Annotated in this window: 42 protein-coding genes and 1 other annotated feature; of the genes, 24 read left to right on the top strand and 18 right to left on the bottom strand. The window is 52.3% G+C overall.

All coding sequences use genetic code 11. The annotated features are described in order from the left end of the window. The first annotated feature begins 251 nt into the window (after nt 1–251). The gene (locus JO226_RS18740) at nt 252–1,526 is read left to right on the top strand and encodes an integrase arm-type DNA-binding domain-containing protein (RefSeq protein ID WP_293641334.1); all 1,275 of its coding nucleotides are present in this window, start codon (nt 252–254) and stop codon (nt 1,524–1,526) included. A gap of 83 nt (nt 1,527–1,609) precedes the next feature. On the opposite strand, the gene JO226_RS18735 is transcribed toward JO226_RS18740, so the two are convergent. Together JO226_RS18735 and JO226_RS18730 are read right to left on the bottom strand one after the other, a co-directional pair. Next, nucleotides 1,610–3,262: a hypothetical protein gene (locus JO226_RS18735; RefSeq protein ID WP_293641331.1), complete on the bottom strand. Its 1,653-nt coding sequence runs from the start codon at nt 3,260–3,262 to the stop codon at nt 1,610–1,612. 140 nt (nt 3,263–3,402) lie between these two features. Then, the gene (locus JO226_RS18730; protein WP_293641328.1) at nt 3,403–4,488 is read right to left on the bottom strand and encodes a DUF4297 domain-containing protein; all 1,086 of its coding nucleotides are present in this window, start codon (nt 4,486–4,488) and stop codon (nt 3,403–3,405) included. Nucleotides 4,489–5,216: 728 nt separating this feature from the next. On the opposite strand from JO226_RS18730, the gene JO226_RS18725 reads away from it, so the two are divergent. The 3 genes from JO226_RS18725 to JO226_RS18715 all read left to right on the top strand — a co-directional run bounded on the left by JO226_RS18725 (nt 5,217) and on the right by JO226_RS18715 (nt 8,674). Beyond that, nucleotides 5,217–6,800 (top strand): hypothetical protein, encoded by a 1,584-nt coding sequence (locus JO226_RS18725; RefSeq protein WP_293641325.1) that lies wholly within the window; start codon nt 5,217–5,219, stop codon nt 6,798–6,800. 54 nt (nt 6,801–6,854) lie between these two features. After that, a complete protein-coding gene (locus JO226_RS18720; protein ID WP_293641322.1) occupies nt 6,855–7,835 on the top strand; it encodes a hypothetical protein in 981 nt (326 codons plus the stop codon). Between the two features lie 584 nt (nt 7,836–8,419). Continuing rightward, entirely contained in the window at nt 8,420–8,674 is a 255-nt protein-coding gene (locus JO226_RS18715) for a helix-turn-helix transcriptional regulator (RefSeq protein ID WP_293641319.1), read from the top strand. Nucleotides 8,675–8,725: 51 nt separating this feature from the next. On the opposite strand, the gene JO226_RS18710 is transcribed toward JO226_RS18715, so the two are convergent. Then, entirely contained in the window at nt 8,726–9,865 is a 1,140-nt protein-coding gene (locus JO226_RS18710; RefSeq protein ID WP_293641316.1) for a cytoplasmic protein, read from the bottom strand. A gap of 132 nt (nt 9,866–9,997) precedes the next feature. On the opposite strand from JO226_RS18710, the gene JO226_RS18705 reads away from it, so the two are divergent. Next, complete coding sequence (locus JO226_RS18705; RefSeq protein WP_293641313.1) at nt 9,998–11,554, top strand: bifunctional UDP-sugar hydrolase/5'-nucleotidase; 1,557 nt, start codon at nt 9,998–10,000, stop codon at nt 11,552–11,554. 56 nt (nt 11,555–11,610) lie between these two features. Then, nucleotides 11,611–13,137, top strand: coding sequence for an aryl-sulfate sulfotransferase (locus tag JO226_RS18700; RefSeq protein ID WP_293641311.1), 1,527 nt, complete (start codon nt 11,611–11,613; stop codon nt 13,135–13,137). 481 nt (nt 13,138–13,618) lie between these two features. On the opposite strand, the gene JO226_RS18695 is transcribed toward JO226_RS18700, so the two are convergent. Then, nucleotides 13,619–13,807 (bottom strand): hypothetical protein, encoded by a 189-nt coding sequence (locus JO226_RS18695; RefSeq protein ID WP_293641309.1) that lies wholly within the window; start codon nt 13,805–13,807, stop codon nt 13,619–13,621. A 5-nt stretch (nt 13,808–13,812) separates the two neighbouring features. Between JO226_RS18695 and yajD the strand changes: the two genes are divergently transcribed. Together yajD and JO226_RS18685 are read left to right on the top strand one after the other, a co-directional pair. Continuing rightward, nucleotides 13,813–14,160, top strand: a complete 348-nt coding sequence (yajD, locus tag JO226_RS18690; protein WP_013365700.1) for an HNH nuclease YajD — start codon at nt 13,813–13,815, stop codon at nt 14,158–14,160. A 62-nt stretch (nt 14,161–14,222) separates the two neighbouring features. Then, entirely contained in the window at nt 14,223–15,140 is a 918-nt protein-coding gene (locus tag JO226_RS18685; protein ID WP_293641301.1) for a M14 family metallocarboxypeptidase, read from the top strand. A gap of 53 nt (nt 15,141–15,193) precedes the next feature. On the opposite strand, the gene JO226_RS18680 is transcribed toward JO226_RS18685, so the two are convergent. Continuing rightward, complete coding sequence (locus JO226_RS18680; protein WP_293641299.1) at nt 15,194–16,114, bottom strand: N-acetylmuramic acid 6-phosphate etherase; 921 nt, start codon at nt 16,112–16,114, stop codon at nt 15,194–15,196. A gap of 175 nt (nt 16,115–16,289) precedes the next feature. Between JO226_RS18680 and JO226_RS18675 the strand changes: the two genes are divergently transcribed. Further along, nucleotides 16,290–17,891: a sensor histidine kinase gene (locus JO226_RS18675; RefSeq protein WP_293641297.1), complete on the top strand. Its 1,602-nt coding sequence runs from the start codon at nt 16,290–16,292 to the stop codon at nt 17,889–17,891. After that, nucleotides 17,888–18,607 (top strand): two-component system response regulator DcuR, encoded by a 720-nt coding sequence (dcuR, locus tag JO226_RS18670; RefSeq protein WP_293641295.1) that lies wholly within the window; start codon nt 17,888–17,890, stop codon nt 18,605–18,607. The genes JO226_RS18675 and dcuR overlap by 4 nt, the downstream gene beginning before the upstream one ends. Here dcuR and JO226_RS18665 read toward each other — a convergent pair. Next, nucleotides 18,588–19,541, bottom strand: a complete 954-nt coding sequence (locus tag JO226_RS18665; RefSeq protein WP_296406178.1) for an FAD:protein FMN transferase — start codon at nt 19,539–19,541, stop codon at nt 18,588–18,590. The two genes, dcuR and JO226_RS18665, sit on opposite strands and share 20 nt — an antisense overlap. Nucleotides 19,542–19,602: 61 nt before the next feature. Continuing rightward, nucleotides 19,603–22,380: a flavocytochrome c gene (locus tag JO226_RS18660; RefSeq protein WP_293641293.1), complete on the bottom strand. Its 2,778-nt coding sequence runs from the start codon at nt 22,378–22,380 to the stop codon at nt 19,603–19,605. A 622-nt stretch (nt 22,381–23,002) separates the two neighbouring features. Between JO226_RS18660 and JO226_RS18655 the strand changes: the two genes are divergently transcribed. After that, nucleotides 23,003–24,514: an anion permease gene (locus tag JO226_RS18655; protein ID WP_293641290.1), complete on the top strand. Its 1,512-nt coding sequence runs from the start codon at nt 23,003–23,005 to the stop codon at nt 24,512–24,514. A gap of 57 nt (nt 24,515–24,571) precedes the next feature. Continuing rightward, nucleotides 24,572–26,224 carry a class I fumarate hydratase FumA gene (gene fumA / locus JO226_RS18650; protein ID WP_293641287.1) on the top strand — a complete coding sequence of 551 codons (1,653 nt, stop codon included), beginning with the start codon at nt 24,572–24,574 and terminating at the stop codon, nt 26,222–26,224. A 93-nt stretch (nt 26,225–26,317) separates the two neighbouring features. Here fumA and JO226_RS18645 read toward each other — a convergent pair whose 3' ends face one another. Next, complete coding sequence (locus JO226_RS18645; protein ID WP_293641284.1) at nt 26,318–28,003, bottom strand: NAD-dependent malic enzyme; 1,686 nt, start codon at nt 28,001–28,003, stop codon at nt 26,318–26,320. Nucleotides 28,004–28,025: 22 nt separating this feature from the next. Then, nucleotides 28,026–28,970 (bottom strand): AEC family transporter, encoded by a 945-nt coding sequence (locus JO226_RS18640; protein ID WP_293641282.1) that lies wholly within the window; start codon nt 28,968–28,970, stop codon nt 28,026–28,028. Nucleotides 28,971–29,358: 388 nt separating this feature from the next. Between JO226_RS18640 and JO226_RS18635 the strand changes: the two genes are divergently transcribed. Beyond that, on the top strand, nt 29,359–30,693 hold the full coding sequence (locus JO226_RS18635) for a 2-hydroxycarboxylate transporter family protein (protein ID WP_293641280.1): 1,335 nt from the start codon (nt 29,359–29,361) through the stop codon (nt 30,691–30,693). A gap of 70 nt (nt 30,694–30,763) precedes the next feature. Here the strand turns inward: JO226_RS18635 and JO226_RS18630 are convergent, their stop codons facing one another. The 4 genes from JO226_RS18630 to dacD all read right to left on the bottom strand — a co-directional run bounded on the left by JO226_RS18630 (nt 30,764) and on the right by dacD (nt 34,176). Continuing rightward, nucleotides 30,764–31,087 carry a DUF496 family protein gene (locus JO226_RS18630; protein ID WP_062741474.1) on the bottom strand — a complete coding sequence of 108 codons (324 nt, stop codon included), beginning with the start codon at nt 31,085–31,087 and terminating at the stop codon, nt 30,764–30,766. A 165-nt stretch (nt 31,088–31,252) separates the two neighbouring features. Next, entirely contained in the window at nt 31,253–32,311 is a 1,059-nt protein-coding gene (locus JO226_RS18625; RefSeq protein ID WP_293641277.1) for an FUSC family protein, read from the bottom strand. 100 nt (nt 32,312–32,411) lie between these two features. Continuing rightward, nucleotides 32,412–32,885: a DNA gyrase inhibitor SbmC gene (sbmC, locus tag JO226_RS18620; RefSeq protein ID WP_293641275.1), complete on the bottom strand. Its 474-nt coding sequence runs from the start codon at nt 32,883–32,885 to the stop codon at nt 32,412–32,414. 124 nt (nt 32,886–33,009) lie between these two features. Next, the gene (gene dacD, locus JO226_RS18615; RefSeq protein ID WP_296406176.1) at nt 33,010–34,176 is read right to left on the bottom strand and encodes a serine-type D-Ala-D-Ala carboxypeptidase DacD; all 1,167 of its coding nucleotides are present in this window, start codon (nt 34,174–34,176) and stop codon (nt 33,010–33,012) included. 190 nt (nt 34,177–34,366) lie between these two features. Between dacD and sbcB the strand changes: the two genes are divergently transcribed. Continuing rightward, the gene (gene sbcB / locus JO226_RS18610) at nt 34,367–35,791 is read left to right on the top strand and encodes an exodeoxyribonuclease I (protein WP_293641273.1); all 1,425 of its coding nucleotides are present in this window, start codon (nt 34,367–34,369) and stop codon (nt 35,789–35,791) included. A 45-nt stretch (nt 35,792–35,836) separates the two neighbouring features. Here sbcB and fusA read toward each other — a convergent pair whose 3' ends face one another. The 5 genes from fusA to JO226_RS18585 form a co-directional block, all read right to left on the bottom strand. After that, the gene (gene fusA / locus JO226_RS18605) at nt 35,837–37,939 is read right to left on the bottom strand and encodes an elongation factor G (protein WP_293641271.1); all 2,103 of its coding nucleotides are present in this window, start codon (nt 37,937–37,939) and stop codon (nt 35,837–35,839) included. Nucleotides 37,940–38,095: 156 nt separating this feature from the next. After that, nucleotides 38,096–39,454: an APC family permease gene (locus JO226_RS18600; RefSeq protein ID WP_293641268.1), complete on the bottom strand. Its 1,359-nt coding sequence runs from the start codon at nt 39,452–39,454 to the stop codon at nt 38,096–38,098. After that, nucleotides 39,444–39,506: a membrane protein YoeI gene (yoeI, locus tag JO226_RS18595; RefSeq protein WP_096335044.1), complete on the bottom strand. Its 63-nt coding sequence runs from the start codon at nt 39,504–39,506 to the stop codon at nt 39,444–39,446. Before yoeI ends, JO226_RS18600 begins: the two co-directional genes overlap by 11 nt. Before the next feature lie 232 nt (nt 39,507–39,738). Further along, complete coding sequence (locus JO226_RS18590; protein ID WP_293641265.1) at nt 39,739–40,656, bottom strand: LysR substrate-binding domain-containing protein; 918 nt, start codon at nt 40,654–40,656, stop codon at nt 39,739–39,741. A gap of 39 nt (nt 40,657–40,695) precedes the next feature. Next, nucleotides 40,696–41,514: an SDR family oxidoreductase gene (locus JO226_RS18585; protein WP_293641262.1), complete on the bottom strand. Its 819-nt coding sequence runs from the start codon at nt 41,512–41,514 to the stop codon at nt 40,696–40,698. A 175-nt stretch (nt 41,515–41,689) separates the two neighbouring features. Here JO226_RS18585 and hisL point away from each other — a divergent pair, with 175 nt between their 5' ends. From hisL to JO226_RS18535, 10 genes are all read left to right on the top strand, one after another. Next, nucleotides 41,690–41,740, top strand: a complete 51-nt coding sequence (hisL, locus tag JO226_RS18580) for a his operon leader peptide (protein WP_004899375.1) — start codon at nt 41,690–41,692, stop codon at nt 41,738–41,740. Next, nucleotides 41,716–41,838, top strand: a sequence feature (His leader region). (Overlaps the previous gene by 25 nt.) Before the next feature lie 45 nt (nt 41,839–41,883). Continuing rightward, entirely contained in the window at nt 41,884–42,783 is a 900-nt protein-coding gene (hisG, locus tag JO226_RS18575) for an ATP phosphoribosyltransferase (protein WP_293641259.1), read from the top strand. Between the two features lie 3 nt (nt 42,784–42,786). Next, the gene (gene hisD / locus JO226_RS18570) at nt 42,787–44,091 is read left to right on the top strand and encodes a histidinol dehydrogenase (protein ID WP_293641257.1); all 1,305 of its coding nucleotides are present in this window, start codon (nt 42,787–42,789) and stop codon (nt 44,089–44,091) included. After that, nucleotides 44,088–45,149, top strand: a complete 1,062-nt coding sequence (hisC, locus tag JO226_RS18565; RefSeq protein ID WP_293641255.1) for a histidinol-phosphate transaminase — start codon at nt 44,088–44,090, stop codon at nt 45,147–45,149. Before hisD ends, hisC begins: the two co-directional genes overlap by 4 nt. Continuing rightward, nucleotides 45,146–46,213, top strand: a complete 1,068-nt coding sequence (gene hisB / locus JO226_RS18560; RefSeq protein ID WP_293641253.1) for a bifunctional histidinol-phosphatase/imidazoleglycerol-phosphate dehydratase HisB — start codon at nt 45,146–45,148, stop codon at nt 46,211–46,213. The genes hisC and hisB overlap by 4 nt, the downstream gene beginning before the upstream one ends. Beyond that, nucleotides 46,213–46,803 (top strand): imidazole glycerol phosphate synthase subunit HisH, encoded by a 591-nt coding sequence (hisH, locus tag JO226_RS18555; RefSeq protein WP_293641251.1) that lies wholly within the window; start codon nt 46,213–46,215, stop codon nt 46,801–46,803. Before hisB ends, hisH begins: the two co-directional genes overlap by 1 nt. Continuing rightward, on the top strand, nt 46,803–47,540 hold the full coding sequence (gene hisA, locus JO226_RS18550) for a 1-(5-phosphoribosyl)-5-[(5-phosphoribosylamino)methylideneamino]imidazole-4-carboxamide isomerase (RefSeq protein WP_293641248.1): 738 nt from the start codon (nt 46,803–46,805) through the stop codon (nt 47,538–47,540). Before hisH ends, hisA begins: the two co-directional genes overlap by 1 nt. Then, a complete protein-coding gene (gene hisF, locus JO226_RS18545) occupies nt 47,522–48,298 on the top strand; it encodes an imidazole glycerol phosphate synthase subunit HisF (RefSeq protein WP_293641245.1) in 777 nt (258 codons plus the stop codon). Before hisA ends, hisF begins: the two co-directional genes overlap by 19 nt. Continuing rightward, nucleotides 48,292–48,891 (top strand): bifunctional phosphoribosyl-AMP cyclohydrolase/phosphoribosyl-ATP diphosphatase HisIE, encoded by a 600-nt coding sequence (gene hisIE / locus JO226_RS18540; protein ID WP_293641242.1) that lies wholly within the window; start codon nt 48,292–48,294, stop codon nt 48,889–48,891. Before hisF ends, hisIE begins: the two co-directional genes overlap by 7 nt. A gap of 135 nt (nt 48,892–49,026) precedes the next feature. Continuing rightward, a partial coding sequence (locus JO226_RS18535) for an SDR family NAD(P)-dependent oxidoreductase (protein ID WP_293641239.1) occupies nt 49,027–49,290 on the top strand: 264 nt, incomplete at its 3' end.

Below are 49,290 nucleotides of genomic sequence, written 5' to 3'. Positions count from 1 at the left end.
TCTGTAGTTCAGTCGGTAGAACGGCGGACTGTTAATCCGTATGTCACTGGTTCGAGTCCAGTCAGAGGAGCCAATTTAAGGGAAGCAGACGTTCACTGACGTCTGCTTTCTGCATTTCTATCAGTTGGTTATCCCTTCTTTCACGTTCACCCTCGTTCACTAAAAACCACTCGAAGCCATATCATTTTGATGGTAAAAATGCTGGTAATACTGGTTCGATTTGCCTTTTACCAACAATCGAGGGGGGGGTCATGTCACTAACTGATATTAAAGCAAAAAATGCAAAACCCCTTGAGAAGGAATATAAGCTAACCGATGGCTTTGGTATGTTCCTCCGTGTTACCCCTAAAGGTTCGAAATACTGGCAAATGGCCTACCGTTTCGAAGGAAAGCAAAAACTCTTCTCTATTGGTGTTTACCCTGCTGTTTCTCTTTCTGACGCAAGACAACGCCGTGATGAGGCCAGAAGGCTTCTTGCTCAAGGCATTGACCCTAATGCAAAGAAACAGGCAGAGGTTAAAGAGCTAAAAGCTAAGCGTGATAAAACACGCTCTTTCAGTATGGTCGCTAAAGCTTGGTTCTCTACGAAAACCAAATGGTCAGAAGATTACGGTGATTCCGTATGGAAGCGCCTTGAAACCTATGTCTTCCCGGCAATTGGCGATAAAGATGTTGCCGAACTGGATACGAGTGATCTGCTGGTTCCAGTCAAAAAGGTTGAGGCACTTGGCTATCTTGAAGTTGCCATACGCATTCAACAATACATTACTGCGATCCTCCGTCATGCCGTACAGCAAAAACTCATACGCCATAACCCCGCTTACGATATGGAAGGTGCTGTTCAGAAACCACAGACCGAACATCGTCCCGCGCTGGAACTGGAAGAAATCCCTCAACTACTTAAAAAAATTACCGAATACAAAGGCCGCAGGCTAACTATACTGGCAATCCAGCTCAATCTGATGATTTTCATTCGTTCCAGTGAACTTCGTTTCGCTCGCTGGTCTGAAATTGATTTCAAAAGTAAGTTGTGGGTGATACCCGAACAGCGTGAAGCGATTGAAAACGTCAAACATTCCACTCGTGGGGCCAAAATGAAGCGTAAGCACTTCGTTCCCCTTTGTAATCAAGCCATGAGGATTCTGAAAGAGATCCAACAACTGACTTATGAAGAAGGTCATAATGACGGATTAATTTTTACTGGCTGTTATGACTCGTTTAAGCCCATGAGCGAAAACACCATCAACAAAGCCCTGCGCAATATGGGCTATGACACGAAGCAGGACATTTGTGGTCATGGCTTCCGCACACTGGCCTGTAGTGCCTTAATTGAGTCTGGTTTGTGGTCAGAAGACGCTGTGGAACTTCAAATGAGCCATAAGGAAAGCAACAGCGTTCGTGCTGCTTACACCCATAAAGCCAAGCACCTTGACCAGCGACGCCTGATGCTTCAGTGGTGGGCTGACTACCTTGATGCAAGCAGAAACGGTATGGTCAGGCCGTTTGAATTTGCTCAAAGTAGATAACAATAGAGGCCAAGGATGGCCTTTCACCATACTTTACCCCTATTTTTTATTATCTAAAATGAAGATTAAGTGGCTAACCTTATTTATTCCTTATCACTTTGACCTGTAATCATTGACTGAAGATATTTATATTCAGACCTCAAAGAATTATATTGCGAAGCAGTTAGAAGTCTATTTGAATTTAACTCAATAACATTAGCATCATGTTTAAATTCATTTAACGCATCATTTTCCATTGCACATAGTATTATTTGATAATCCTGAGGAACACTACGCATTAATTCTTTAATAACAGTTTCATAACGGTATCCCGCCTGTTCCTGCTGGTTGGGTGTATCGATAACGAAAGGAGGCACTACGCAAGATTTAGCACCATGAATTTGTTGTAGTATAGAGAGTTGATAAGCAAGTAGTCCCCTAGCAGCCTCAGCAGCACCACCACCAAGCAACTGTTTATAATCAGTGGGTGATTTAACCTTGCTAAGATTTATCCCTGTCGAACCTAGTGCTTCAATATTTGCTAACAGTTTGGACATAAAGGACGAATTCAGTTCTTCCCTTTCTTTGGTAGAAAGAAGTTTTTTCTGGTCTTTTTTTAAATCCTTGATGGAACTGTTGGCCTTATTGATGCTAAGGTCTTCATTATCGATTTTAATTTTAATATTTCTTGAGACGTTTTCAGTAGATATAGTATCTATTACTTGAGCAATGAGATCTTTTTCAACTGCAGCGTCATCTGTGATGTATTTCTTATTTATCCTTTCGATTTCGTTAGTAATAAACTGAGCATCATCATTTAATGAGTTCAATGAAGAATTGAGTTCCCCTATTTTAGATGCTATTGAATTTGCCTCATTAAGCAATGAGTCTTTTTCTGAAAGAAGCAACGCTCTGTTAGGAAGTGAGTTATCGTGAAGAGTGCCACACAATGGACACTCTAAATTATCAGTAGGTATGGATTCTACCGCAAACTTATAATCTTCCTCTAGTTCATTTGCAGAACTAATGGCTAACGCATACTGACTTTCGAGATCATAAATATTTGAGGTGATAGTGGCCTGAGTATCATAAAGCCTTGTTTGGTAATCGATCAAGTCGTAAAGTTCATTTTTTATTTCATTCTGAATCTTAATGAACTTATTATTATCTAGTGCTATAGGTGAATCAACCGAGTTATCAACTATAACTTCAACGGCGCTTTGAAATTTCTCTATTTTATTTGCTGATTCCTTTTTGATTTCACTATACTCATAAATATTTTCCTCAATATCAAAATGCTCAGGCTTAAGATAACCAGTAAAGTATTTGATTAATGGACCTTTCCATTTGGAATATTGCCCTAAGTTCTCAAATGAATTCCAAGGTGAACTCCAGCTTTTTATCTGGTCAATATAGAATGGTAAAAAATAATATGCTGGAGGAGGTGTCTCTAAGTTTCCATCACCACGATTAGGAAGTTTCATTTTGAAATTGACGAGATCAGAGAAATCTTTCGAAAAATCACCAGTTATATTTATATATCTTTGAGCTTTATCACCGATAGCTCCCAAAATTATTGAGTGGCTTCCTCGACATGAAAAATACTCTTTGTTATGTATAGTAAAATATAAAATGGATTTAATGTCATTTGATTTCCATTCTTCATCGAAAACAGGTTCGCATCCTAAAGTCCACAGTAAACTTTTGGCTAGGGTGGACTTGCCAATACTATTATCTTTTCCGGTAATTAGATTCAATCTTTTCTGGAACGAGAACTGATTCGCAAGTCTTTTCGAATCTGATATCAGAACTAATCGTTGAAATGTCAAGCTTCTCATTTTTCTTGCTCCTTAAATTCCGGATTAATAATTTATAGTTATCTTTATTACTTACAATATTATTCATGCATCACCTTTAAAAAACTATAAATTACCTCGCATAATATATCGTCATATTCTGGCACTTGATCTTCAATATTAAGTTCTTGAGCTTTTACTATAACTAACTCAATGTAATCACGTGTTTCTGTAAAATCTTCTTCTGAGACACTACTTAGTGCCTGCTGGACTATTCTCATTACATTCATATCAAAAGCCGATGAATGCCCAATTCGGCGCAAGAAAAGTTGTTTTATTTTTTTATTAATTTTCCGATAAGTTAAAGTGTTCCATTTCATATCATTTTTAGCTAAGTACTCAAAGTCTTTCTCAAAGTCCTCAAATTTTGGGCTTGTTGTGTTAACAGCAATAACATCCTTTACCTTATGAGAAGTGAGAGATTTATCCTCTACCATTTTCTCCCAAACAGTAAAATCGTAAGTGTTCTGTCCTTTGCGATGAATTTCATCGATTATTGCTCTATAAATATTAACGGCATTACAATGACTATTTGGAAATATTTCATTTACTAATTCAGCAAATCTACCAATGACAAACTCTTCTTGGTTCTCTAATTTTATTTTTGGAACAATGAATTTTAGATTTTCTGGAAAGAGAGCTATTCCAATCTCATCCTTTAATTTTTCAGTTAACCCCGATAAGCAATCTACACTGAGATCACCTGAAGTTATAATGTCTAATTTTAACTTCTTATCTATTTGTTCAAATGAGAAACCACTGGAGGACACAAGACCTATTTCCGTAATGCGTGCTTCATAGTCTGTACCAATACATGAACTTAATAGCTTACCTAGAATGGAACTCTTCGCTCCGTCAGCACCTTGCTCTCGTTTGGTTAAGGCATCAGAAGTGAAGGGTTTTCCAGTGTTCTTTACTTGAAAAAATTCAAAATTTGCCGAGTTTCCATACAATGAGTCTGCGATAACGACATCCTCATGATATTCGATTAATAATGCATAGTCAGAATTGGATTTATGCTTTTCAATTATTCTGCATAAGGCCCAATGATACTGAAAATCATATTTTCCGAATGTGGTTGCTCCTGAAATTTCTCTTTGAGCATGACCCAAAACATTACGTTCCATTGAGAACCCCACCTTTACTTAAGGAATCGCTACTGACTTTTCTAACCAATCTAATTTAGGAAGGGCAAAAAGTCTATAAAATCGTGGTCTTAGCCCGTTCTGAAGTAGAGCTATCACAGCACAGAGCATTGCAGATAAACAGAACCAGCATTTTTTTAACATAATGCTACCAGCATCTCATGCTCATGTCGGTAATCGAGTGATAAAGACAATGATAATGACTATCAGGAATCAATATTGATGGTTATACGGTGGCATTGACAGGTCAACAGGTAATTAATTATGCAATATGGTTATATTAAAAGCAAAATTAATTCAGATATGACATAAGTAAGACGACAGCGTCCACATTACTTACACTCTTAGGCAAACATCTTGATCAGCTCCTTCTGATGTTGCAGTGGTGGATTTGTTATCTAAATAGCTGTATCTAATACCCCTACACTTACGCTGAGTGGCATGTAACATGTTGCGTAAAGGCATACATCGTAGACCTGATACGGCGTGGCAGACAGAGAAAACAGCACCAAAGCCTTACGCTATAAATGGATTACAATCCCGCACAGCTATTTTGGTGCCAATATTAATGACATGGTCATACTATCTCAATTTGCTCGCAGCAAATAAAGACCTGAAAGCTAAAGATTACGTTGCTTTATACAGTAGACATATTCAATACAAGGATTTAATCTAGACAAGTCAGTCATAGTAAAGAAATGGAGTTTGAAGTGATCATTGTATATGCAGTGGAAAAAGAAACAAAACAGATCATGCATATTGATGATGTTCCTAATGGAGCTAAGTGTAATTGCATATGTAAGTCATGTAATGATGAATTGATTGCTCGTAATGGTGGAAAATTAAAAAAACATCATTTCGCCCATAGAAATCTTATCGAGAATCGTGCTTGCCGAATGACACAGTTGCATTTAGCAATGCAACATTATTTTCTTAGCTTAGATGTATTAACAATACCTCAAATGACTTTTGCGTATAAGAATCATACGCTAAAAACACCACTAATAAAAACCAAAATACTAACCGCAACCTTAGAACACAGAATCGGAAACTATGTGTCAGATGTCTGCCTTAACACAGATACTGGATTATACATCGTCGAGATCTGCGTAACACACAAATGCGAGCCTGAAAAAGTACGTTACTTTAAAAATAACAAAATAAATTCAGTAGAGTTAGTGTTCGAATACTCTGAAGATATCGAGATAGAAGAATGGTATCAACGTATTAAAAACAATCAAGTTCCCAATAAATGGTTTTATTACTCTGAGTGTATTAAAGCGATTGAATGTCATGAGTTAGCTGTCGAAAAAGAAATAAATGAAAGACGTTCCAAAAGATTAAAAAACACACTAAATTCAATCAACAAAACAATGAAAAATAAGACAATATTCCTGCCAAGTATTCATGAGAGTATAACTTATGAAGAATCTAATGAGGTATTTACTGAAAGCTTCTGCCTGTACCCAAAGAAGAATCGTTCCGTTGATAAACTATCGGTTATACAAAAAAACGATAATTATTTTATCCTACGTGGAGACACCTTGCATAAAGGAAAAGAATTTCATATATGGATAATATATTTACTAAATGAATTTGATTTGAATCTAATGGACGATTTTGATGGGAGTGTAATTATAAGATTCTATCCTATAGATAGTAATAATCCCCAATGGCGCTGGTTGAAATATCCATCACTTGAAAAAGAAAAAACACGTGTACGGTCTCAGTTCATTAAAATCTGTAAAGAAAATATACATATAAAATCCCTAACAATTTATATGAGCAATAGATTAAAAAATCGCTCATATGAGTATTTAAACATGACCGATGAACTATTCAATAGAGACTACAGCACATGGAATAAATGGCTGATAAGCCATAAGTTATTTACTCCGAACATACAGAGGAAGTGGCCGAAATTACCTATAATGCTTAAAGAAATGAAAGAATCACCCAGCCTTTGGATGTTCCAGAGATGGTCAATCTTAGTAATTAGCATTATGATTAATATAATAGATAACATTTCAACTGGAAGCAGTATTACAGTTTATAACATATTTGATGAAATGAGTGACATCCTACCTCTCGATCCTGAATTTATATCTTTAGAAGCAGAAGCAATTGCCAATAAGAAAACCATTCAATTACCTCATCGCCATCTTATTTTTAGAAGGCATATAATTATTGAGGTACTACAACCATTAATCGAAAGAAGTATTTTGACTGTGAAAGGTGATATTGTCATTAAGGAAACACCATTGCAACAATTGTTTCTACAAAGCATAGTTTAACTATCTATCGGGGAAAAGATCTTTGCCAGATACCCCTATAAAAAGGATAATAAAGTGTTAAGCAAAATAAAACAACATTCCATCTTGGGATTAAAAAACATAGAAAAAATCATAACTCTAATAATTTTTATGTGCACGTTTTCAGGAGCGTGGTTCCTCTTTAGCTATGCACGCACCCACGGTGTGAAGTTTATTGACCTGATACAATCAAATTTACTCATCAGTACAGGGGCATTATCTTTCTTTATAATACTTTTTATTGTTGGATGTTTTTTAATATCATTCAATTTATCGCCAGCAATTGCCCGATGCCTTTATTATGACATATTAGTTCGAGAAAAAATAAAAGGGGTAAAAAGAAGAAAATTAATATATTTATTATACTTCACATCATGTGGAGTAGCTTCTTTATTCGCTTTTTATCATTTTTACTTCGGAGTTTCATTAGTTGTTATAGTTGCATTGACTCTTCATTTTTTAGCGATTAAAAAACCCTTTTATTACAAAAAAATAGCCGTCACATTAAAGTTAATTTTATATACTGCATTATTATTAGCAATAAGTATTGCTATGTTTGGATTTCTTTCCATTACACTGAATTTTGATATAGAAACAAATTCGTCTTTTAATAGTATTATTCAAGCTCTTTCAATATTTGTTATTATCGTTACATTGGCGATTATTGGATTAGCGGACATACATCAACGTAATCGAGATCTAAAGAATAGGATATGGTGTTACGTTTTTTTCTCCTTACTTATTGTTTTTTATATCGCTACAGCATTTTCAACAGGTGTATCAGAAAAAATAGCGAATATGATCGGGTTAGGTTACGTTAATCAATGTTATCATGAAAAGGATCTGGTTAAATACTCCATACCTGAAAGGTTAGTTATAATACAGAAAGACAAAAGCAAGATAAAACTATTCATTATTGCAGATGTAAACGGAAAGATATACATATCTAAAGATAAAAATCATCGTGCAGAGTTTATGTTCATTGCCAAAGAACTAAGTGAAGTAAGTTGTGATTAATTAGACAAATACACAAGCAAAAGGGCCTTACGGTCCTTTCGTTTTCCCTTGAAGGGAACTCTCCATTGGAGAGAATATACATATCCCCATATTTGGGGCAACGCAATCAGCCCATTGGGCTGTACACCACTCCCCATATATGGGGCAATCAGACACTTCATAAAGTGAATATTCTCAAAGAACATTAATTAAATATAATATTAAACATTAATTGTCAAACTGCAGCCTGAGAGCGAAAAATAAAGAGCCCTGCCTCACCAGTGGGGTTTTTTATTTTCTGCGATCTGCCTTCCAGATCTCCGCCCCACAACAATCCCCCCGGTAAAACTGTCCGTTTTCAGGCTATTACGCGCACTCATAAGACCATTACACCCTGACCGGGTTATGTGTTACATTCCCCCTGCCATCGCAAAAAACGATGGCAGGGGTTTAGCAGCCCTTCGCAAATAGAACCACTGGTACTTCGTACCGGTGCAGTCGTGTTCGCCTCAATGGCGGTCACGGCGGGGGAGCCGAAAGGCTCGCCGGTTTGCTATTTGCCCGGTCTGCTAACCCCGTCGTGATCGCCACCACGGGGGAAACATATGAACACACCGCGAAACGACTGGCATCCTGCCGATATCATTGCAGCACTCAGAAAAAAGAAAACCTCACTCTCCGCACAGTCCCGTCTGGCCGGACTGTCTTCCAGTACGCTGGCAAACGCGCTGACACGTCCGTGGCCGCGCGGAGAAAAACTCATTGCCGATGCGCTGGGAATATCGCCGGAAATTATCTGGCCTTCACGATACTTCGATGATGAGGGTAATCGTATAGAAAGGCTCATGCGAAAGCGATGATCCTCATTGCGAGTATGAATGGCCGTGATGCTGTAAAACCGGCTCTCCCGGCTATTCATCGCCAGAAGCAGCCATTGTCAGTTTACAGTTATAGTCCTGCGCCAGGGAAAGGAGTACTTGCGTTACGTGCCCGGCGGATAACTGGGCGCTGTGGGTAAAAGCCGTTTGTTTGTATAGCCAGTGAATATAGTGCCTGCTGGCGGCTAAAGAGAGTGTTTTGGCGTTATTGTTATCCCCGCCCGTTAATAAGCAGACCATCTTACGGTTTTTTGCCTGCATCCAAAGCTGCCACTGATTTTGCCACCAGCCATGGTGCGTTGTTCCCTGAAAATTCCAGGGTGTATTAGTATCACTGTCATTTATATCTTCTTCTATAAACCAAAGCTCACCTTGCCGCTGGCGAAACAGTTCTGCCCAGGCAGTTATAATGGCGCCTCTCAGAAAGCATTCGTGAGAAATAACATGTGCCTTTACCTCAGGGAAAAGGAGGTGCAGTACCCGAAAATGTCCGTGAGCAGCAATAACCGGACGCAGAATCGTACCTTTGGCGTTACGTTTGAGTACCGCACTTCCATACTGAATTTCATCGAACTGACTCCGACGGAGAAACTGCGTCTCGCGCATATCAACGCGTTTCACGATATCACTATGATGCAAATCAGGTTCAATATTCCCTCTCCAGCGATAACGTAGGGTTTCCCCGATCTGATGCTGAGTAAAATTAGTGGAGAGATGAAGAATATTACCGTGGGTAGCATCGAAACTGAGCAGAACATACAGTTTCTGTTCTGCACGCTCCCCCTGGAACGGTACAATCAGAGGAACCGTTTCAATCCGTTCTGGCGGTGCTATTTCTCTTTGTAATTGCTGTTTGGGCGTCCAGACTTTTTTGCAGGCGCGACACTGAACGCGCTGTGTTCCCTGTGGGTTATGACCATAGCAAATAATTTCTTTACGATAACATTCGGGACAAAAACGACCTCTTTCAGAAGCATATGCGGTTAAGTGAGCAAATAACCATTCACTAAATTGTTGTTCATCAAACAGAGGGGGATAACTCCCACATGCCCGGCAGTGCAGTGCCGGATAACCCAGTCTGTAGTCTGGCCAACTGTAATCTACCGATGCTGGGAGCCCTAAATTGCGACAACCAAACGTTTTGCAGGTATTAATCGTAAATAGCGTCGACATGAGTCACCAACGATTTCGAAAGGTCGCTGATTTTGCCCTACAACTCTTGACTGGTTGTGTGAACAGACGCACATAAAAAACCCTTTCAGAACGTAAAGTGACAAATCTTTATATGACTGAAAGGAACTGGTTATGAAGATAAAAGTAATTACTGCGGGTATTCTGTTGACGTTACCATTTTGGGTCTGCGCCAAGGATGTCACCATTATTTATACTAATGATCTCCATGCGCATGTGGAACCTTATAAAGTGCCATGGATTGCTGACGGTAAACGAGATATTGGTGGTTGGGCGAATATCACCACCCTGGTAAAAGAGGAAAAAGCCAAAAGCAAAGCAACATGGTTTTTTGATGCGGGTGACTATTTTACTGGCCCTTATATCAGCAGTTTGACGAAGGGAAAAGCGATCATCGATATCATGAACACCATGCACTTTGATGCAGCCACGATAGGCAATCATGAATTTGATCATGGCTGGGACAATACGTTATTACAACTTAGTCAGGCGAAATTCCCTATTGTGCAGGGAAATATATTCTATCAGAACAGCAGTAAATTATTCTGGGACAAACCTTATACCATCATTGAAAAAGATGGCGTGAAAATTGGCGTCATTGGTTTGCACGGCGTGTTTGCCTTCGATGATACCGTTTCCGCGGCAATGCGCGTAGGTATTGAAGCACGGGATGAAATTAAGTGGCTGCAACGCTATCTCGATGAACTGAAAGGTAAAGTTGATTTGACCGTGTTGCTGGTCCATGAAGGTGTGCCTGCTCGTCAGTCCAGTATGGGGAGTACCGATGTACGTCGCGCGCTGGATAAAGATATTCAGACCGCAAGCCAGGTGAAAGGACTGGATATTCTGATTACCGGACACGCGCATGTTGGTACGCCGGAACCGATTAAAGTAGGAAATACGCTGATCCTCTCGACCGACAGCGGCGGTATTGATGTGGGAAAACTGGTACTGGACTACAAAGAGAAGCCGCATCACTTCACAGTGAAAAACTTCGAACTTAAAACCATTTATGCCGATGAGTGGAAACCCGACCCACAAACGAAGCAGGTGATTGACGGCTGGAATAAGAAACTTGATGAAGTGGTACAACAAACGGTGGGACAGTCGCCGGTTGAATTGACACGCGCATACGGTGAATCGGCCCCACTGGGGAACCTGGCTGCAGACGCTTTGCTGGCGGCAGCGGGCAAAAAGACACAACTGGCCTTAACCAACTCTGGCGGTATCCGCACTGAGATCCCGGCAGGTGCTATTACCATGGGGGGCGTCATTAGCGCGTTCCCGTTCCCTAATGACATGGTCACGATGGATCTCACCGGTAAACAATTGCGAAATTTGATGGAACATGGCGCAAGTTTAAGTAATGGCATTTTGCAGGTCTCAAAAGGCCTGGAAATGAAATATGACAGCAGTAAACCGCTCGGGCAGCGGGTTATCGTACTTACACTTAATGGCAAACCGATTGAGGACGCGACGGTCTATCGTATTGCCACCCAAAGCTTCCTGGCTGATGGTGGTGATGGTTTTACCACGTTTACCGAGGGTAAAGCGCGTAACACAACAGGCGGGTATGACGTTTCTAACGCTGTGATCGATTACTTCAAAGCGGGTAATGCCATTACGAGTGAACAGCTCAACGGTATACGCGTTGCTGATGTGAAAAAATAAATGCTCTCGCTGTGATACGTTCTTTTACATTTATTACTAATAAAAGGAATACAATTATGACAGTTACATATGTAAAAACTGAACTTGCACCGGCCGATAATCAGCTCGCCGCATATATTTATTTTACTTCAGATACACCAGTAAGTTATTCATACACTGTATTAAAAAGGACAACCAGTCCAACCAGTGTGGATTTTTCCTATACATCGGATCTTATTCCAGATATTTCACAAACCATAAGAATCCCTGTCATTGGTCTTTATGCTCAATATGTAAACAGCGTTCAAGTTGTGTTTAAAGATGAAGCTGGGACTGAGGTTTTTAATCAGCAATTCCCTGTTAGTACGGAGGATCAGGTCTATGATAATTCCGTTATCTTCCATCTCGATATTGAACAAACAGATCCTACTCTGTTTACATCTGTATGGGGAAACAGTTGGTTAATGCACTCTTCTGGTCGCGGTTACGATCAAAATGGTGACCTGCGATTTTATTTCTTAACGGTTTATAATCTCCAACCGTTAAGAATCAATAATGGTTACATCTATACCGGTAGTGATGAAGATATGTCATGGTATGGCCGTCGTTTTTTCAAAATTGACATTCTCGGTAATGTCATCTTTGAATTCAACATGCGTGATTCTGATGGTAATCGCTATTCAAATACTCACGATTTAGTCTGGGACTCCGCAGGCGATATTTATATGTTTGGTAGCGACAATCCTAATCGGATAACCAATACGATGGCTCAGGATGCCTGGCTTCTGAAATTCAACGATCAGACTGGTAAAATGATTTGGGCAAAAAATTACACCAGTGAGTATAGCGGCTCTCAAATATTAAATAACAGTACTGCCAATGATGTTCACTTGAATTCTCTCTCATGGATTGAGAGCAGTCCAAATAATGATGAAGCAGTTATTGTACATTCTCGTTCAACGAGTACAACATTTGGCGTGTCTATTGATGATGGTAGTATCTTGTGGGTAATCGATACAGGTAACTTCAACCCTCAATTCCCAGCAAATCAAACAACTATTCATATTGATAACTCTGGCATTACTAACTATGAAAATGGTGCCCATACTGTGTGCACCACTAGTAACAGTGAATTTTCAGCATATATTGACCCTACTGTAGGAAAATTTGTTTTATCTGTATTTGATAATAGATCTTGTCTTGATACAACTGAAAATCCTGTTCTTCACCCGATGAATGACGGTGCAACAACAGATCCCTATTCAACATATCCAGCTCGCATTCTATTCTATGCTGTAGACTTAGCTGCAAAAACAGTTGTTGAAATTCACACGCCTATTGAACTACCAATAACCCCCATAGTCCAATGGACTGATTTTATGGGGGGAGTGTTTGACCACGATGATTACTTCGTTATTTTTACCAACCATGCTCGCTCATTATTTATCAGTGATGTGAATAGTAATATGATTGCCACTATCTACGATGTGACTTCTATACTTGATGGTGTACCTCAATTCCCTGGGGAGAGTTATCGTGCTAGATTATTTACCGAAACAGAACTATCTGACTTAATTACTACTGCATCAATTACAGTAAATTAATAAAAAGATGAAACTATAAAGCTTATTAAAGGGGAAACGCGGTATTTCCCCTTTGGTGCGTTTCAATCCGTGAATTACTTCAGCAGATCAATCAACCGCAGCAGAGCCAGTAACAGCTCCAGCGCGGCGATGAGCACAACCAGCTTATGCGTCAGTGTGTCCATCCGCTCTCCTTGTAAAAGGAGCGCAACGCCTGCATCTTACCCTTACACTGCCTGTCGGTGCAGGTGTACAGTTACTGGATTGTACTATCACGCTCCAGACCGGGGCACTGCCTGCGGCACCACCCGTCCGGCAGCCAGGGCTTGAAATCGGGCTGGTCTGAAATGTGATAAATCCAGTGTTTCGCATTATAGGGCGAAGGTGTTCGTTTGCAATGAGAGATAAAGCCAGTTAGACTCAAATGGCTGGATTGTACTGTCACGCAACGCCACTCAGGCCGCCGTCCGCAGCCTGAGAGCGAAAAATAAAGAACCCTGCCTCACCAGCGGGGTTTTTTATTTTCTGCGATCTGCCTTCCAGATCTCCGCCCCACAAAAATCCCCCCGGTAAAACCGTCTGTTTTCAGGCTATTATGCGCAATCATCCGCGTGGTCAGCGCGTTGCTTGTATTGTCAGTGGCGATTCCAAAGGCGCTATCGTAAAATTCTCTTTTTGCAACAGGTAACATCGACAATGGCTCTGATCCCAAAAAACTACGCGCGGCTGGAAAGCGGCTATCGTGAGAAAGCACTAAAAATCTATCCATGGGTGTGTGGACGTTGCTCGCGGGAGTTTGTTTACTCAAACCTGCGCGAATTAACGGTTCACCATATCGACCACGACCATACCAATAACCCGGAAGACGGCAGCAACTGGGAACTGTTGTGCCTGTTTTGCCATGACCACGAACACTCGAAGTACACGGAGGCTGACCAGTACGGCACCACCGTTGTGGCCGGGGAGGATGCGCAAAAAGATGTTGGCGCAGCAACCTATAACCCCTTTGCCGATTTAAAGTCGATGCTGAATAAGAAGAAATAGTCTCAGGCGTTGCCCATAGCGGGGCATGGACAGTGACGAGCGAAAAGGTGGCTGAGTGAAATATGACAAATAAACAATTTTACCCAATCGGTAGTCCAGGGCAGCCCTGGACTGAACGCGAGAAGCTGCTGTGGCAACAGGGGCAGACACGTTACCGGTGCTATAAGAACGATGTCCTTGACGTACTCGATACGCTCAAACACCGCTATGAGATCGTTCAATATGGTGAATTACACTACGGTGATGATCGTTACCCGTTGATGGCCGCAAAATCAAAAAACTGGGACGATAATTTGCCGGTCGCACTCATTACCGGCGGCGTTCACGGTTATGAAACCAGTGGCGTTATGGGCGCACTGGATTTTTTAGCAGAATGCCGCAGTGAGTATGTCGGTAAATTGAATTTACTTGTTGCCCCCTGTGTCAGTCCCTGGGCATATGAGCGAATCACCCGGTGGAACTACAATGCCGTTGATCCTAACAGGCAATTTTTCCCGCAAGGACAAGCCGCAGAATCCCAGGCATTGATGATGTTCATTGCTCCGCTGAAAGGCCAGTTTGCGGTTCATGTCGATTTGCATGAAACGACAGATACGGACGAAAGCGAATTTAGCCCGGCCCTCGCAGCCAGAGACGGGTTGCAGTATGAACCAAAGAACATCCCTGACGGTTTCTATCTGGTCAGTGACGCGCAGAATTCGAGACTGGACTTCCAGCGCGCCATCATATCTGCGGTTGCAGAAGTGACGCATATCGCACCTGCAGAAGATGATGGCAGTATGCTGGGTTTTCCCGTCGTCAGCTCCGGCGTTGTTGAATATGACAATAACGCATACCACTTGTGCTCGACGATGACCGGCGCGCCCTTCACGACCACGACGGAAGTTTATCCTGATAGCGCTGAAACCTCCCCGGAAGAATGTATCAGGGCGCAGGTTGTCACCGTCCGTCGGGCCATTGATTTCGCGCTGTCAAACTGATCCATCAGACCGGGATGATATCGCCCGGTCTGTGTTTTTCGCCTGCCTGGGACTCAATGCGTCGTCACCGCCGCACGGCCTTTTGCCTCCTGCAACGCCATCCGCAGGTGTTCGTTATTGTCGGCCAGCAGATCCCGCGCGTGCCAGGCGTCCAGCCCGGTCAGCAGCATCAGGATGGCGGTGCGGCAGCTATGGTTGCAGCTTTCCAGCGCGCGCTTCGCCTCGGCGCGCGGGCACCGGGCGGCTTCCATCACGATGGCAATCTGCCGCTCCGTCCAGTGGGTATCCGCCGCGTTAATATCGACCCGCAGGTTGCTGTAGACACGACCTGTACGCACCGCTAAGCCGGTGGAGAGCATATTGAGGATCTGCCGCTGCGCCAGCCGCGCTTTCGGGTTGGCGAACCCCACCACCACTTCCGGTCCGGTCTGCGGCGCGATGACGATATCCGCGAGCTGCGCCACTTCGCTGGCGGCGTTTTGCGTGATGGTCGCCACCGTCGCGCCCAGCGACCCGGCATAGCGCAGCGCGCCCCACACCCACGGCGTTTTACCGCTGACCGAGAGCCCCAGCAGCATGTCGTTGCGGTTAACATCGAGAGTCTGCAGGTCGTTGATACCGCGCTCATAGTCGCTGGCCGCCGCCTCACGTTCCTGCAGCAGCGCTTCTGCGCCGCCGGCAATCAGGCCAATCACCGCATGATGCGCTTCCGGGGCGTACTCGCATGCGGCCTGCATCGCCGCGCGGCCGGAGGCTCCGGCACCGACGATAATCAGTCGCCCGCCCCGGCTCAGGGTGGCTATCGCGTTGTCGACTAACCGGGTGATGTCTGGCAGGCAGGCGGCAATGGCATCGGCGATCACTCTGTCGTCTTGCAGGAGTGTCGCCAGCATATCTTCAGTGGAGAGTTTGTCGATATTCTCCGTACAGGTATTACGTCGTTCCATCATTAAACCGGTGGGTTTACTGCTCATACAAACCTCCAAATATGTGCTTCCTTACACACTATAAGGTTATTTATCATCGTCTCCTGCGAGTGAGGTCACGCTTCACCGCCTGAATGGTTAGTTTTCCTGTCATTACACGGCTTTATGAAACGCCCCTCATCTGCGATAATCAGCATTTCCGCCGTTACACTCCGGGAATGTTATGAACGCTTTATCGCCCGCTCGTAAGCGCCCAATGAAACTCAACACCACGGTGACGCTTATGATTTGCAGTGTGATCGGCACTGTACTGCTGCTGATGTTTACCCTGTGGTTTTCGCAAATCAGCAACGCCACCCGCGATGGCGTCAAAGACATGGCGCTGGCGGTGGCGCGCACCCTCGCGGACAGCCCCGACGTCAAGCGCGGCCTTACCCTGCCGCCGGACAGCAATATCATTCAGCCGCTGGCGCTGGCCGTCGCCAAGCGTAACCACCTGCTGTTTGTGGTGGTGACCGATATCAACGGTAACCGTTATTCCCACCCCAACAGCAAGCTTATCGGCCAGCACTATATCGGCGATGACATTAACCCGACGCTAAAAGGCAAAGAGAACGTCGCCATTAACCACGGCATGCTCGGGTACGCGCTGCGCGTTTACACCCCGGTGTTTAACGATGAGCGCCAGCAAATCGGCGTGGTCGCCATCGGCATTTCGCTTGCTAAAGTCAATGATGAGCTCGCCCGCAGCCGCGTCGATGTGCTGCTCACCATTTTGTTCAGCACCCTGGTCTGCGCCCTGGGGACATGGAGCCTGGTGCGGGTGCTTAAGCGCGCGCTGCTGGGGCTGGAACCGCACGAGATCTCGGCAAAACTCAAGCAGCGCCAGGCCATGCTGCACTCCCTGAAAGAGGGGGTGATCGCCGTAGACCAGAACGGCCAGGTGACGCTGATTAACCCGGCGGCGAAAAAAATGCTGCAATCGCCCGATAACAGCGAAACCGATGAGGGGCCGCTGCTGGCCGATCTTAACGAAGTTCTGCAACGCGACGAGCCCATCTACGACCGCGAGATAAGCTGTAACGGGCTGCTGCTTATCAGCAACACCGTCCCGATTCACTGGCAGGGCGCCATCGTCGGGGCGATCAGCACGTTCCGCGACAAGACCGAGGTCAGCCAGCTGCTTCAGCGGCTGGACGGCATGGTCAACTACGTCGATGCGCTGCGCACCACCTCGCACGAGTTTATGAACAAACTGCACGTGATCCTCGGCCTGCTGAATATGAAAAGCTATGACAAACTTGAAGAGTACGTGCTGCAAACCGCGCAGAATTACCAGACGGATATCGGCGCTATCCAGCAGCAGATCAAATCGCCGGTGGTGGCGGGCTTTCTGTTAGGCAAAATTCACCGGGCGAACGAGCTGGGCTTTACGCTGACGCTGGCGGAAGAGAGCCGGGTGCCGGATAACCCCAATGAAAAGCAGGTGACGGTGCTGGTCACCGCGCTGGGTAACTTAATCGAAAACGCGCTGGACGCCATGCACGGGCAGCCGGAGGGTGAAGTCAGCGTCCTGCTGCACTACCATAACGGCTGGCTGAGCGGTGAAGTCAGCGACGACGGGCCGGGTATCGCGCAGAGCAATATCGACGCCATTTTTACAAAAGGTTTCTCAACGAAAGGCGATAACCGCGGCGTTGGGCTGTTCCTGGCGCACCAGCAACTGAGCGCGCTGGGCGGCAACATCAGCGTCGAATCCGAGCCTGGCGTGTATACCCAATTTTTTGTTCATCTTCCCTGGGATAGTAAAAGGACGACGGCGTGATAAATGTATTGATTGTTGATGATGATGCCATGGTAGCCGAGCTTAACCGTATGTACGTCGCCAGAGTACCTGGCTTTCGCTGTTGCGGTACGGCCTCTACCCTGCATCAGGCCAGGGAAATGGTTAATAACCCGCTGCTGGAGATTGATCTGGTGCTGCTGGATGTCTATATGCAGCAGGACAGTGGGCTCGATCTGCTGCCGACCCTTCGCGCCAGCGGCCGCGCTATCGACGTAATCATGATAACCTCGGCGGCCGATGCGGCAACAGTGCAGACCTCCATGCACTACGGCGTGGTGGATTACCTGATTAAGCCGTTCCAGTTCCCGCGGTTTGAAGAGGCGCTCAACGCCTGGCGTGAAAAGCATAAGCTCATCACCACCCAGCCGTATTATGAGCAGTCGGAAGTGGACCGCCTGCTGCACGGCGCCAGTCCGGAAATCGCCGATGACCGTCGCCTGCCGAAAGGGCTGACGGCGCAAACTTTACGCACCATCTGCCAGTGGATTGATAACCATCCCGGGTCGGAGTTTTCGACCGATGAGCTGGCGACGGCGGTAAATATTTCCCGCGTCTCCTGCCGCAAATATTTGATCTGGCTTGCGCAGATCAACATTCTGTATACCAGCATTCACTATGGCGCCACCGGCCGTCCGGTCTATCGCTACCGTCTGGTCGCCGAGCAGTACAACCTGCTTAAGCAGTACAGCCAGTAAGCCGGTAATCGGCGTCGAGAAGCGAGAAGCGAAACCGGCGCTGTGAAGAGAGGATAACGTCGCGGTTTTTGGTCACAAAAATCGCTTCGATATCCTCGCGCTGGCGCAGCAAAGCGCCGCCTTTTTCAACCCCCAGGCCGTACAGCAGCGTGGTCCAGATATCGCCATCAAGCGAGTCCGCCGAGATAACCGTCACGCTGTGCAGCGCATTATCCAGCGGATACCCGCTACGCGGGTCGAGAATATGGTGCCAGCGTCTGCCGTCCTGTTCAAAGTAGCGCTCATACACGCCGGAGGTCACCACCGACTGCCCGTCGACATCCAGCACGCCCAGAACCGACGCCTCCCCGGCGAACGGTTTTTTAAGCCCTACCGACCAGCGCCCCAGGGTGTGTACGTTGCCGCCGAGGTTAATCAACGCCTCCGCCATCCCCTGCTGGCGCAGATAATCCCGCACCCGGTCGGCAATGTAGCCTTTGGCGATAGCGCCAAGGTCGATTTCCATCCCCGGCTGGGTCAGAAATACGCTGGCGGTCGCATCGTCGAGCACCACATCCTGCGGGCGCGTCAGCGCCAGCCGGGCGGTTATCTCCGCCCCGGAGGGCACGCGGTTGCCCTGAAAGCCGATACGCCACAGCTTCACCAGCGGGCCGATGGCCAGATTGAATGCGCTGTCCGGCGCCAGGCTCGCAGCCTTTGCGCATTTGATAAGCTGGTACACCGGGCGGCTGACGGTCACTGGATGCCGTCCGGCGGCGTGGTTGATATCCATCACCTGCGACGACGCGCGGTTAACGGTCAGCAGATCCTCATAACGTTTAATCACCTGGAAGACCCGGGAGGCTAACGCTTCATCATGGCAGGGAAATTTGAGCAGGATGGGCGATCCCATCAGGACGGCGGAATAGCGGTACAGGCAGCGTTCATCAGACATCATACGGTCTCCTGGGCGATAACCCCGGCGAAGAGACCTCGCCGGGGAAGATGCACGGGCGTTAGCCTCTGGCGTGTTTTACCGCCTGATGGCCTGCCAGCGTACCGAAGATAATAATATCCGCCACCGCGTTACCGCCGATGCGGTTGCCGCCGTGGATACCGCCCACCACTTCACCCGCCGCATACGCGCCCGGGATCGGCTGTTGATCGGTATTCAGTACCGCCGCGTCGGAATTGATGGTCACGCCGCCCATGGTATGGTGGACACCCGGCGCAATGCGAATGGCGTGGAACGGGCCTTCGTTGACAGGCGCGCGCAGCGCCGTGGTGCGACCGAAGTCTTCATCGTGCTGGCGCTCCACAAAACCGTTGTAGCGCTCAAGCGTGGCGAGGAACGCGTGATAATCCATCCCCAGCTTATCCGCCAGCGCGCGCGGCGTGCTGGCGCTGGTCACCAGCCCTTTGGCGATGTATTCGTCTGCGGCTTTGTTTTTCGCCCGCACGTGTTCATCAAAGACGATGTACGCATAGTGCTCCGGCAGCGCGATGATCGACGCCGACACCTTATCGCGGGTCTCCAGCTCGTTAAAGAAGCGGTTGCCCTGCTGGTTGACGAGAATAGCCCCGCCACCGCGAATTGACTCCGACACCAGGTAGGAGGTTTTCTGCTCCACCGTTGGGTGGATCTGGATTTCTCCCATATCCACCGTGCCCGCGCCGATGCGCTCCAGCAGCGCGATACCGCCCCCGGTCGCCCCTTTGTGGTTGGTGGTCACAAAGCCGTCGAGGTCAGGACGGTATTTCACCACCATCGCGCTGTTGGCGCTGAAACCGCCGGTCGCCACCACCACGCTGCGGGTGTGCACCACCATCGCGTCGTTCTCTTCGTTCAGCAGGCGCACGGCGCTGACTTCATCGTTCTCCATCAGGATCTCGTCGACGGTCGTATCGAGCATCACGTCAATACCGCGTCGGGTGAGATTGCGCACCAGCCCGCTTATCAAATAACCGCCTACAGCCGACCCGTCGCGCGGACGGTGGGTACGGTCGATGCTCATCCCGCCGGTGGTAGTAATGTCGTTGAGCATGATGCCGCGGTCCGCCAGCCATTCGATGGCCTGTGGCGCATTATCGACAAAGCGGCGTAGCAGCTGCGGGTTATTTTTGGTTTTCCCACCCTTCAGGCTTTCCTGATAAAACAGCGCTTTGCTGTCCTGAATCCCCTTCACCCGCTGGAAACGGGTTTCCGCCGCGTTCATCCCGGCGGAGGCTTTGATGGTATTGCCGCCAATGGTCGGCATTTTTTCCACCACCAGCACCCGGGCGCCCTCATCGTGCGCCTGAATCGCCGCCGCCAGACCCGCGCCGCCGCTGCCGACCACCACAACGTCATAGGCTTTCGCCGTCGCCGCGTCGCCGCCCTCTTCCGCCGCCAGTGCCTTGCTGGATTTCAGCATGGCCTTCGAGACGGCTTTTTTCACCGCTTCGCTCTGGCTGGTGGCGCCGGAAATGGCGTCAACGTGCGGCGTGTTAGCGGTTAAGATACGCTCGCGAATCTCTTCAAAGCTAGTGGTAAACTCCACGCTGTCCACCGGGCTTGCGGCAAGCGCAATGTCGGCGATGCGATCGTTTTCCAGGCTGACGTTAATGACCAGTTCACTGGCGTCATCCAGAACGGTTTCAACAAACATGCCCGGTTTGAAGCGGGCGTCGCCCATGCTCATGTCGCGAATCATCGCCTCCACCAGCGAGAAGCGCCACAGCGGCTCAGGGATATTCAGGGCTTCGCGGCAGGTGCTGTCGATAAAGAGCTCCAGACGCTCGCCGCTGGCGATGCGCGCCGTCCAGTCCGGATAAGCGATACAGGCCCGGCCAACCGCCATCAGATCATACCCATGATCCAGCCCCTGCTCTGCATCCCCGGCATTCACCACGCCGCCCACGCCCATCACCGGCACCTGCGCCAGCGTTTCGCTGCGCAGGGCGCAGTATTTTTCAATCAGCGGCGTGGGGTCGGTGGTCTCGACGATCGACGGGCGCAGCGACGCGCCGAGGGAAAAGTGCAGATAGTCCAGGCCGCGTGCGGCAAGCTTCTCCAGCAGATACAGGGTGTCCTCGAAGCGAATGCCGGGCACCTCCAGCTCCTCCGGTGAAAAGCGATAACCGATGATGAACGCGTCATCAGCGTACTGACGGACCATTTTGTGGGTGATATCCAGCACCGCCAGCGGGAACCTCGCGCGCTTATCGCGGCTGCCGCCCCATTGGTCGTCGCGCTGGTTGGAGTTCGGCGAGTAGAACTGCTGGATAAGATAGGTATTGGCGCCGTGGATTTCCACACCGTCGAACCCGGCCAGGATCGCGCGGCGCACGCCGTCGCCAAACTTGTTCACCATCCCCTGGACTTCGTCAGCGCTCAGCGCTCGCGGGGTGGCGGCACCATCACGCGGCGCCGCCAGGGCGCTCGGCGCAACCGGCGTACGTCCGCCGATAAGCTGCGGGTCTACCATCCGGCCCCCGTGATAAATCTGCAGGATGGCTCTGGAGCCCTCGCCTTTGATGGCCTGCGCAATCTTCGCCAGTCCGGCGATTTTTTCATCATTGTCGATACCGATCGCGCCAGGAAAAGCCAGACCGTGGTCGTCGATAAAACAGCATTCTACGATGACGGCCCCAATGCTGCCCGCACGAACCCGGTAATACTCGACCAGCTCGCGGGTGACAGTGCCATCATAATATCCGGTACAGGTCGTCATCGGCGCCATAAGCAGGCGGTTTTTTAGCTCCGTTCCGTTCGGTAAGGTAAAAGGACGAAAAATGCGTTCGCTACTGGTCATAATAACACTCCAGATTTCAAATATTAAAAATTTCAGAATAAGGTGACGGAATGTCTTTTATTTATAGTTATTTATTCCTGTAAAGTCATACTCACAATATAACGCTTTTTTTAGTTACCAAAATACTTACGTTAGTTAATAAACTATTTAACCACCTAAATAACACCAGCACCTCTTTTGTATTATTTGATTTAAATATCAAATTTACAAAACCGCCAAAAACAATAACAATTAACACACATTTATTTATTGTAAAAAATTCAATAAAATGCATATTAATCAATTGGATAATAAAAACAACCAAAACAAGAATCCAAACAAAATGTTAACATTTAGCGAATTTTTAAGCAGAAAATCACCTCCTCCAATAGGGTTACTTAAAATAATAACAAAACGTTTATTTGGTCATTTTTATTGATCTCAATCAATTGTCATCCGCGATGAATGCGCAATATATAAATAACCAACAAATTCTATTTAACGCCTTCAGTATCGCGTTAGATTATCGCCGTAAAGAATAATCAAGAACCGATATTAATAACTAAAGAAAGTTTTAAAACTAAAGAAAGCAAATGATTATTCCAGGCGCAACCGTATTTTTAACTACTTGCAGATACTCACTATGACAGAGAAAAAAACACCCCCACTGCCTGCTGGCGCAGCAGGGACAAAAACGGTGGATACACGCCGCCTGTTGATGATGGCGCTGCCCATTATCGTCGCCGTGCTGTTGTTGTTCGTTCCGGTGCCGGAGGGACTTCCTCCTTATGCCTGGCACTACTTCGCTATCTTTGTTGGCGTCATCGTCGGTTTGATCTTCGAACCGCTGCCGGGCGCCGTCATCGGGATAACTGGCGTGGTGGTTATCGCCCTGTGCAGCCAGTGGTTGCTCTTCAGCCCTGAACAGCTGGCCGACCCGAAGTTTAAGCTTGCTGGACAGTCCTTTAAGTGGGCGGTGAGCGGTTTTGGCAACTCCACGGTATGGCTGATTTTCGGCGCCTTTATGTTTGCCGCGGGCTACGATAAAACCCAGTTCGGCCGCCGTCTGGCGCTGATCCTGGTGAAATATCTCGGCCGCCGCAGCCTGACGCTCGGCTATGCCATCGCCTTTGCTGACCTGCTGCTGGCGCCGTTTACGCCGTCCAACACCGCACGCAGCGGCGGGACCATCTACCCTATCATCGCTAACCTGCCGCCGCTGTATGGCTCAAAACCTAACGATCCGAGCGCGCGCCGTATCGGCTCCTATTTGATGTGGGTCGCCATCACCGCCGCCTGTATCACCAGCTCGATGTTCCTCTCGGCGCTGGCGCCGAACCTGCTGGCGCTGGCGCTGGTAAAAAGCATCGTTGGTATTAACATCTCCTGGGGCACCTGGTTTATCGCCTTCCTGCCGTTAGGTATCCTGCTGATCCTGACCATGCCGCTGCTGGCCTACTGGTTCTACCCGCCGGAAGTGAAGGTTAACGATGAAGTGCCGCTGTGGGCCGCCCGCGAGCTGGAGAAACTCGGTCGCCTGTCACGTAACGAAATCCTGCTGCTGGTCTTTGTCTGCTTCGCGCTGATGATGTGGATCTTCGCCGCCGAATGGATTGAACCGGCGCTGGCCGCCCTGCTGGTTATCGTGCTGATGCTGTGGACTGGCGTGCTCTCCTGGAACGATATCACCAGTAACAAAGCGGCGTGGAATACCTTTGCCTGGTTCGCCACCCTTGTTGCGCTGGCCGACGGCCTCTCCTCCACCGGCTTTATCGCCTGGCTGGGTAAAGAAGGCGGCGCGCTGATGAGTGGCATCTCCCCGGGCGTGGCCACTGTCGTGCTGCTGCTGGCGTTTTATCTGTTGCACTACCTGTTTGCCAGCACCACCGCGCATACCACCGCGCTGCTGCCAGCAATGTTGACCATCGCCTCTACCATTCCGGGCATGAATATGCAGGTGTTCGTTCTGCTGATGGTGACCTCGCTCGGCGTGATGGGGATTATCACCCCGTACGGTACAGGTCCCAGCCCAATCTACTACGGCAGCGGCTATCTGCCGACCAAAGACTACTGGCGCCTGGGCACTATCTTCGGTGCCATCTTCCTCGCCGCCCTGCTGCTGATTGGGTATCCCTGGATGTCCATGATGTTCTGATTCATCACCGCCGAAAGCGCGCTTTCGGCGGTTTTATCTTTATGGAGAAAGTGAGCTATGTCGACCAAACCCTTTACCTATCAGGACCCCTTCCCACTGGCAAAAGATGAAACCGACTATTATCTGCTTAGCCGTGAACATGTCACTGTCGCCGAGTTTGACGGTCAGGAAGTCCTTAAAGTTGACCCCGAAGCGCTAACCCTGCTGGCACAGCAGGCCTTCCACGATGCGGCGTTTATGCTGCGCGCCTCCCACCAGAAACAGGTTGCCGCGATCCTGCTCGACCCGCAGGCCAGCGACAACGACAAATATGTCGCCCTGCAGTTCCTGCGCAACTCCGATATCGCCGCCAAAGGCGTGCTGCCAACCTGCCAGGATACTGGTACTGCCATCATTATGGGGAAAAAAGGCCAGCGCGTCTGGACCGGCGGCGGCGATGAGGCCGCCCTCGCCCGCGGTGTCTATAACACCTACACCCAGGATAACCTGCGCTATTCGCAGAACGCGCCGCTGGATATGTACAAAGAGGTCAACACCGGCACCAACCTGCCAGCACAGATCGATCTCTACAGCGTCGACGGCGACGAATACAAATTCCTGTGCATGGCCAAAGGCGGTGGCTCGGCCAACAAAACCTACCTGTATCAGGAAACCAAAGCGCTGATCACCCCGGCAAAGCTCAAGAACTACCTGGTGGAGAAAATGCGCACCCTCGGTACGGCTGCCTGTCCGCCGTACCACATCGCCTTCGTGATTGGCGGCACCTCTGCTGAAGCGACCCTGAAAACCGTCAAGCTCGCCTCAACCCACTACTATGACGGTCTGCCGACGGAAGGCAACGAGCACGGCCAGGCGTTCCGCGATGTTCAACTGGAGCAGGAATTGCTGGTGGAGGCGCAGAACCTTGGTCTCGGTGCGCAGTTTGGCGGTAAATACTTCGCCCACGATATCCGCGTGATCCGCCTGCCGCGCCACGGCGCTTCCTGCCCGGTCGGCATGGGCGTTTCCTGCTCCGCCGACCGTAACATCAAGGCGAAAATCAACCGCCACGGCATCTGGATTGAAAAACTGGAAAGCAATCCGGGCCAGTATATTCCGCAGGCGCTGCGCCAGCAGGGTGAAGGTGATGCGGTCAGGATTGATCTGAACCAACCGATGAGCGCGATCCTGTCCCAACTGTCGCAGTATCCGGTTTCTACCCGCCTGAGCCTCAACGGCACCATTATCGTGGCGCGCGACATTGCCCACGCGAAGCTCAAGGAACTGCTGGATAACGGCGAGCCGCTGCCGCAGTACGTTAAGGATCACCCGATCTACTACGCGGGCCCGGCAAAAACGCCGGAAGGCTATGCGTCCGGTTCGCTTGGCCCGACCACGGCGGGACGCATGGACTCTTACGTCGACCTGCTGCAATCGCACGGCGCAAGCATGGTGATGCTGGCGAAAGGCAACCGCAGCCAGCAGGTGACCGATGCCTGCCACAAACACGGCGGTTTTTATCTCGGCAGCATCGGCGGCCCGGCGGCGGTACTGGCTCAGCAGAGTATCAAAAGCCTTGAATGCGTGGCCTGGCCGGAGCTGGGTATGGAAGCCGTCTGGAAGATTGAAGTCGAAAACTTCCCGGCGTTCATTCTGGTGGACGACAAAGGGAATGACTTCTTCCAGCAGATCCTCGCCTCTTCCTGCGCAGGTTGCAGCCAGCGAGGGTAATCTCTTTCGCCCGGAGGTAGTATCGCCGGGCTTTTTATCCGCCAAAACGAAAACCGCCTCCATGATGGAGGCGGTTTTTTTATCACCTGAAGATTACAGCGGCGCCCGCTTATACGCGGTGTAGCTGGCTTTCCAGTACGTTTTCTCAATACTGAGGAGCAGCTCCTCTTTGCTCATCACCGGCGCGACGCCATCCTGCTGGGCAGTACGGGCTACCTCGAAGGCGATAGCCCGGGAGAGCGGTTCAATCGCATCAACCGGCGGTAGCAATCCGCCTTTTTCGGTGGTTGCCAGCGGCGAGTGCGCGGCAAGCGTTTTGCTGGCGGCCATCAGCATGTTTTCCGTCACCCGGGACGCCCTTCCCGCCAGCACGCCAAGTCCAAGCCCCGGGAACACATAAGCGTTATTGCACTGCGCTATCTCATACTCCTGCCCCTGATAAAAGACTGGCGCAAACGGGCTTCCCGTCGCGACCAGCGCCGCCCCTTGCGTCCACTCAATCACATCCTGCGGCTGCGCTTCCGCCCGGGAGGTGGGGTTAGAAAGCGGCATCACGATCGGCCGCGGGCAATGACGGTGCATCTCTTTAATAACCGCTTCACTGAACAGACCCGGCTGTCCGGAGACGCCGATCATGACCGTCGGATGGGCGTTACGCACCACATCCAGTAATGAGAGATTCGCAGTGTCGACATCCCAGTGGCGAATGCTGTCCCGTGCGGTCACCAGATTCTGCTGGAAATCGAGCAGGTTCGGCATTTCGTCTGTCAGCAGACCAAAACGATCGACCATAAACACGCGGCTGCGGGCTTCGCTTTCCGTCAGACCGTCATCCATCATGAGGGTAATGATTTTCTCGGCAATGCCGCAGCCTGCCGAACCACCGCCGAGGAAGACCACCCGCTGATCGCGAATGTGGGTTCCTGCCGTCTTCGCTGCGGCAAGCAGAGTTCCTGCGGTAACGGCGGCAGTCCCCTGAATATCATCGTTAAAGCAGCACAGCGCGTTGCGGTAGCGGTTCAGCAGTCGGGTGGCGTTCTTCTGCGCAAAATCTTCAAACTGCAGCAGAACGTCCGGCCAGCGGTTCTGCACCGCCTCCACGAACATATCCATAAATTCAAGGTACTGGTCGTCGCTGATCCTCGGGTGGCGCCATCCCATGTACAGCGGGTCTTCAAGGTGCTTGGTATTGTTGGTCCCCACATCCAGCATAATCGGCAATGTGGACGCCGGATGAATCCCCCCGCAGGCGGTGTACAGCGACAGCTTGCCGATAGGGATGCCCATTCCGCCCACGCCCTGATCGCCAAGGCCGAGAATTCGTTCGCCATCGGTCACGACGATCACGCGGATATCGTGACGGGAGAAGCTTTGCAGCATTTCATCAATATGGTGACGATTCGGCCAGGAAATAAATAATCCTCTGGCGCGACGATATATCTCGGAAAAATGCTCACAGGCCTCGCCGACCGTTGGTGTATAAATAATCGGCAGCGTCTCTTTCATGTGCGTACGCAGCAGGTTATAGAACAGCGTTTCGTTGGTATCCTGAATATTACGCAAATAGATATGCCGCGAAATATCGCGTTTAAACTGGCAAAACTGTTCCCATGCCCGCTCCGTCTGCTCCTGAATGGTTTCGACGTTATGCGGCAACAGACCGTTAAGATTAAACGTCTGGCGTTCGCTTTCCGTAAACGCCAGCCCTTTATTTAACAGCGGACTTTCTAATAACACGGCGCCACTATACGGTGTATACAGCGTTTCCTTAATCAACATGCAATACTCCTGAACGGATCTCTTATGAAATCAAATAAATCATTAAACCTTCGGTAACGACACCCAGCGCGGTCCCCATTAAGATGGAAGAAGACGCGTTTTCAATATAGGTATCGCTCCGTAACGCAAACATTCCTGCGGCAATCGCCGAAGGCGTCGCGCCGATAATAATCACCTGCTGCATTAAGCTATGGCTTAAACCAAACGCCAGACCAGCGGCGGCCATCAGCCCCGGTTGCAGCAAATTTTTAATACTGATATTGGTAAACGTCTGCAGATTGAGCGTCGGGCGCTCGCCGTAAAACAGCAGACCTAAAGCGAACAACGAGAGACCGCCTGCCACTTTCCCAACCATCTCGATAGGCGAACTCAACAGATGCGGCAGTTGTACGCCCGCCAGGCTTAGCAACACGCCGGAGATAGGGATCCAGACAATCGGGTTTCTGACCGCCCGCACCAGGCTTTGCATTACCAGTTTGCCGGGGCTCAGTTCATCGTGGGCGCTTTCCGACTTATCCCCCATGCGAATCAGGATGATGGTCAGGGGGATCATAAACACGCTGGTCACGATGTTGCCGATAAGTACCCCGAGGAAACCTTCAGGCCCAATCAGCACCGCCAACACCGGCGCGCCAAAATAGGCCATATCCGGGAAGGCGCACACCAACGACTGCACCGCGCTGGTTTTAATGTCGTGGCGGAACACGTAGCGCGAGATCAGCAGCGTCAGGAAATAAGAGCCCATCAGCCCTATCACCAGCACCGCCATAAACGAAAAGTTCTTTATTTTATCCGGGTTTGTATTCAACGCGCCGATAAACAGGTGGAAAGGCAGCGCAAAGCGGATCACCACCGTCGCCAGCACGGAGGCATCTTCACGACGGCTGTAACCTAATTTTCCACTTAACCACCCGAGCAGCATGATAAATACCAGGGGGAACAGAGATTGTAATAGTAATGAGGGCATGAAAACTCCTGGCCATATAATAAACAGGAAATATAAAACAACTTTCGCTGGCTAATTTAACGATCGCGCATATACAGTGGGGTGACAACAATCACACTTAGCTCTATTTAAATACTTTCATCGCAGCTACTTTACTTACAAATATCAGGCATAGATTTTCAATTACTTTAATTACAAAAAGAAGAATTAAGTTATTTAAACAGAACATTTCGACGCTGTCACAAAACCAGTACAAGAGAAATCTTCGAGGCTTTTTAATCAGATGGGCGTGTGTTAGGTTTTTCAACGTTATCTTTGCATGGTTCCTCACTAACAAATTGTTCTTATTTTATATAGCTTTATTTTCAACCACCCCTACATTATTTATTAATATAATCAGGTAACACTAATGGAAAATAATCCACTACATCATACCCTTGCGAAATCCACCCCCGGCGGGCAGCCGCTGAAACTTCTGGGTAATATTGAAGTAGGTTCAGTGCCGCTGGCGCTGTTCATTACTATCGCCGCCATCGTTGCCGCGTCCGACGCAGCCGGTTTACTGCCGAAGAATATGATAGGCGGCCTCGCCGTCATCATGACCTTAGGTTTTGCGCTGGCGAAAATAGGCCGCATGATCCCGGTGCTGAAAGAAATCGGCGGCCCGGCGATCCTGTGCCTGATGGTGCCTTCGGTACTGGTCTATTTTGACCTGTTCCAGGCGCATACCATGGCCACCGTCCACCTGCTGATGAAAGAAGCGAACCTGCTCTATTTCGTGATTGCCTGTCTGGTGGTCGGCAGTATTCTGGGCATGAACCGGACTATCCTGATTCAGGGGATGATACGGATGTTCGTGCCGTTAGTCGTCGGTACCGCTACGGCTATCCTCAGCGGCCTGCTGGTGGGTTCCCTGTTTGGCTACAGCCTTTATCATACCTTTTTCTTTATCATCGTGCCGATTATCGGCGGCGGTATCGGCGAGGGTATTTTACCGCTTTCGCTGGCCTACTCCGCTATCCTCGGACAAACCCCGGATGTCTATGTCGCCCAGTTGGCGCCTGCCGCCGTCGTCGGCAACATTTTCGCCATTATCTGCGCCGGGGTGCTTGCGCGTATGGGAAGCCGCCGGCCGTCGCTTTCCGGTAATGGGATGCTTATCCGCAGCCGTGAAGACAACAGCGTATTTACCCAGACGCAGAGCGTACAGCAGACCGATTTTCAACTGATGGGCGCCGGTTTACTGATGATTTGCGCCTTCTTTATCGTCGGCGGTTTGTTCGAGAAGCTGGTACATATTCCCGGCCCGGTGTTGATGATTCTTGCAGCGGTATTTTGTAAGTACGCCAAAGTGATCCCATCGTCGATGGAGATGGGCGCGCACAGCTGCTACAAGTTTGTGTCAGCCGCCTTAGTATGGCCGCTGATGATTGGCCTTGGCATGCTGTATGTGCCGCTGGAGAGCGTCGTTTCGGTGTTTTCCGTCGGCTATGTGGTCGTCTGCGGGTCGGTGGTGATCGCCATGACGCTGAGCGGCTTTTTCATTGCTTCGCGGCTGAATATGTACCCGGTGGAAGCAGCAATCGTTACCTGCTGCCACAGCGGTCTCGGCGGAACGGGCGATGTCGCCATCCTGTCGGCGTCAAACCGGATGTCACTGATGCCGTTCGCGCAAATCGCTACGCGTATCGGCGGCGCTTCGACGGTTATCGCCGCCACTCTGCTGCTGGGTTGGGTGGTGTAACACCAGAGCGCAGACGAAAAAAAACGGTGAAAGCGCCAGGCTTTCACCGTCTTACTGAAGAGGCAGGCAATTACTCAGCGGTTTTCTGCTCGCCCATCACTTTCAGCTTCTTGGAGATATCGCGACGCTCTTTCGACAGCTCAGCGTTTTTGATGATGTAGTCGTCAACGCGGTCTTCATAGTCGGTCTTCATGCTGGCGATGATGCCCTGGATAGCCTCAACGCTCATCCCAGGCTTGATGTAGTCGCTCAGGTTGTCGAGCAGCAGAACACGTTTCTGGTTGTCACGGATCTTTTTCTCAACGTCCTGAATTTCACGCTGCAGCTTGTTCTTACGGCGGAACAGACGCACAAACTCCAGTACGTCCTGGAACGAAGGTTTGGTTGTTTCCATTTTTACACCCCTAATGATTGAGATTCGGATTCGTAAAGCCACCGCGTAGGGTAAACATAACTGCTCACGGCGGCTGATGACAATGGGTTTTTACTTTGGGTTCATCATAACCCTAAATGTAGCTGAATCGAAACAAGCAGACAGCAAACCCGTCCCATATGCGCGTTATTTGCGCAATGCCCGACAAATCAAATGCGACAGCAGCTCCAGTTGCCGCGCCAGCTCCATACTTAACCATACGTAGCCGTGGATCGGCGTCTCAGACAGATTATCTCCCTGATACTCCCCCACCAGTTGGCGCAGCTCGGCGACGATCTCATTGAGTTTCTCATTGTTCGCCAGAATCGGCTGCGGGTTGCCTTCATACAGCGCATGGGCGATAGTCAGCAGCGTCTGTTGGGTCATCTGCTGCATATCGCGCAGCGTCTGGGCGTTAAGCATCACATAGTGGCTGGCGCGCGATGCCCAGTAAGCGTTGATTTGCAGTTCCAGCATGCACACCAGGTTACGGCTGACGGTTTGAATCCCCTCGAAAATTGACTTCTGTATGCGCGTCTCTTTGCTTGCCGGGGTGATAAACCCGCGCATTTTCACCACGTCATTGAGGACTTTCTGGATATGCCGTTCAAGGCGGGGGCGTTCCAGCAGGTTTGGCGAAAAGCCCGCCTGGTAGAGGCGGTTAAATGCGGTAACGTAGTTCGCCATCTGAATACGCCAGTGCAGAAACGCGCGCTGCGGCCAGATGCCGGTAAACAGCATCGCCAGCAGCGAACCAAAAATCACGTCGCCGGAGCGCCACAGCGCGGTGTGCATGTCTCCCGCCGGCGCGCCCACGACCACCGCGAGGGTAATGCCGATCAGCAGCGCCTGATAAGGCTTTTTCCCGAGCGCCAGCCAGCCGCAGAGAAACATTGCCACGGCGCACCAGACAATCATCAGCGGCAGGGAAATCAGTTCAAGTTTTAGCGCCACCAGCCCAAGCGCGGAACCGAGGATCGTCCCGCCGATACGCTCGAAGGCGCGCGGCACCACGTTCCCCCAGAAGGAAATAGGCCCCATGATCACGACAATCGTAATCAGAGGCCAGGTACCTTCCGGAACATCAAGCAGACGAATCAGCAAAAACGTCAGGACAAAGGCCAGCGCGATGCGCACCCCGTGAACGATACGGTAGTGGCGGTAAAAACGAATTTCAAAAGGGCTGAGTGATTTATCGGCTCGCACACCCACTCTCCGGCCGGACTAAAAGCACAATTGTATCCGTTTTTCTGCAACGTGGATCACGCGAGTGTTAATAACCATTAAATGACAAAGGCTATTGATCTTAACCCGCCCGACGCCCTACCGCGATATGCATTTCGATATCCCAGTAGCCGTCCTGATTGCCGTCATTCAGATAGCGCTCAAAGCACGGTTTTGCCGCCAGTTCCCAGACGCTGTCCTCCAGCACGCTGCCGAAGAACTGGTACCATGGCGTGGAGAAATCATGGTTAATCACCCGCGCAGTGGCGACGGCATATTCTCCGCCGAGCACTTCCGTCAGAATGACGCCTTCGCTGTTGGGGGGAATCTGAAAACCGGGTTCTACGGTCACCACCGTGTCGCAGCGCAACTTTTCCGCTGGCACCTCATCGGGGTTATCGTAATAGACCGCCAGCCACTCTTTGGCCGGAATATTCTGCCCATCAACCCACATCATCAGCTGCTCAAAGCCTTGTTTTACCGTCTGTTCCCATGGGCCAACCATGTGAAAACCGGCCACGACACGTTGGTGTTCCTGTCTGATACTGTATTCCATAAAAGCCTCCGCATGTGAAATTACTGTATAAACATACATACAAATGTAGCAAGGCCACATCAATGTAGTATGTGCGGTAATTCACAGAACGGAAATGTGAAACGCCCCAGGAAGGGGCGTTTTGTCAGGCTTTATGGTGCAGCCAGTCGCTGAACTGCGAGAAGACGCCGCCTTTATTGACGCTTTCCAGCGTCACCAGCGGCCAATGGGCCACCACCTTATCGCGGTCATACAGTTGGATTTCGCCCACACGCTGGTGCGCGGCGATAGGGGCATCCAGCTCTTTCCTGTCAAGGACATACCTGGCTTTGATATTCGGCACTTCTGTTTTCGGCAGCGCCAGCCAGAAGTCCTGATCGGTACCCAGACGGATCTGCTCTTTGTCACCGTACCAGATACGCTCGTTGCCAACCTGTTTGCCGCTGTGCAGAATCTGGACGGTGTCGAAGTTCTGCTGGCCCCAGTGCAGCAGCTTGCGCGCCTGCTCTTCACGACCTTTTGCGCTTTCCGCGCCCATGACCACCGCAATCAGGCGGCGCTCGCCGTCCACCGCCGACGCGATAAGGTTAAAGCCCGCGCCCGACGTGTGGCCCGTCTTCAACCCATCCACGTTCATGGTTTTATCCCACAGCAGACCATTACGGTTTTGCTGGGTGATACCGTTCCAGGTCAGGCTTTTTTCGCTGTACATGTGGTAGAAATCGGGCTCGCCGTGGATGATAGCGCGGGAGAGCACCGCCAGATCATAGGCGGAGCTGTGCTGCCCTGGCGCATCAAGGCCGTGCACCGTTTCAAAGTGGGTATCTTTCAGCCCCAGCTTCTGCACATAGCCGTTCATCAGTTGAACAAACTGCGGCTGACCGCCCGCGACATAATCCGCCAGCGCGACACAGGCGTCGTTGCCGGAATCCACAATAAGCCCACGACTTAAGTCGCGCACCGTCAGGCGATCGCCGGGTTTGAGGAACATCAGCGATGACCCGTCAAACACCGGGTTCCCTTTCGCCCAGGCGTCGTGACCGACCGTCACCTCATCGTTCGGCGTAATTTTGTGGCTGTCGATAGCGCGATCGACCACATAGCCGGTCATCAGCTTGGTTAAGCTGGCGGGGTTGCGCTGCTGGTGCTCATTGCCTGCCGTTAAGATTTGACCGGTGGTGTAATCCATCAGCACCCATGCGCCAGCCTGAATGGCCGGAGGCGGTACCGTGTTGGGAAGAATGTCTGCGGCAAGTGCGCAGGAAATGCCCGAAGCGAGCAAAGAGACAGCAATAAACAAACGGCCTTTCAACAGCATATCCTCAACTTTCATCAATTCGCCGTCCTTTTTACGGGACTTACGCTTTACTGACAGCGTTTAATTGCAAGAAAATATGACAACATCAGCCGCTGGCGACAACGTAATCACGCCCCACCCTTCTGATGATGCGCCAAATCGTTTACCATGCTGGGTTCACGCGCATACGGATGACTGACAGACCATGCAAGAGACGCAATCGCCGCCTGGATTCCTTTTCCACGACTATGAAACCTTCGGCACCAGCCCGTCGCTGGACCGCCCCGCCCAGTTCGCCGCCCTTCGCACCGACAACGATTTCAACGTCATCGGCGAGCCGGAGGTGTTCTACTGCAAACCGGCGGATGACTACCTGCCGCAGCCTCAGGCGGTGCTGATAACCGGCATTACGCCGCAAGAAGCGCTGGCTAAAGGGGAAAACGAAGCGGCCTTCGCCCGTCGCATTCATGCGTTGTTCACGGTGCCGAAAACCTGCGTGGTGGGCTACAACAACGTGCGCTTCGATGACGAAGTCACCCGTAATATCTTCTACCGCAATTTTTACGATCCTTACGCCTGGAGCTGGCAGAACCACAACTCGCGCTGGGACCTGCTGGACGTGATGCGCGCCTGTTACGCCTTGCGACCGGAAGGGATCAACTGGCCGGAAAATGAAGACGGGCTGCCGAGCTTTCGCCTTGAGCACCTGACCCGCGCCAACGGTATTGAGCACAGCAACGCCCACGATGCGATGGCCGACGTCTACGCCACCATCGCCATGGCGCAGTTGGTGAAATCGCGCCAGCCGCGGCTGTTTGACTACCTCTATACGTATCGCAATAAGAACAAGCTGGCGACGCTGATTGACGTGCCGCAGATGAAGCCGCTGGTGCATGTCTCCGGTATGTTCGGCGCCTGGCGCGGAAACACCAGTTGGGTCGCGCCGCTGGCCTGGCACCCGGATAACCGCAACGCGGTGGTCATGGTTGATCTGGCGGGCGATATGTCGCCGCTGCTTGAGCTGACGGCGGACGAACTGCGCGATCGCCTGTATACCGCGAAGGCCAGTCTCGGCGAACTGGCCGCCGTACCGGTCAAACTGGTGCATCTCAACAAATGCCCGGTGCTGGCTCAGGCGAATACCCTGCGCCCGGAAGATGCCGACCGTCTGGGCATTAACCGCCAGCAGTGTCTCGATAACCTGAAGCTGCTGCGGGACAACCCGCAGGTTCGCGACAAGGTGGTGGCGATTTTTGCCGACGCGGCGCCGTTTGTGCCGTCAGAGAATGTGGATACGCAGCTCTACAACGGTTTTTTCAGCGATGCGGATCGCACGGCGATGAAAATCCTGCTGGAAACCGAACCGCGCAATCTGCCCGCGCTGGATTTGACCTTTGCCGATGCGCGTATTGAAAAGCTGCTGTTCAATTATCGGGCGCGTAACTTCCCCGGTACGCTTGACGATGCCGAGCAGCAGCGCTGGTTGCAGCACCGCCGCGAGGTGTTCACGCCCGAGTTTTTACAGGCCTACGCCGATGAGCTACAGATGCTCAGCCAGCAGTATGCCGGGGATAAAGCCAAACTCGCGCTGCTGAAAACGCTGTGGCAGTACGCGCAGGAGATCGTCTGACGGCGATACCTTTCCGGGTGGCATCCCTGTCGCCCGGAAAAGGATTTACGTTTTCGCGCGGCTGGCGATGATCGCCTCCGCCACCGTGCGCGGCGCTTCGGCGTAGTGGTGAAATTCCATGCTGTAGGTCGCCCGGCCCTGGGACATTGAACGCAGCGTGGTGGAGTAACCGAACATCTCGGCAAGCGGGACGTCAGCGCGAATAATCTGGCTGCCGTAGCGCTCCTCCATGCCCTGCACCATCCCGCGACGCGACGAAAGGTCACCCATAATGTTGCCCGCGTAGACCTCCGGCGTTTCCACCTCCACGTGCATCACCGGCTCGAGAATCACCGGTTCGGCCCTGCGCGCCCCCTCTTTGAAGCCGAAAATCGCCGCCATGCGAAACGCCATTTCCGACGAGTCGACATCGTGGTACGAGCCAAAGGTCAACGTCGCTTTGACGTCGACAACCGGATATCCGGCCAGCACGCCGGTACCCATCGCCTCACGCAGCCCTTTTTCCACCGACGGAATGTACTCGCGCGGCACCACGCCGCCCTTGGTGGCATCTTCAAACACGAAGCCGCTGCCTGGCTCCCGCGGTTCGAGGGTTAGCACCACGTGGCCGTACTGCCCTTTACCGCCGGACTGGCGGACAAATTTCCCCTCCACCTCCCTGACGGTTTTGCGCAGCGTTTCGCGGTAGGTGACCTGCGGGCGACCGATATTGGCCTCAACGCCAAACTCGCGCTTCATGCGATCGACGATGATTTCAAGATGCAGCTCGCCCATCCCGGAAATAATGGTCTGCCCGGACTCCTCGTCGGTATGCAGGCGGAAAGACGGGTCTTCCGACGCCAGCCGCTGCAGGGCAATCCCCATTTTTTCCTGATCCGCTTTGGTTTTTGGCTCAATGGCGAGCGAAATCACCGGCTCCGGAAACTCCATCCGTTCAAGGGTGATCACCGCATTGGGATCGCACAGGGTATCGCCGGTGGTCACATCCTTCAGACCGACGCAGGCGGCAATATCCCCGGCGTGCAGCGCCTCCACGTCGTGGCGATCGTTGGCGTGCATCAGGACGATACGCCCGATACGCTCCTTCTTCTCCTTGACCGGGTTATACACTGCATCGCCTTTTTTCAGCACACCGGAGTAAACGCGGATAAAGGTCAACTGACCGACGTAGGGGTCGGTCATCAGCTTGAACGCCAGAGCCGAAAACGGCTCCTCATCGCCGGGATGACGCTCGTCGGGCTGCCCTTTCTCGTTCACGCCGTCGATAGCCGGAATATCACGTGGCGACGGCATCAGCTCAACCACCGCATCAAGCATGCGCTGCACGCCTTTATTCTTAAACGCGCTGCCGCACAGCACCGGCTGAATCTCTCCGCCAACGGTGCGTTTACGCAGCCCTGCGACGATTTCCGCCTCGCTCAGGTCGCCAGTTTCCAGATATTTATCCATCAGCGCGTCGCTGGCCTCCGCCGCCGCCGACACCATCTTCTCCCGCCACTGCTGCGCGGTGGCGAGCAGCGCATCCGGCACCGGCGCATAGCTGAAGACCATCCCCTGAGTCGCATCGTCCCAGTAGATAGCGCGCATCTTAACGAGATCCACCACGCCGACGAAATGCTCCTCGCTGCCGACAGGGATAACAATCGGCACCGGGTTCGCCTTCAGGCGGTCAATCATCATCTGCACAACGTGGAAAAAATCGGCGCCGGGACGGTCCATCTTATTGACGAACGCCAGCCGGGGAACATGGTACTTATTCGCCTGACGCCACACGGTTTCCGATTGCGGCTGCACGCCGCCCACGGAGTCATACACCATTACCGCGCCGTCCAGCACGCGCATGGATCGCTCCACCTCAATGGTGAAATCCACATGCCCGGGCGTATCGATGATGTTGATACGGTGTGGTTCAAAGCTCCGGTCCATACCGGGCCAGAAGCAGCTGACCGCCGCCGAGGTAATGGTTATCCCCCGCTCCTGCTCCTGCGCCATCCAGTCGGTCGTTGCAGCGCCATCGTGTACTTCGCCCAGCTTGTGGCTCATCCCGGTGTAAAACAGAATGCGCTCAGTGGTCGTGGTTTTACCGGCATCGATATGCGCGGAGATACCGATGTTGCGATAACGTTCGAGGGGGATGGGTCGGGGCATGATGCGTCCTTAGTCGTTTTGACTGTCAGTGAGCGGCCATAAAAGAGTATGATCGCCAATCCCCCCGAACGTGAACAAATTCGCCTCGAAAATAAGTTAGCAGAAACAAAAAAGCCGGAGGGGATCACCCTCCGGCTTTTTTATCGTATCGCGTGATTACGCGACATCTTCGTACTGCGGAACCGGGTTGCGGAAGCTCTTCGTCACGCAAGCCAGGTACAGCAGGCCGATACCGCCCCAGATGAGGCCCAGAATCATTGAGCTCTCTTCAAGGTTAATCCACAGCGCGCCTACGGTCAGCGCGCCGCATACCGGCAGTACCAGGTAGTTGAAGTGGTCTTTCAGCGTTTTGTTGCGCTTCTCACGGATCCAGAACTGCGAGATAACCGAGAGGTTCACGAAGGTGAACGCCACCAGCGCGCCAAAGTTAATCAGCGCCGTTGCGGTCACCAGGTCGAAGTTGATCGCCAGCAGCGCGATAGCGCCAACCAGCAGCACGTTCCATGCCGGCGTGCGCCATTTCGGATGCACATAGCCGAAGAAACGGGTCGGGAACACGCCGTCGCGGCCCATCACGTACATCAGACGAGAAACGCCCGCGTGCGCCGCCATACCGGAAGCCAGTACGGTCACGCTGGAGAAAATCAGCACGCCCCACTGGAAGGTTTTACCGGCAACGTACAGCATGATTTCCGGCTGTGACGCATCCGGATCTTTGAAACGAGAGATATCCGGGAAGTACAGCTGCAGGAAGTAGGAAGCACCGATAAAGATCATGCCGCCAATCAGCGCCGTCAGGAATATCGCGCGTGGAATAACACGCTCAGCGTCTTTGGTCTCTTCAGACAGCGAAGAGATACCGTCAAAGCCGAGGAACGAGAAGCACAGGATGGTTGCCCCAGTTATCATCGGCACCACATGCGCGCCTTCGGACCAGAACGGACGGGTGCTGGTCAGCGTACCTGCGCCTTCGCCGTGCGACACGCCGTAGATAATCAGGCCGACGATAACCGCTACAATCCCCATCTGCAAAATGACGATCAGGGTGTTGAAGTTCGCCACAGTCTTGATGCTGCGCAGGTTAGAGATGGTCATAAAGACCACCAGCGCAACCACGAAGATCCACGACGGAACGGAAGGCACCAGCGCTTCAAAGTAAATTTTTGCCAGCAGGATGTTGATCATCGGCATGAACAGGTAGTCCAGCAGGGATGACCAACCCACCATAAAGCCAACCGCCGGGCTAATGGATTTCTGGGCATAGGTATAAGCAGAGCCCGCGGACGGGAAACGGCGAACCAGTTTACCGTAGCTTAGCGCTGTAAAAAGAATCGCGATCAGCGCAAAGGCATACGCCGTCGCCACGTGACCGTCTGTGAGGCCTGATACGATACCAAATGTATCGAACAGCGTCATCGGCTGCATATAGGCAAGACCCATCATGACAACCGGAATCAACGTAAGTGTTTTACGTAATTCCACGCGAGAGGTGTTTGGAGTAACGTTATGCGACATGGTCATTCTCCTTCACGGCGAATGCCGTCGCGTAAGCAAAAAATTGCCCCATTTTTTACGGATTCCTCAGCGACAACAACTGTCGGTTTTTAGTAAATATCTATCCGGTACGAAGCCCGGCCTCTTGGTTTTGAATGACGTTTCTTTGTTGCAAAAAAATAACCGACGCGTTTAAAAACGTCGGTTAATCTCTATTTTTGCAGGCGGCGTATTGTGCCCTCTTCCCCCAACAAACACAAGAGAATGAGAGCTTCATCAAATAAATCACTCCGCTAACTGTCTGATTATTCATCACTGTTAGAGGCATACACCGCAGCAATAGCACTATTTGCTAAAATATTGTCCCGCCACCAGGTGCTGGCAAGGCCAGAGGTCTGCTCATTCCAGCCGATCCATACCGCATCGAAGGGTAAATGGGCCGCCACCTGTTTTTCCACCAGCGCGCCGTTTTCAATAAAACGCTGCGCCAGATAACGCGGTAAATAACCGCATCCGAGCCCGCTGATGTGTAATTCCAGTTTAGTCTTAAAATCAAAAACAGTGAGCGCTTCCTGATCTTCAAGCAGCTGTTGAAATGCAGAACAGCCCGGTGCGGCGTCATCGCCGACAATAACGGCGCGAAAGCGCCTGATGGTGCGACGACTCAGCGGCTCCGGCTCCTGCGCCAGCGGGTGCTGCGGCGCCACCACGAAAATTTGCTCCAGAAACCCCAGCGGTGAGAAACCAAAACCGCTCAGCGGTGGCGGGTCGCGCAGCGCGCCGACGACAATATCAGCCCGTCCGGTCGCCAGCGCCTCCCAGGAGTCGCCCAGCACGCCGCGAATAAACTTCAGGCGGGTGACATCATGCTGCTGGTAAAAGGCTGCGATCAGCGGCGTTAATAATAAGAAAGGAAAAGTGTCGTCAACGGCGATCACCAGATTGTTTTCCCAACCCTCATGCAGCTTAACAGCCTGCTTTTCCAGTTCACGCACCGTATGCAGAACTTCGCGGCCTTTTTCCAGCAGCATTTGTCCCGTGCGGGTGAAGGTCGCGCGATGGCCGCTGCGATCGAGCAGTTGAATATTGAGGTCGCTTTCCAGTTTGTGCACGGTATAGCTGAGCGCCGACGGTGTTTTGAAGAGCTTTGCCGACGCCGCGGCAAAACTCCCTTCTTTATCGAGCGCATCGAGAATGATGAGAACGTCCAGCAGTGGCTTCATCGTCGCCCCCTTGCGGTACGCGATTTCAGCGCTGGCAGTTTATTCCATTGGCATGACCAGCGGATCAGGGTACTGATACTCAAACCCCAACTCATGGCAGATTCGGCTGCCGTCTATCGTTTTGCCCTTACCGCCACTGTCGCTAAACACCGGCGGCGCAAGGCCAAGCTCACGCGCCATCAGCGGATAAAATGTCGCCCGGGACGGGTGCTGCGGCGCGCAGAGGTTATAAATATGCCCGCCCTTCGGCGCCTGTAGCAGCAGGGTAATGGCGGCCACCGCATCCTCAAGATGCACCAGGTTTACGCCATGCTGGCCGTCCGGCGCGGATTTTCCGGCAAAAAAGCGCCCCGGATGCCGCCCGGGCCCGACCAGCCCTGAAAGGCGCACGATATCCACCGACGTCCCCGGCAGATTGTGCAGCCAGTTTTCTAGCTCTTTAAGCACCTGACCGTGGGTGGTGACCGGCACCCGCGGCGTATTCTCCTTCACCACGCCCTGCACGTCGCCGTAGACCGAGGTCGAGCTGGTGAACACAATGCGCGGGATACGATGCGCCAGCGCGCTGTCGACAATCTCCTGCACCGCCCGCAGGTAAAAATTATCCCCCTGGCCGGTACGACGCGCCGGTAGCGTGATGACCAGCGCATCGACGTTCATGAGCGCGTCAAGGTCGTCCGTTTCGCAATCCAGCTGCGGCTCAAGGCGAAGCGGGTAGCTCTCAATGCCGCACATTCTGGCCGCTTCGACGCCGTCCTGGGTGGTTTTACTGCCGGTCACCTCCCAGCCGCGAGCCGTCAGCGAAAGGGCAAGCGGCATACCCAGCCATCCTAACCCAACAATTGCGACCTTTTTCATGTCTGTCTCCTGAGTCGTTCGCGCTCCTGTATTAAGGCTACGCCAGGCCACGGCAACTGACAATTTATCTGGTGAATATGAAATGAATTAAAGTTCAAAAAAAGCCCTTGCTTTCCGTGTCGGAAGTGGTTTAGGTTAACAGACATCAAGTGCATAGGCATTCAACGAGAATTTTATGAACCGCGTTCAATTTAAACACCACCATCATCACCATCACCCTGACTAGTCTTTCAGGCGATGTGTGCTGGAAGACAGTAGGATCTTCCAGTGGTGCAGAACGCAAGAGAGAGCCCCCGGAAGATCGTCTTCCGGGGGCTTTTTTTTGGACCGGACTCACCGCGATTCAGACAGGAAACAGAGGATAAGAGCATGTTAGATAACAACCGTTTACGCATAGCTATGCAGAAATCGGGCCGCCTTAGCGATGATTCACGCGAATTACTGGCCCGTTGCGGAATAAAAATCAACCTTCACACCCAGCGCCTGATCGCGATGGCGGAGAATATGCCTATCGACATTCTGCGCGTGCGTGATGACGATATCCCGGGTCTGGTGATGGACGGCGTTGTCGACCTCGGCATTATCGGCGAGAACGTGCTGGAAGAAGAGCTGCTGAGCCGCCGCGCCCAGGGCGAAGACCCGCGCTACTTTACTCTGCGCCGTCTCGACTTTGGCGGCTGTCGCCTGTCGCTGGCGACGCCGGTCGATGAGACCTGGGACGGCCTGGCCGCGCTCGACGGCAAACGTATCGCCACCTCTTACCCTCACCTGCTCAAGCGTTACCTCGATCAAAAAGGCATCAGCTTTAAATCCTGTCTGCTCAACGGCTCTGTCGAAGTGGCGCCGCGCGCGGGTCTCGCTGACGCGATATGCGACCTGGTGTCGACCGGCGCCACCCTTGAGGCCAACGGCCTGCGCGAAGTGGAGGTTATCTATCGCTCAAAAGCCTGTCTTATCCAGCGCGACGGCGAGATGCCGGAAGCAAAGCAACAGCTTATCGACCGTCTGCTGACCCGTATTCAGGGCGTTATTCAGGCCCGTGAGTCCAAATACATCATGATGCACGCCCCGACCGAGCGTCTGGACGAGGTCGTCGCCCTGCTGCCAGGCGCTGAGCGCCCTACCATTCTGCCGCTGGCAGGCGATCAGCAGCGCGTGGCCATGCATATGGTCAGCAGCGAAACCCTGTTCTGGGAAACCATGGAAAAACTGAAGGCCCTGGGCGCCAGCTCCATTCTGGTCCTGCCGATTGAGAAGATGATGGAGTAAGCCATGAGCTTTAATACCGTAATCGACTGGAATACCTGCAGCCCACAGCAGCAAGACGAGCTGCTGATGCGCCCGGCCATCGGCGCTTCAGAGAGCATCAGCCGCACCGTGCGCGAAATCCTCGACAACGTTCGCGCCCGGGGCGACGCGGCGCTGCGCGAGTACAGCGCGAAGTTCGATAAAACCGAGGTCGACGCGCTGAAGGTGACCGCGCAGGAGATAGATGACGCCAGCGCGCGCCTGAGCCCGGCGCTAAAGCAGGCGATGGCGGTCGCGGTGAGCAACATTGAAACCTTCCACACCGCGCAAAAGCTGCCCATCGTGGATGTCGAGACCCAGCCCGGCGTGCGCTGCCAGCAGGTCACCCGTCCGGTAGCGTCCGTCGGGCTGTATATTCCAGGCGGTTCGGCGCCGCTCTTTTCCACCGTGCTGATGCTGGCAACGCCTGCCCGCATCGCCGGTTGTCAGCAGGTGGTGCTGTGCTCGCCGCCGCCGATTGCCGACGAAATTCTCTATGCTGCTCGCCTGTGCGGCGTGCAGGATGTGTATAAGGTTGGCGGCGCGCAGGCGATCGCCGCGCTGGCGTTTGGCAGCGAGTCGGTGCCAAACGTCGACAAAATCTTCGGGCCAGGCAACGCTTTTGTGACCGAGGCGAAACGCCAGGTCAGCCAGCGTCTGGACGGCGCGGCGATCGATATGCCCGCGGGCCCGTCGGAGGTGCTGGTGATCGCCGACAGCGGCGCAACGCCGGAGTTTGTCGCCTCGGATCTGCTCTCTCAGGCAGAACACGGCCCGGACTCGCAGGTGATCCTGCTGACGCCGGATGCGCAAATGGCCACCCGCGTCGCCGACGCCGTTGAGCGCCTGCTCGCCGAGCTGCCGCGCGCCGACACCGCCCGCCAGGCGCTCTCGGCAAGCCGCCTGATTGTCGCTCGCGATATCGCGCAGTGCGTCAGTATCTCCAACCAGTACGGCCCGGAGCACCTGATTATCCAGACGCGTAATGCCCGGGAACTGGTCGACAGCATCACCAGCGCGGGCTCGGTGTTCCTTGGCGACTGGTCGCCGGAGTCCGCGGGCGATTACGCCTCCGGCACCAACCATGTGCTGCCGACTTACGGCTATACCGCGACCAGCTCAAGCCTCGGGCTTGCCGATTTCCAGAAACGGATGACGGTGCAGGAACTGTCCCGCGAGGGTTTTGCATCACTCGCCGCCACCATTGAAACGCTGGCCGCGGCCGAACGTCTGACTGCCCACAAAAACGCCGTTACGCTGCGCGTTGCAGCCCTGAAGGAGCAAGCATGAGCATCGAAGAGTTAGCCCGCAAAAACGTCCGCGACCTGACGCCGTATCAGTCCGCCCGCCGCCTCGGCGGTAAAGGCGATGTCTGGCTGAACGCCAACGAGTTTCCGACGCCGGTCGCCTTTGCGCTGACCCAGCAGACGCTCAATCGCTACCCGGAATGCCAGCCGAAAGCGGTTATCGGCAATTACGCGCAATACGCTGGCGTTAAACCGGAACAAGTGCTGGTCAGCCGCGGTGCTGACGAAGGTATTGAGCTGCTGATCCGCGCCTTCTGCGAGCCGGGCCAGGACGCCATCCTGTTTTGCCCGCCGACCTACGGCATGTACAGCGTCAGCGCGGAGACCTTCGGCGTCGAGTGCCGCACCGTACAGGCGCGGGAAGGCTGGCAGCTTAACCTGCCGGCGATTGCTGAACAGCTTGACGGCGTGAAGCTGGTGTATGTGTGCAGCCCGAACAACCCGACGGGGCAGATAATCAATCCTCAGGACATGCGCACGCTGCTGGAGATGACCCGCGGCAAAGCGCTGGTGGTCGCGGATGAAGCCTACATCGAGTTCTGCCCGCAGGCGACGCTGGTCAACTGGCTGGCCGACTATCCGCACCTGGTGGTGCTGCGCACCTTATCCAAAGCCTTTGCGCTGGCCGGGCTGCGCTGCGGCTTTACGCTCGCCAGCGAAGAAGTTATCGCCCTGCTGCTGAAGGTGATTGCCCCCTACCCGCTGTCGACCCCGGTCGCCGATATCGCCGCCCAGGCGCTGAGCCCGCAAGGGATTACTGAGATGCGCGAGCGCGTGGCGCAGATCCTCGCCGAGCGCGCGTATCTGGTCAGCAACCTGCGCGATATCCCCTGCGTTGAACAGGTTTTTGATTCAGAAACCAACTATATTCTGGTGCGGTTCACCGCCTCGAGCGCAGTCTTTAAATCTCTGTGGGATCAGGGCATTATTTTACGTGACCAGAACAAACAACCTTCTTTAAGCGGCTGCCTGCGCATTACCATCGGCACCCGTGCAGAGAGCCAGCGCGTCATTGACGCCCTTCGAGCGGAGAATGTATGACTCAGAAGTTCCTCTTTATTGATCGTGATGGCACGCTGATTGCCGAGCCTCCGAGCGATTTCCAGGTAGACCGTTTCGATAAGCTGGCGTTCGAACCGGAGGTCATTCCCTCCCTGCTCAAGCTGCAGCAGGCCGGGTTTCGTCTGGTGATGATCACCAATCAGGACGGACTGGGCACCAGCAGCTTCCCGCAGGCGGACTTCGACGGCCCGCACGACCTGATGATGCAAATTCTCGCCTCTCAGGGTGTGGCCTTTGAAGATGTGCTGATTTGTCCGCATTTACCGCAGGACAACTGCGACTGCCGCAAACCGAAAACAAAGCTGGTGACCCGCTGGCTGGAAAACGGCGCGATGGATACCGCGAACAGCTACGTCATCGGCGACCGCGCAACCGACGTGACTCTCGGCGACAACATGGGCATCACCGGCCTGCTGTACAACCGCGATACCCTCGGCTGGAAAGCGATTACCGAGAAGCTCACGCGACGCGACCGTTACGCCCACGTCGAGCGCAATACCCGCGAAACCCAGGTCGACGTTAAGGTCTGGCTGGACCGCGAAGGCGGCAGCCGCATCAACACCGGCGTCGGTTTCTTCGACCATATGCTCGACCAGATTGCCACCCACGGCGGTTTTCGTCTGGACATTACGGTCAAAGGCGATCTCTATATTGACGATCACCACACCGTCGAAGATACCGGTCTGGCGCTCGGCGAAGCGCTGAAGCTGGCGCTCGGCGATAAGCGCGGCATCAACCGTTTCGGCTTCGTACTGCCGATGGACGAGTGCCTCGCGCGCTGCGCGCTGGACATTTCCGGGCGCCCGCACCTTGAGTATCGCGCCGAATTCACCTATCAGCGCGTCGGCGACCTGAGCACGGAGATGATTGAGCACTTCTTCCGCTCGCTCTCCTATACCATGGGCGTGACGCTGCACCTGAGAACCAAAGGCAAGAACGATCACCACCGCGTCGAGAGCCTGTTTAAAGCCTTTGGCCGCACGCTGCGCCAGGCCATCCGCGTCGAAGGTGATGCCCTTCCCTCCTCGAAAGGAGTGCTGTGATGAACGTGGTGATCCTCGATACCGGCTGCGCCAACCTGCACTCGGTGACTTCCGCCATTAAGCGTCACGGCTACGAGCCCGTGATTAGCCGCGACCCTGACGTCGTACTGCGCGCCGATAAGCTTTTTTTACCCGGCGTCGGCACCGCGCAGGCCGCCATGGACCAGTTGCGCGAGCGCGAGCTTATCGGGCTGATTAAAGCCTGCACCCAGCCGGTGCTGGGGATTTGCCTCGGCATGCAGTTGCTCGGGCGCTACAGCGAGGAGACCCACGGCGTCAACCTGTTGGGCATTATCGATCAGGACGTGCCGAAAATGGCCGACACGGGGCTGCCGCTGCCGCATATGGGCTGGAACCGCGTTTACGCCAAAGCGGGCAACCGGTTGTTTCACGGCATCGAAGACGGCGCTTACTTTTACTTCGTGCACAGCTACGCGATGCCGGTCAACCCAAACACCATTGCCCAGTGCAACTACGGTGAACCGTTCACTGCCGCTGTACAGAAAGAGAATTTCTACGGCGTACAGTTCCACCCGGAACGCTCCGGCGCTGCGGGCGCGCAGCTGCTGAAAAACTTTCTGGAGATGTGATGATTATTCCGGCTTTAGATTTAATTGACGGCACCGTCGTACGCCTCCATCAGGGCGATTACGGCCAGCAGCGCGACTACGGCAACGACCCGCTGCCGCGGCTGCAGGAGTATGCCGCGCAGGGCGCCGAGGTGCTGCATCTCGTGGATTTGACCGGCGCGAAAGATCCGGCCAAACGGCAGATAGCGCTGCTGAAAACGCTGGTGGCCGGTGTCGATGTGCCGGTGCAGGTCGGCGGCGGCATCCGTACCGAAGAGGACGTGGCCGCGCTGCTTGACGCGGGCGTCGCCCGTGTGGTGGTCGGCTCGACGGCGGTAAAATCACCGGAGGTGGTGAAAGGCTGGTTCACGCGCTTCGGCGCAGAGAAGCTGGTGCTGGCGCTGGACGTGCGCATTGACGACGCCGGTAACAAACAGGTGGCGGTCAGCGGCTGGCAGGAGAACTCCGGCGTCACCCTGGAAGCGCTGGTCGACACCTACCTGCCGGTGGGCCTGCAACACGTGCTGTGCACCGATATCTCCCGCGACGGCACGCTGGCGGGCTCTAATGTCTCGCTGTATCAGGAGGTGTGCGCCCGTTATCCTCAGGTGGCGTTTCAGTCTTCAGGCGGCATTGGCGATATTAACGACGTGGCCGCGCTTCGCGGAACCGGCGTGCGCGGCGTTATTGTGGGTCGCGCCCTGCTGGAAGGTAAATTTAACGTGGCGGAGGCTATCGAATGCTGGCAAAACGGATAATCCCTTGTCTTGACGTGCGTGATGGTCAGGTGGTGAAAGGCGTACAGTTCCGCAACCATGAAATCATCGGCGACATCGTCCCACTGGCGAAGCGCTATGCCGAAGAAGGCGCGGATGAGCTGGTGTTTTACGATATTACCGCCTCCAGCGACGGCCGCGTGGTCGACAAAAGCTGGGTCACCCGCGTGGCCGAGGTTATCGATATTCCCTTCTGCGTCGCAGGAGGCATTAAGTCAGTGGAAGACGCCGCGCAGATCCTCTCCTTCGGCGCCGATAAAATTTCGGTTAACTCGCCTGCACTGGCGGACCCGACGCTGATTACCCGCCTGGCGGACCGCTTTGGCGTACAGTGTATTGTGGTGGGTATCGACACCTGGTATGACGCCGCGACCGGCAAATACCATGTCAACCAGTATACTGGCGACGAGAGCCGCACCCGCGTCACCCAATGGGAAACCCTCGACTGGGTACAGGAAGTGCAAAAACGCGGCGCCGGGGAAATTGTGCTCAACATGATGAACCAGGACGGCGTTCGCAACGGCTACGACCTTGAACAGCTGCGCAAGGTGCGCGACGTCTGTCACGTACCGCTCATCGCCTCCGGCGGCGCGGGCACCATGGAGCACTTCCTTGACGCCTTCCGCGATGCCAACGTCGACGGCGCGCTGGCGGCCTCCGTGTTTCACAAACAGATAATGAATATTGGCGAATTAAAAGCGTACCTGGCAGCACAGGGCGTGGAGATAAGGGTATGTTGACAGAACGTCTGGACTGGGAAAAAACCGATGGACTGATGCCTGCGGTTATCCAGCACGCCGTGTCCGGCGAGGTGCTGATGCTTGGCTATATGAATCAGGAGGCGCTGGCGAAAACGCAGGAAACCGGCAAGGTGACCTTCTTTTCACGCACCAAACAGCGCCTGTGGACCAAAGGGGAAACCTCCGGCCATTTTCTTAACGTGGTCAGCATCGCGCCGGACTGCGATAACGACACGCTGCTGATTCTGGTAAACCCGATTGGCCCGACCTGCCACAAAGGCACCTCAAGCTGCTTTGGCGACAACAGCCATCAATGGCTGTTCCTCTGGCAGCTGGAGCAACTGCTGGCCTCGCGCAAAACCGCCGACCCGGCAAGCTCGTATACGGCAAAACTGTACGCCAGCGGCACCAAGCGTATCGCGCAGAAAGTCGGTGAAGAAGGCGTCGAAACGGCGCTTGCCGCCACCGTGCAGGACCGCGAGGAGTTGACCAACGAAGCGTCAGACCTGATGTATCACCTGCTGGTGCTGTTGCAGGACCAGAATCTGGACCTGACGACGGTTATTGAGAATCTTCGTCGTCGCCACAAATAATCTTTCCGGGGGGCCATTCCGGCTCCCTGCTAACCCTCTGATACACATTCCCGGTATTAACAGGTATCATCTGCGCACCCATCTGCGTAAAAGATTCATTGCAGATACTGGATGACTATAATTCGAGGTTTTAAGATGAAATTTCTGGTCACTGGCGCCGCCGGCTTTATCGGCTATCACGTATGCGATCGCTTGCTCAAAGCAGGACATCAGGTTGTTGGTATTGATAATCTGAATGATTACTACGATGTCAGCCTGAAACAAGCGCGACTGGATCTCCTGAACTCGCCAGATTTCACTTTTCATAAAATCGATCTGGCTGACCGAGTGGCCATGCCCGCGCTTTTCGCGGATGAAAAATTCGACCGCGTTATTCATCTGGCGGCACAGGCCGGCGTC

It is taken from the genome of Pluralibacter sp. (assembly GCF_019237635.1).
In the GTDB taxonomy this organism is placed as follows: Bacteria; Pseudomonadota; Gammaproteobacteria; order Enterobacterales; family Enterobacteriaceae; genus Enterobacter_B.
This window is presented reverse-complemented; position numbering and strand designations above follow the sequence as displayed.

Bases quoted from the DNA above. Each gene is read 5' to 3' on its own strand.
- JO226_RS18640 (WP_293641282.1), bottom strand. From the start codon at position 28,970: ATGCCCTCATTACTATTACAATCTCTGTTCCCCCTGGTATTTATCATG.
- JO226_RS18675 (WP_293641297.1), top strand. From the start codon at position 16,290: ATGAACGCTTTATCGCCCGCTCGTAAGCGCCCAATGAAACTCAACACC.
- JO226_RS18660 (WP_293641293.1), bottom strand. From the start codon at position 22,380: ATGACCAGTAGCGAACGCATTTTTCGTCCTTTTACCTTACCGAACGGA.
- JO226_RS18655 (WP_293641290.1), top strand. From the start codon at position 23,003: ATGACAGAGAAAAAAACACCCCCACTGCCTGCTGGCGCAGCAGGGACA.
- JO226_RS18585 (WP_293641262.1), bottom strand. From the start codon at position 41,514: ATGAAAAAGGTCGCAATTGTTGGGTTAGGATGGCTGGGTATGCCGCTT.
- hisH (WP_293641251.1), top strand. From the start codon at position 46,213: ATGAACGTGGTGATCCTCGATACCGGCTGCGCCAACCTGCACTCGGTG.
- JO226_RS18590 (WP_293641265.1), bottom strand. From the start codon at position 40,656: ATGAAGCCACTGCTGGACGTTCTCATCATTCTCGATGCGCTCGATAAA.
- JO226_RS18695 (WP_293641309.1), bottom strand. From the start codon at position 13,807: ATGTTACCTGTTGCAAAAAGAGAATTTTACGATAGCGCCTTTGGAATC.
- sbcB (WP_293641273.1), top strand. From the start codon at position 34,367: ATGCAAGAGACGCAATCGCCGCCTGGATTCCTTTTCCACGACTATGAA.
- JO226_RS18705 (WP_293641313.1), top strand. From the start codon at position 9,998: ATGAAGATAAAAGTAATTACTGCGGGTATTCTGTTGACGTTACCATTT.
- JO226_RS18710 (WP_293641316.1), bottom strand. From the start codon at position 9,865: ATGTCGACGCTATTTACGATTAATACCTGCAAAACGTTTGGTTGTCGC.
- JO226_RS18715 (WP_293641319.1), top strand. From the start codon at position 8,420: ATGAACACACCGCGAAACGACTGGCATCCTGCCGATATCATTGCAGCA.
- JO226_RS18680 (WP_293641299.1), bottom strand. From the start codon at position 16,114: ATGAGCAGTAAACCCACCGGTTTAATGATGGAACGACGTAATACCTGT.
- hisF (WP_293641245.1), top strand. From the start codon at position 47,522: ATGCTGGCAAAACGGATAATCCCTTGTCTTGACGTGCGTGATGGTCAG.
- JO226_RS18630 (WP_062741474.1), bottom strand. From the start codon at position 31,087: ATGGAAACAACCAAACCTTCGTTCCAGGACGTACTGGAGTTTGTGCGT.
- hisD (WP_293641257.1), top strand. From the start codon at position 42,787: ATGAGCTTTAATACCGTAATCGACTGGAATACCTGCAGCCCACAGCAG.
- JO226_RS18645 (WP_293641284.1), bottom strand. From the start codon at position 28,003: ATGTTGATTAAGGAAACGCTGTATACACCGTATAGTGGCGCCGTGTTA.
- JO226_RS18700 (WP_293641311.1), top strand. From the start codon at position 11,611: ATGACAGTTACATATGTAAAAACTGAACTTGCACCGGCCGATAATCAG.
- yajD (WP_013365700.1), top strand. From the start codon at position 13,813: ATGGCTCTGATCCCAAAAAACTACGCGCGGCTGGAAAGCGGCTATCGT.
- JO226_RS18740 (WP_293641334.1), top strand. From the start codon at position 252: ATGTCACTAACTGATATTAAAGCAAAAAATGCAAAACCCCTTGAGAAG.
- hisB (WP_293641253.1), top strand. From the start codon at position 45,146: ATGACTCAGAAGTTCCTCTTTATTGATCGTGATGGCACGCTGATTGCC.
- JO226_RS18635 (WP_293641280.1), top strand. From the start codon at position 29,359: ATGGAAAATAATCCACTACATCATACCCTTGCGAAATCCACCCCCGGC.
- hisIE (WP_293641242.1), top strand. From the start codon at position 48,292: ATGTTGACAGAACGTCTGGACTGGGAAAAAACCGATGGACTGATGCCT.
- hisC (WP_293641255.1), top strand. From the start codon at position 44,088: ATGAGCATCGAAGAGTTAGCCCGCAAAAACGTCCGCGACCTGACGCCG.
- hisG (WP_293641259.1), top strand. From the start codon at position 41,884: ATGTTAGATAACAACCGTTTACGCATAGCTATGCAGAAATCGGGCCGC.
- sbmC (WP_293641275.1), bottom strand. From the start codon at position 32,885: ATGGAATACAGTATCAGACAGGAACACCAACGTGTCGTGGCCGGTTTT.
- fumA (WP_293641287.1), top strand. From the start codon at position 24,572: ATGTCGACCAAACCCTTTACCTATCAGGACCCCTTCCCACTGGCAAAA.
- fusA (WP_293641271.1), bottom strand. From the start codon at position 37,939: ATGCCCCGACCCATCCCCCTCGAACGTTATCGCAACATCGGTATCTCC.
- JO226_RS18665 (WP_296406178.1), bottom strand. From the start codon at position 19,541: ATGTCTGATGAACGCTGCCTGTACCGCTATTCCGCCGTCCTGATGGGA.
- JO226_RS18730 (WP_293641328.1), bottom strand. From the start codon at position 4,488: ATGGAACGTAATGTTTTGGGTCATGCTCAAAGAGAAATTTCAGGAGCA.
- JO226_RS18600 (WP_293641268.1), bottom strand. From the start codon at position 39,454: ATGTCGCATAACGTTACTCCAAACACCTCTCGCGTGGAATTACGTAAA.
- JO226_RS18685 (WP_293641301.1), top strand. From the start codon at position 14,223: ATGACAAATAAACAATTTTACCCAATCGGTAGTCCAGGGCAGCCCTGG.
- hisA (WP_293641248.1), top strand. From the start codon at position 46,803: ATGATTATTCCGGCTTTAGATTTAATTGACGGCACCGTCGTACGCCTC.